This window comes from Variovorax sp. J31P179 (assembly GCF_030316985.1).
Taxonomy (GTDB): Bacteria; Pseudomonadota; Gammaproteobacteria; order Burkholderiales; family Burkholderiaceae_C; genus Variovorax; species Variovorax ginsengisoli_B.
In genome coordinates this window covers 110,472-166,331 of record NZ_JASZYL010000006.1, presented here as the reverse complement: position 1 = coordinate 166,331, position 55,860 = coordinate 110,472, and the positions used below count along the sequence as shown (strand labels likewise).

General features: G+C 68.2%; 53 protein-coding genes and 1 pseudogene (2 of these 54 running past the window's edge). 31 read left to right on the top strand and 23 right to left on the bottom strand.

What is annotated here, in order from left to right:
* The 5 genes from QTI17_RS17180 to QTI17_RS17160 all read left to right on the top strand — a co-directional run.
* A protein-coding gene (locus QTI17_RS17180) for a fumarylacetoacetate hydrolase family protein (RefSeq protein WP_286534644.1) crosses the window boundary here: on the top strand, positions 1-394 show its 3' portion. The gene continues 302 nt to the left of window position 1, outside the view; 394 of the gene's 696 nt are visible here — the last part of the coding sequence; the start codon falls outside the window, past its left edge; its stop codon occupies positions 392-394.
* 32 nt (positions 395-426) lie between these two features.
* Positions 427-1,182: an SDR family oxidoreductase gene (locus QTI17_RS17175; RefSeq protein WP_286534910.1), complete on the top strand. Its 756-nt coding sequence runs from the start codon at positions 427-429 to the stop codon at positions 1,180-1,182.
* Between the two features lie 38 nt (positions 1,183-1,220).
* Entirely contained in the window at positions 1,221-2,198 is a 978-nt protein-coding gene (locus QTI17_RS17170; protein ID WP_286534643.1) for a Bug family tripartite tricarboxylate transporter substrate binding protein, read from the top strand.
* Between the two features lie 100 nt (positions 2,199-2,298).
* Positions 2,299-3,435, top strand: a complete 1,137-nt coding sequence (locus QTI17_RS17165; RefSeq protein WP_286534642.1) for a TIR domain-containing protein — start codon at positions 2,299-2,301, stop codon at positions 3,433-3,435.
* Between the two features lie 4 nt (positions 3,436-3,439).
* Positions 3,440-4,249, top strand: a complete 810-nt coding sequence (locus QTI17_RS17160) for an N-acetylmuramoyl-L-alanine amidase family protein (RefSeq protein ID WP_286534641.1) — start codon at positions 3,440-3,442, stop codon at positions 4,247-4,249.
* Here QTI17_RS17160 and QTI17_RS17155 read toward each other — a convergent pair.
* On the bottom strand, positions 4,200-9,686 hold the full coding sequence (locus QTI17_RS17155; protein WP_286534640.1) for a DUF7379 domain-containing protein: 5,487 nt from the start codon (positions 9,684-9,686) through the stop codon (positions 4,200-4,202). The genes QTI17_RS17160 and QTI17_RS17155 overlap by 50 nt on opposite strands.
* A gap of 168 nt (positions 9,687-9,854) precedes the next feature.
* Here QTI17_RS17155 and QTI17_RS17150 point away from each other — a divergent pair, with 168 nt between their 5' ends.
* The 4 genes from QTI17_RS17150 (at position 9,855) to QTI17_RS17135 (ending at position 14,238) form a co-directional block, all read left to right on the top strand.
* Entirely contained in the window at positions 9,855-11,813 is a 1,959-nt protein-coding gene (locus QTI17_RS17150) for a Kelch repeat-containing protein (RefSeq protein ID WP_286534639.1), read from the top strand.
* 100 nt (positions 11,814-11,913) lie between these two features.
* A complete protein-coding gene (locus QTI17_RS17145; protein WP_286534638.1) occupies positions 11,914-13,254 on the top strand; it encodes an aryl-sulfate sulfotransferase in 1,341 nt (446 codons plus the stop codon).
* Positions 13,255-13,337: 83 nt separating this feature from the next.
* Positions 13,338-13,760: an FHA domain-containing protein gene (locus tag QTI17_RS17140; RefSeq protein ID WP_286534637.1), complete on the top strand. Its 423-nt coding sequence runs from the start codon at positions 13,338-13,340 to the stop codon at positions 13,758-13,760.
* A gap of 88 nt (positions 13,761-13,848) precedes the next feature.
* On the top strand, positions 13,849-14,238 hold the full coding sequence (locus QTI17_RS17135; RefSeq protein WP_286534636.1) for an FHA domain-containing protein: 390 nt from the start codon (positions 13,849-13,851) through the stop codon (positions 14,236-14,238).
* A 4-nt stretch (positions 14,239-14,242) separates the two neighbouring features.
* Here the strand turns inward: QTI17_RS17135 and QTI17_RS17130 are convergent, their stop codons facing one another.
* The 3 genes from QTI17_RS17130 to QTI17_RS17120 form a co-directional block, all read right to left on the bottom strand.
* Positions 14,243-14,719, bottom strand: coding sequence for a hypothetical protein (locus QTI17_RS17130; protein ID WP_286534635.1), 477 nt, complete (start codon positions 14,717-14,719; stop codon positions 14,243-14,245).
* Positions 14,716-15,327, bottom strand: coding sequence for a hypothetical protein (locus QTI17_RS17125; RefSeq protein ID WP_286534634.1), 612 nt, complete (start codon positions 15,325-15,327; stop codon positions 14,716-14,718). The genes QTI17_RS17130 and QTI17_RS17125 overlap by 4 nt, the downstream gene beginning before the upstream one ends.
* A gap of 186 nt (positions 15,328-15,513) precedes the next feature.
* A complete protein-coding gene (locus QTI17_RS17120; protein WP_286534633.1) occupies positions 15,514-16,521 on the bottom strand; it encodes an AraC family transcriptional regulator in 1,008 nt (335 codons plus the stop codon).
* 179 nt (positions 16,522-16,700) lie between these two features.
* On the opposite strand from QTI17_RS17120, the gene QTI17_RS17115 reads away from it, so the two are divergent.
* From QTI17_RS17115 to QTI17_RS17055, 13 genes and pseudogenes are all read left to right on the top strand, one after another.
* The gene (locus QTI17_RS17115) at positions 16,701-17,492 is read left to right on the top strand and encodes an SDR family oxidoreductase (RefSeq protein ID WP_286534632.1); all 792 of its coding nucleotides are present in this window, start codon (positions 16,701-16,703) and stop codon (positions 17,490-17,492) included.
* Between the two features lie 20 nt (positions 17,493-17,512).
* The gene (locus QTI17_RS17110; protein ID WP_286534631.1) at positions 17,513-18,751 is read left to right on the top strand and encodes a styrene monooxygenase/indole monooxygenase family protein; all 1,239 of its coding nucleotides are present in this window, start codon (positions 17,513-17,515) and stop codon (positions 18,749-18,751) included.
* 14 nt (positions 18,752-18,765) lie between these two features.
* A pseudogene (locus QTI17_RS35060) lies at positions 18,766-20,001 on the top strand (styrene monooxygenase/indole monooxygenase family protein); the annotation flags it as partial.
* Positions 19,975-20,499, top strand: coding sequence for a flavin reductase family protein (locus tag QTI17_RS17100; RefSeq protein WP_286525574.1), 525 nt, complete (start codon positions 19,975-19,977; stop codon positions 20,497-20,499). The pseudogene QTI17_RS35060 and the gene QTI17_RS17100, both read left to right, overlap by 27 nt.
* Positions 20,500-20,545: 46 nt before the next feature.
* Entirely contained in the window at positions 20,546-21,781 is a 1,236-nt protein-coding gene (locus QTI17_RS17095) for a dienelactone hydrolase family protein (RefSeq protein WP_286534629.1), read from the top strand.
* Positions 21,782-21,920: 139 nt separating this feature from the next.
* On the top strand, positions 21,921-23,411 hold the full coding sequence (locus tag QTI17_RS17090; RefSeq protein ID WP_286534628.1) for a DUF1254 domain-containing protein: 1,491 nt from the start codon (positions 21,921-21,923) through the stop codon (positions 23,409-23,411).
* Between the two features lie 51 nt (positions 23,412-23,462).
* Positions 23,463-23,696 (top strand): hypothetical protein, encoded by a 234-nt coding sequence (locus tag QTI17_RS17085; protein WP_286534626.1) that lies wholly within the window; start codon positions 23,463-23,465, stop codon positions 23,694-23,696.
* Between the two features lie 23 nt (positions 23,697-23,719).
* Complete coding sequence (locus tag QTI17_RS17080; protein WP_286534624.1) at positions 23,720-24,271, top strand: OmpA/MotB family protein; 552 nt, start codon at positions 23,720-23,722, stop codon at positions 24,269-24,271.
* Positions 24,272-24,332: 61 nt separating this feature from the next.
* Positions 24,333-25,106, top strand: coding sequence for a transporter (locus QTI17_RS17075; RefSeq protein ID WP_286534622.1), 774 nt, complete (start codon positions 24,333-24,335; stop codon positions 25,104-25,106).
* 26 nt (positions 25,107-25,132) lie between these two features.
* Positions 25,133-25,978, top strand: a complete 846-nt coding sequence (locus QTI17_RS17070; protein ID WP_286534620.1) for a DUF2092 domain-containing protein — start codon at positions 25,133-25,135, stop codon at positions 25,976-25,978.
* A gap of 11 nt (positions 25,979-25,989) precedes the next feature.
* Positions 25,990-26,577, top strand: coding sequence for a hypothetical protein (locus QTI17_RS17065; RefSeq protein WP_286534618.1), 588 nt, complete (start codon positions 25,990-25,992; stop codon positions 26,575-26,577).
* Positions 26,578-26,585: 8 nt separating this feature from the next.
* Positions 26,586-27,380, top strand: a complete 795-nt coding sequence (locus QTI17_RS17060; protein WP_286534616.1) for a DUF3313 domain-containing protein — start codon at positions 26,586-26,588, stop codon at positions 27,378-27,380.
* Positions 27,377-28,150: a YfaZ family protein gene (locus QTI17_RS17055; RefSeq protein ID WP_286534614.1), complete on the top strand. Its 774-nt coding sequence runs from the start codon at positions 27,377-27,379 to the stop codon at positions 28,148-28,150. The genes QTI17_RS17060 and QTI17_RS17055 overlap by 4 nt, the downstream gene beginning before the upstream one ends.
* Here QTI17_RS17055 and QTI17_RS17050 read toward each other — a convergent pair.
* Complete coding sequence (locus QTI17_RS17050; protein ID WP_286534612.1) at positions 28,123-29,964, bottom strand: ATP-binding protein; 1,842 nt, start codon at positions 29,962-29,964, stop codon at positions 28,123-28,125. The genes QTI17_RS17055 and QTI17_RS17050 overlap by 28 nt on opposite strands.
* A gap of 89 nt (positions 29,965-30,053) precedes the next feature.
* On the opposite strand from QTI17_RS17050, the gene QTI17_RS17045 reads away from it, so the two are divergent.
* On the top strand, positions 30,054-30,713 hold the full coding sequence (locus QTI17_RS17045) for a response regulator transcription factor (RefSeq protein ID WP_286534611.1): 660 nt from the start codon (positions 30,054-30,056) through the stop codon (positions 30,711-30,713).
* A gap of 3 nt (positions 30,714-30,716) precedes the next feature.
* On the opposite strand, the gene QTI17_RS17040 is transcribed toward QTI17_RS17045, so the two are convergent.
* From QTI17_RS17040 to QTI17_RS17030, 3 genes are all read right to left on the bottom strand, one after another.
* Entirely contained in the window at positions 30,717-31,127 is a 411-nt protein-coding gene (locus QTI17_RS17040; protein ID WP_286534608.1) for a response regulator transcription factor, read from the bottom strand.
* Positions 31,128-31,229: 102 nt separating this feature from the next.
* On the bottom strand, positions 31,230-32,369 hold the full coding sequence (locus tag QTI17_RS17035) for a BMP family ABC transporter substrate-binding protein (RefSeq protein ID WP_286534607.1): 1,140 nt from the start codon (positions 32,367-32,369) through the stop codon (positions 31,230-31,232).
* A 62-nt stretch (positions 32,370-32,431) separates the two neighbouring features.
* A complete protein-coding gene (locus QTI17_RS17030; protein ID WP_286534605.1) occupies positions 32,432-33,160 on the bottom strand; it encodes a GntR family transcriptional regulator in 729 nt (242 codons plus the stop codon).
* Between the two features lie 247 nt (positions 33,161-33,407).
* On the opposite strand from QTI17_RS17030, the gene QTI17_RS17025 reads away from it, so the two are divergent.
* Together QTI17_RS17025 and QTI17_RS17020 are read left to right on the top strand one after the other, a co-directional pair.
* Positions 33,408-34,490, top strand: coding sequence for a DUF1989 domain-containing protein (locus QTI17_RS17025; protein ID WP_286534603.1), 1,083 nt, complete (start codon positions 33,408-33,410; stop codon positions 34,488-34,490).
* An 81-nt stretch (positions 34,491-34,571) separates the two neighbouring features.
* On the top strand, positions 34,572-35,567 hold the full coding sequence (locus tag QTI17_RS17020; protein ID WP_286534601.1) for a 2-hydroxyacid dehydrogenase: 996 nt from the start codon (positions 34,572-34,574) through the stop codon (positions 35,565-35,567).
* On the opposite strand, the gene QTI17_RS17015 is transcribed toward QTI17_RS17020, so the two are convergent.
* Positions 35,545-36,108 carry a hypothetical protein gene (locus tag QTI17_RS17015; RefSeq protein WP_286534599.1) on the bottom strand — a complete coding sequence of 188 codons (564 nt, stop codon included), beginning with the start codon at positions 36,106-36,108 and terminating at the stop codon, positions 35,545-35,547. The two genes, QTI17_RS17020 and QTI17_RS17015, sit on opposite strands and share 23 nt — an antisense overlap.
* A 22-nt stretch (positions 36,109-36,130) precedes the next feature.
* Here QTI17_RS17015 and QTI17_RS17010 point away from each other — a divergent pair, with 22 nt between their 5' ends.
* Positions 36,131-37,894, top strand: coding sequence for a winged helix-turn-helix domain-containing protein (locus QTI17_RS17010; RefSeq protein WP_286534597.1), 1,764 nt, complete (start codon positions 36,131-36,133; stop codon positions 37,892-37,894).
* A gap of 128 nt (positions 37,895-38,022) precedes the next feature.
* Positions 38,023-39,786, top strand: coding sequence for an esterase/lipase family protein (locus tag QTI17_RS17005; RefSeq protein ID WP_286534595.1), 1,764 nt, complete (start codon positions 38,023-38,025; stop codon positions 39,784-39,786).
* 11 nt (positions 39,787-39,797) lie between these two features.
* Here the strand turns inward: QTI17_RS17005 and QTI17_RS17000 are convergent, their stop codons facing one another.
* Positions 39,798-40,262, bottom strand: a complete 465-nt coding sequence (locus QTI17_RS17000; protein WP_286534593.1) for a GNAT family N-acetyltransferase — start codon at positions 40,260-40,262, stop codon at positions 39,798-39,800.
* 137 nt (positions 40,263-40,399) lie between these two features.
* Between QTI17_RS17000 and QTI17_RS16995 the strand changes: the two genes are divergently transcribed.
* Positions 40,400-44,092 carry an AsmA family protein gene (locus tag QTI17_RS16995; protein WP_286534591.1) on the top strand — a complete coding sequence of 1,231 codons (3,693 nt, stop codon included), beginning with the start codon at positions 40,400-40,402 and terminating at the stop codon, positions 44,090-44,092.
* Between the two features lie 34 nt (positions 44,093-44,126).
* Here QTI17_RS16995 and QTI17_RS16990 read toward each other — a convergent pair whose 3' ends face one another.
* Both QTI17_RS16990 and QTI17_RS16985 read right to left on the bottom strand, forming a co-directional pair.
* Positions 44,127-45,395 (bottom strand): type II toxin-antitoxin system HipA family toxin, encoded by a 1,269-nt coding sequence (locus QTI17_RS16990; RefSeq protein WP_286534590.1) that lies wholly within the window; start codon positions 45,393-45,395, stop codon positions 44,127-44,129.
* A gap of 2 nt (positions 45,396-45,397) precedes the next feature.
* Positions 45,398-45,733, bottom strand: a complete 336-nt coding sequence (locus QTI17_RS16985; RefSeq protein WP_286534909.1) for a helix-turn-helix domain-containing protein — start codon at positions 45,731-45,733, stop codon at positions 45,398-45,400.
* Positions 45,734-45,777: 44 nt separating this feature from the next.
* Between QTI17_RS16985 and QTI17_RS16980 the strand changes: the two genes are divergently transcribed.
* Positions 45,778-45,990 (top strand): BrnA antitoxin family protein, encoded by a 213-nt coding sequence (locus QTI17_RS16980; protein ID WP_286534589.1) that lies wholly within the window; start codon positions 45,778-45,780, stop codon positions 45,988-45,990.
* A gap of 81 nt (positions 45,991-46,071) precedes the next feature.
* Here the strand turns inward: QTI17_RS16980 and QTI17_RS16975 are convergent, their stop codons facing one another.
* From QTI17_RS16975 to QTI17_RS16955, 5 genes are all read right to left on the bottom strand, one after another.
* Entirely contained in the window at positions 46,072-46,470 is a 399-nt protein-coding gene (locus tag QTI17_RS16975; RefSeq protein WP_286534588.1) for a hypothetical protein, read from the bottom strand.
* Between the two features lie 2 nt (positions 46,471-46,472).
* A complete protein-coding gene (locus tag QTI17_RS16970; RefSeq protein WP_286534586.1) occupies positions 46,473-47,717 on the bottom strand; it encodes a hypothetical protein in 1,245 nt (414 codons plus the stop codon).
* Between the two features lie 19 nt (positions 47,718-47,736).
* The gene (locus tag QTI17_RS16965) at positions 47,737-48,231 is read right to left on the bottom strand and encodes a hypothetical protein (RefSeq protein ID WP_286534584.1); all 495 of its coding nucleotides are present in this window, start codon (positions 48,229-48,231) and stop codon (positions 47,737-47,739) included.
* Positions 48,232-48,236: 5 nt separating this feature from the next.
* Entirely contained in the window at positions 48,237-48,533 is a 297-nt protein-coding gene (locus QTI17_RS16960; RefSeq protein WP_286534582.1) for a hypothetical protein, read from the bottom strand.
* 105 nt (positions 48,534-48,638) lie between these two features.
* Entirely contained in the window at positions 48,639-48,965 is a 327-nt protein-coding gene (locus QTI17_RS16955) for an NIPSNAP family protein (protein ID WP_286534908.1), read from the bottom strand.
* Between the two features lie 83 nt (positions 48,966-49,048).
* Between QTI17_RS16955 and QTI17_RS16950 the strand changes: the two genes are divergently transcribed.
* Positions 49,049-49,507 carry a hypothetical protein gene (locus QTI17_RS16950; protein ID WP_286534581.1) on the top strand — a complete coding sequence of 153 codons (459 nt, stop codon included), beginning with the start codon at positions 49,049-49,051 and terminating at the stop codon, positions 49,505-49,507.
* A gap of 25 nt (positions 49,508-49,532) precedes the next feature.
* Here QTI17_RS16950 and QTI17_RS16945 read toward each other — a convergent pair whose 3' ends face one another.
* From QTI17_RS16945 to QTI17_RS16920, 6 genes are all read right to left on the bottom strand, one after another.
* The gene (locus tag QTI17_RS16945; protein ID WP_286534579.1) at positions 49,533-50,681 is read right to left on the bottom strand and encodes a HupE/UreJ family protein; all 1,149 of its coding nucleotides are present in this window, start codon (positions 50,679-50,681) and stop codon (positions 49,533-49,535) included.
* A 55-nt stretch (positions 50,682-50,736) separates the two neighbouring features.
* Positions 50,737-51,936, bottom strand: a complete 1,200-nt coding sequence (locus tag QTI17_RS16940; protein ID WP_286534577.1) for a tetratricopeptide repeat protein — start codon at positions 51,934-51,936, stop codon at positions 50,737-50,739.
* The gene (locus QTI17_RS16935; RefSeq protein WP_286534575.1) at positions 51,936-52,202 is read right to left on the bottom strand and encodes a hypothetical protein; all 267 of its coding nucleotides are present in this window, start codon (positions 52,200-52,202) and stop codon (positions 51,936-51,938) included. The genes QTI17_RS16940 and QTI17_RS16935 overlap by 1 nt, the downstream gene beginning before the upstream one ends.
* A 10-nt stretch (positions 52,203-52,212) precedes the next feature.
* Entirely contained in the window at positions 52,213-53,703 is a 1,491-nt protein-coding gene (locus QTI17_RS16930) for a DUF4331 domain-containing protein (RefSeq protein WP_503011075.1), read from the bottom strand.
* Between the two features lie 194 nt (positions 53,704-53,897).
* Positions 53,898-54,542, bottom strand: coding sequence for a cysteine hydrolase family protein (locus tag QTI17_RS16925; RefSeq protein WP_286534574.1), 645 nt, complete (start codon positions 54,540-54,542; stop codon positions 53,898-53,900).
* A 118-nt stretch (positions 54,543-54,660) separates the two neighbouring features.
* A complete protein-coding gene (locus QTI17_RS16920; protein WP_286534572.1) occupies positions 54,661-55,140 on the bottom strand; it encodes a DUF4188 domain-containing protein in 480 nt (159 codons plus the stop codon).
* A gap of 490 nt (positions 55,141-55,630) precedes the next feature.
* On the opposite strand from QTI17_RS16920, the gene QTI17_RS16915 reads away from it, so the two are divergent.
* Positions 55,631-55,860: the beginning of an ATP-binding protein gene (locus tag QTI17_RS16915; protein WP_286534570.1), read on the top strand. Its footprint extends 2,512 nt past the window's final position; 230 of the gene's 2,742 nt are visible here — the first part of the coding sequence; the start codon lies at positions 55,631-55,633; the stop codon falls past the right edge of the window.

Below are 55,860 nucleotides of genomic sequence, written 5' to 3'. Positions count from 1 at the left end.
CGTCTGGGGCTATGCCGCAGGCCTGGACCTCACGCGGCGCGACCTCCAGCAGCAGGCCAAGCGCGCCGGCGGCCCCTGGGAGGCCGCCAAGGCCTTCGACCACTCGGCGCCCTGCACGCCGCTGGTGCCGGCGGCCGTCTGCGGCCATCCGCGGCAAGGCGCCGTGTGGCTCGCGGTCAACGGCATCGAACGCCAGCGCGCCGACCTGTCGGGCCTCTTGTGGCCGGTGGCCGACCTGGTGGCGATGTTGTCGCGCTCGGTGACGCTCGCGCCCGGCGACCTGGTCTACACCGGCACGCCCGCGGGCGTGGGCCCGCTGCAGCCGGGCGATGTCGTCAGCGGGGGCGTGGCGGACATCGGCCGCTTCTCCATGACCGTGGGCGACCGCGCCTGATCCAACCCACCCAGGAGTCTCCCTTGAACGCAATGACCCCCCAGAAGATCGCGCTGGTCACCGGCGCCGGCAGCGGCATCGGCCGCACCGTGGCGCTCGGCCTGCTCGACGATGGCTGGGCCGTCGTGCTAGCCGGCCGCCGCAGCGAGCCCTTGAATGCGCTGGCGGCCGAGGCCGAGGCGCGCGGCCAGACCGCCATGGCCGTGCCCACCGACGTGACCGAGCCTGACAGCGTGCAGGCGCTGTTCGACACCATCGAACGCCGCCTCGGCCGGCTGGACCTGCTGTTCAACAACGCCGGCGTCAACGCCCCGGCGGTGCCGATGGACGAGCTGCCCCTGGACAAGTGGTTCAGCGTGTTGAACACCAACGTGACGGGCGTGTTCCTGTGCGCGCGCGCGGCCTTCGGCCTGATGCGCCGCCAGCAGCCGCAGGGCGGGCGCATCATCAACAACGGTTCGGTGTCGGCGCACACGCCGCGCCCCTTCACCGCGCCGTACACCGCCAGCAAGCACGCGGTGTCGGGCCTGACCAAGGCGCTGGCGCTGGACGGCCGTGCATTCGGCATCGTCGCCAGCCAGATCGACATCGGCAATGCGCTGACCGAACTGTCCGAGCGCATGACGCGCGGCGTGCTGCAGGCCAACGGCACGGTCGCGCCCGAACCCATGATGGACGCGAAGCACGTGGCCGATGCGGTGCGCCACATCGCCGCACTGCCGCTCGGCGCCAACGTGCTGAACATGACCGTCATGGCCAGCGCCATGCCCTACGTCGGCCGCGGCTGAAAACCGGTTTTTCGATTCAACCCAAGAAGGAGACATCCATGCCACGCCCATCATCCCTGTTCAAGATCCTTGCCGTTTCGGCGACCCTGGCCGCGCTGCCGATCCTGGCATCGGCCCAGGCCTACCCGACCCATGCCATCCGTGTCATCGTGCCCGCTCCGCCGGGCGGCGCCATCGACACGATCGCCCGCGTCGTGGGCGACAAGATGGCGGCGTCGATGGGCCAGCCGGTGGTCATCGACAACCGGCCCGGCGCCTCCAACAACCTCGGCACCGAGGTGCTCGCCAAGGCGGCGCCCGACGGCTACACGATCGGCATCGTGGGCGGCAGCCACAACATCAACAAGTTCCTGTTCAAGAACCTGGGCTGGGACCCGGAGAAGAGCTTCGAGCCCATCGTCTACACCCACGTGGTGCCGCTGGTGTTCGCCATCTACCCGAAGATCCCGGCCAAGACGCTGCCCGAGTTCGTGGCCTGGATGAAGGCCAATCCAGAGCAGGCCAAGGTCGCCACCTCCGGCCGCGGCAGTGCCCAGGAGATGGCGGCCGAGATGTTCCGCATGGCGACCGGCGTGGACATGCTGCTGGTCCCGTACAAGGGCTCTTCCGCCGCCCAGCCGGACCTGCTGGGCGGCCGCACCGCGCTCTACATCGACACCATCAGCGCCATCCAGACGCAGGTGAAGGCCGGCAACGCCCGGGCGGTGGCGGTGTCGACCCGCAAGCGCGCAGCGACGCTGCCGGACGTGCCGACCGCGGAAGAGCAGGGGCTCAAGGGCTACGACGCCAACACCAACGGCGGCTTCCTGGCGCCGGCCGGCACGCCCAAGGCGATCGTCGACAAGCTCAACGCCGAGATCAATGCCGCGCTCAAGCTGCCCGACGTGCGCGCCAAGCTGGAGGCCGCCGGCATCGAGATCCAGGGCGGCACGCCGCAGGAGTACGCCGCGCTGATCCAGTCCGACCTCGCCAAATGGAGCAAGGTGGTCAAGGCGGCGGGCATCCAGCCGGAGTGAGCCTGCGGGGCGCGCGGCTCCCCGCTGCATACGCCGTCTGCCAGATTGTGCCGAGGGCCTGCCCTGCGCGAAGATGCGCGGCAGGCCACGAGAGGGGCACATGCCAGACGCAACGGAAGAGGTCTTCTTCAGCTATTCGCGCAGCGATGAAGCGCTCGTGCTGAAGATCGCCTCGGCCTTGCGGCGGGACGGGCGCCGCGTCTGGGTCGACCAGATCGACATCGCCAAGGGCGCGCGCTGGGACGACGAGGTCGAGAAGGCGCTGAAGGCCTCCTCCTGCCTGCTGGCCATCCTCTCGCCGGCCGCGGTCGCCTCGCAGAACGTGATGGACGAGGTCTCGTATGCCCTCGGCGAGAAGAAGAAGGTCATCCCTGTCCTGTCGAAGCAGTGCGACATTCCCTTCCGCCTCAAGCGCCTGCAGTTCGTCGACTTCACCGGTGACTACGACAAGGGCTATCGCGAGCTCTCGTCTGCACTCGACGGTGGCGCGGCTCCGCCTCGCAGGGACGATCGCGTGCCGCCCGGCCCATCCAGCCGCCGCACGCAGCAGGCCGTAATCGGAGGCGCTGTCGTGGTGGTGGCGGCGGTCGCGGGCTATGTCGTGCTCGGCCGTCCGACCCCGGCGCCCGCGCCTGCGCCTGCGCCGGTCGTCGTCGCCCCGCCGCCTCCCGCGGTGCAGCCTGCGCCTGTGGTGGTCAAGCGCGAGCCCGAGCCTGCGCCCGTGGCGCCAGCGGTGCAGCCTGCGCCGGTCGCGCCGCCGCCGGCGCCGCCACCGGTCGTTGCTGCAGCACCCGCCCCGGTGTTCGTGCCCCCGCCGGCGCCCGCGCCCATGAAGCAGGCCGTGGCCTCCGACCGCCAGCTCACCGATTTCGTGCACCGGTACATCAGCACCCAGAACCGTTCGAGCCCTTCCGAGCTGGTGGCCTTCTATGCCGACGAGGTCGAGTACTTCAACGAGAAGCACGCCACCAAGGCCTTCATCATGAAGGACCGCTTGAACTTCCAGCGTCGCTGGCCGGAGGTCGACAACCGGCTCGCCGGACCGATCGACATCGACCGGTCTTCAGGCGACGGAACGGCGGTGCTGTCGTACACGATCCGCTACGGGGTCCGCAGCCTGGAACGCGGCGACAGCAAGTCGGGCATGGCCCGCGACGAACTGCGGGTGCGTCCCGTCGATGGCCAGCTGCTGATCGTGGGCCAGCGCCAGAAGATCCTCAACGCGCAGGCGAACTGAGGCGATGCGCACCATCCGCCGTGCGTTGGCGTGGCTCTGGCCCCTGCTGCTGGCCGCGTCGCCCGCCGGAGCCTGCGACAGCGCCGGCTTCGCGATCGCCATCGATCCGGGGCACACCCGGGCCAACCCAGGAGCGACCAGCGCCCGCGGCGTGCCGGAGGTGCAATTCAACGCCCAACTGGCCGAGGTCGTGCTGCGCGAGCTGCGGCGCGCCGGTTTCGAGCAGTCCTTCCTGACGGTCGAGGACCAGGCCCCCATCACGCTGCCCGAGCGCGCCGCGCGGGCCGAGGCGCAGCATGCGCGCCTGTTCCTCTCGCTGCATCATGACTCGGTGCAGCCGCAGTACATGTCGGATTGGGTGTACGAGGGCCGGGCGCAGCGCTACAGCGACAGGTTCAGCGGCTACTCGCTGTTCGTGTCGGCCAAGAACGCCGATGAGGCCCGCAGCCTGCGAATGGCGCAGCTGCTCGGTGCCGAGTTCCGACGCCGCGCGCTGGCGCCCACGCTGCATCACGCGGAACCCATCGCCGGAGAGAACCGGCCCCTGGTCGATCCGGCGCTCGGCATCTACCGCTTCGACGACCTGGTGGTGCTGAAGCGGGCCTCGATGCCGGCGGTGCTGATCGAGGCCGGCTTGATCGTGAACCGGGCGGACGAGTTGCAGCTCGACAGCGCGTCGTTCCGGCAGACGCTCGCCGAGGCGATCACCGCGGCGGCCCGGCAGTTCTGCGACGAGGCGCCCGCCGCGCCGGCCGGCGTGGCCGTCAGGTCGAAGGCGTCTTCAGCCGCTCGAGCGTCGCCAGCAGCTCGGTGACCCGCTGGCGGACCGCCTCGGGCTGGTCCTTGCGCGACAGGCAGGGTTCGAGAACGAAGCGGGCCTGGTTCCAGACCGAATCCCACATGGGCGGCGACGGCACGCGCACCTTCAGGTCGCACAGCGTGGCGATGAGCCGGGGTGCGTCCTGGTCGAGGCGGCCGCGAACCAGCGACACCAGGATGTCGAGTTCGGTCTCGCCGACCACGGACCAGAAATCGGGCGCCTGCGCGACTGCCAGTTGCAGCGCATCGCGCACGTCCTGGATGCGCGCGTCCGCCAACTCGGGCGGCTTCTTGCTCAGCAGCGCCGCGCGGACCTCGGCGTCGAGGTAGTTCTTGGCCGCATAGAAGCGCTTCACACTGCCGCTCGCGCGGGCCGTGTCGTTGGCTTCGCGATAGTGCAGGCTGGCCTGCTTCAGCGCCGCCTTGGCATCGGCTTCCCGGCCCTGGATCGCCGACAGGGCGAGCGTCTTCCGCTTCCAGCCCGAGCCCAGCAGGGTCTGGCGTTCGTAGGTCCGCCCCACCGCCAGCACCTTCTCGAGCAGCATCAGACCTTCGTCGATCAGCGCGATGTCCCCGTTGGCCTCACCGAGGCGGGTGAGCAGATTGCCGAGTTGCTCGGCCGCCTTCAGCGAGGCCGTGCCGTCCTCGGATTCGACGGCCTTGCGGTACCAGTCGACCGCCTGCGTGCGGCGGCCGAGGTTCTCGTTCGCCCTGCCGAAAGCCTCCGCCACGATGCCGAGCCGGCCCCACATCGGGCCGAAGGCCTGCTCCAGGTAGAGCAGCTTGTCGCCAAGGCCCCGCGCGTCCGGCGACCGGTACTCGCCGTCGACCGCGATCTTCTCGAGCGCCAGTTCGAGCGACACCCTCGACGCCACGCCCGCGTACTCGTCCGACGGCGCGCGGCGGGGCGCCTGGGCACCCGCGTTGTCGCCGCGCCAGGTCCAGTCCGGGTCGCCATAGCACTGGTACGCGGCCCAGGTGTTGCCGTTGCGGTCGGTCTTCCAGGCGGCCTCGCGCGCGGCGCCGACGGCCTCGATGAAGCGCGCGTTCTCGAGCAGCCTGGCGTAGAAGGTGGTGGCGAAGGTCGCTGCCGCCTCGTCGTCCACGGCCCAGCCGGCTGCGATCACGCAGCGCACGCCGACCTTGATCAGCGCCTCCGCGATGTTGGCCGCGAACGCGGCGCGGTCGTACGGCTTCGGGGGCGTGAGCACGGTCGATGCGTCGCGGCCCGCGAGGTGGCAGCAGTTGAGGAACACCAGCTGCGGCACCACCCGCATCGCCTCGATCTCGTTCGCGCCCAGGTAGGTGTCGGTGCCCGACAGCACGACGCCGCCGTTCGGCCCGAAGGCGCCATGCCCGGCCACGTGCACGGCGCGGTAGGGCCGGTCGAACAGCGCATTCACCACCGCCTGCGCATTCGGCTGGTCGAGCGCCACCACGGCGCTGGTGGTTCCGGCGGCACTCGCGGATCGCAGGAGGTTGGCCACCGCGGTGGCTTCGCGGCGCGCGCCCTCGAGGCTGGGGTATGTCGTGGGATCGCATTGCGGCTCGCCCACCACCAGGATGGCGGCCTCGGGCGCGGCGTCGCGCGGCTTGGCACGGAAGTCGTCCAGCCGCAGCTTGCGCAGCAGCTTGGTGCGGATCGCCCAGGGCCGCTGGTCGTCGGAGCTCGGGTCGGGGTTGGAGTTGAGCAGCTCCCAGGGGATGCCGGCGGTCTTCGGTTCGAGCTCGATCACCATCTCGCTCTTGCCCCCGAGGAAGGGCTCCATCTCCACCGGCACCAGCAGGTTGAACAAGGTGCGGCCGATCGATGGATCGCGGTTGCCGTCGTTCGAGGCCGTGGCCACCATGTCACGCAGCAGGTTGCCCTGGGCGCGTTGGGCACGGACTTCGGTCCGCGCCCGCCGGGTGTCGAGGGTGTAGGCGATCACCGGGTTCGTGGCGTCGCCGGCCGGGGGCGCCTGCAGCGCACTGATGAGGTCGTAGCTGGCGCCGCGATAGCCCGAGTCGACCATCCGCGTCATGGCGCCGGCGCCGGACTCGACGTGGCCGACCACCTTCAGCCGATCGGGCGTTGCGGTCTGCTGCACGTGCAGCGCGCGCCACGCGTCGCCGGCCCGGTCGAGGAACAGCTCGACCACGAGCAGCCGGCTGAGCTGCGGCCAACCGCTCTTCTGCAGCCGCTGCCTGGCCTCGGCCGCGCCCAGCGCCACCGCGATCGCGGACCCGCCGGTCGTGATGCCCGTGCCGCCGCTGCCGATCAGCGTCGCAGCCAGTTCGAAGTCGGCCGGCGCGCCGCCCGGGTGCTCCGACAGGCGCTGGGCGTAGGCCAGCACCGCCTGGCGCACCGTGAACACCAGGTCCCTCGCCAGCAGCTTGCCCTCGGGCCCGAGCCCGCAGACGATCGCGGCGGCCGGGCTGGCCATGCGCTTCGGGTTCTCGGGGTCGCCGCGCCAGTTGCCGAAGATCTGGTGCGAGCCGACCAGGTCGGGATACAGGCCGGCATCGAGCCCCCGGCTCATGCCCTTGCCGACCAGCCGGTCGATCACGGCCTCGGCGCCGGTCAGCCGCATCGCGCTGTAGTGGCCGACCAGCAGCGCCGGCTGGACGAAGCGGATGTCGGCATTGAGCACCTGCACCTCGAGGGCCGTGGTGGGCGGCGGCCGCTGGTCCGCGGCCGACGAGGCGCCGAAGACATCGGCGTCGGACGACGGCGGCTGCGAACCGAGCAGGCCGCGCGACGGCCGGCTGCGCACCACCGCGGCCAGCGGCGCCGCGCCGGCGCCGCGGCTCGGCGCGGCGAAGGCATCGAGCTGCTTGGTCTTGCCGGTGGTCAGCAGTTCGACATACGCGGCCCATGCCTGCGACACGGCGGGCAGCTTGCCGTGCTCGGCATCGAGCTTCCAGGTGGGCACGCCCAGCTGCATCGCGCTTTCGTAGGTCACGCGGCCGTCGCCGGCGTCGGCCGAACCGGTGTATTCGAGGCCGACGCCGCCATCCAGCGCGTAGCCCGTGGGCGTGAACGGCGCCCGGCCCACCACCAGCACGATCTTCGACTTGGTGTCGCCGAGCGCGGCCACCTGGTCGTCGAGCTTGCGGCGCAGGCTGGTTGCCGCATCGAGCACCTGCTGCGGCGGCGCGCTCCAGTCGTACACGGCCTTCTGCGCTTCGAGCTGGTGCCAGGTGCTGCGGGCCGCCAGGGCGTCCTTGTCGGCCTTGACCAGCGCCTCCCATTTCTCGGCGCTGCCCAGGCCCCAGGCCGGGTCGAGCAGGCCCGCCTGCATCTCGAGCAGGCCCGGCATGCCGGCCATCATCCTGCGTGCCTCGCCGTTGTGGAACAGTGATCCGAAGGCGACCAGCGCATTGCCGAAGTTGTCGTCGCCCGAGAGGATCTGCATCGGTGCCCACGAGCCCCCGTTGGGCACGCCGAGCATCAGCAGGCGGGCGTCGGCATGGGCCATCAGGCGGTTCCAGGTCTTGGGCGACACGATCTGCATCGTGCGCGCCACCAGGCCGCCCATCGAATGCGCGACGATGCGCACCGGCTGCCCGCTGGCCGCGCGCGCATCGAGCTGGGCATCGACCGCGGCCGCCAGCCGCTTCGCCTCGTCCTCGATGGGGCGCCGCCAGTCGAAGGCGAAGGGGAACACGGCGTGGGTCTCGGCGAGACGATCGATCAGGCCCTCGTAGCTGCCCTTGACCGGGCCGTCGGGCTGGACGTTGTCGGCGGTCGCCGGGTCCCAGCGCAGCTGCAGCAGCCCGTTGAGGAAGGCGAAGCCCAGCCACACCCGCTTGTCGCCGACCTTGAGGTTCGAGCCGAGGATCCCAGGCAGCACGAACACCGCCGGGCGCGTGGGGTCGTTGGCCGGCACGCCGCCCCGGGTGCCCTCGGCGCTCTCGCCGCGCCACGACAGCGGACCGATGGCGGCGAAGGCCGGCGGCGCGTTCTCCAGCAGCGCACCGACGATGCCGTCGACGGTGGTCGGATTGGCGAAGTAGTTGAAGTGATTGACCTTGGCGCCGCGGTCGAGCAGGAAGCTGGCGCCGCCCGCCGCCGAGCCGGCGGCCCGCGGCACGCCGCCGTACATCGAGCCGGTCTGCACCACCAGGTCGTTGTCGGCCCAGTAGAACGCGTCGGCCATCAGGGTCTTGACCCAGGAGCCGATCGAGTCGCCCTGCATGTCACCGGCCACCACGCGCAGGTCGCCCGGGATCTGGACGCTGCCCATGTCGAGCCACTTCACGAGCGCGCTCTCGGGCATCATCGCCTCGATGCCGGGCAGCTGCGTCGGATCGGCGCGGCGGCGTGCGACCTCGTGCAGGAAGTCGACCAGCTCCGGCGCGACCGGCACGCTCGCCAGCTTCAGGCCCCACTGCAGCACCGACAGATAGGCATCGAGACGGCCGGACGCCAGCGTGGTGCCGCGGGCCGGGCAGGCCACGCGCACCATGCGCTCGACGCGCAGGCCCTTGACCTGCGCCTCGGCCACCAGCGCCTTCAGGTCCTGTCGCTCATCGCTGTAGGCGTCGGCGGCGAACAGCGCCAGTTCGTCGTCGCCCAGCGCGGCGCCGCCGCAGGCCCGCGCGAGCACCTCGGCCACCAGCCCGCCGCGCGAATGCGTCAGCAGGTGCAGCCGCGCGCCCGCGGGCAGCGCGCGCACCAGCGCCAGCGCGTTGCCGATCGGGCTCTTGCCCACCGTCGGATGGTCGAGCGCATAGACGCGGTTCTTGTAGCGGTCGAACAGCGTGCGCACCTTGTCCGGCTGCAGCCACAGCTTGCCGAAGGTGCTCACCGTGTCGACGAAGGTGCCATGCACCAGCACCAGCAGCGGGCCGCCGTCTTCCGCCGGCTCCACGGCGGCGGCGCGGATCGTGCCCTTCATGAGGGCTTCGGGCTGCCAGTCGGGCGGCAACTTGTAGACCCCCTCGACGACCTTGCCATCGATCTTCTTCGTGACCATCGAGGCCACCAGCGTCGCCGCGTCGGCCTGGAACCCGGTGAGCACCTTGAAGGCCGAGAGCGCGACCTCGCCCATCCAGCCGCGTGTCGCGCTGCGGCTGGCGGCGGCTTCGAGGCCGGGCCAGCCCAGCTGCGCCTTGACGACCAGCGCGCCCGCATCCGTGGTCTCGACTGCGCCGCGGGTGCCGGCGGGCGCCTGCGCGCGCAGCAGGTCGGCCGCGCTCTGGGGGCTCAGCACCAGCGTCGGACCGTTGATGACGGTGAGTTCGACCACGTCCTCGCCGTCGCGCGCGACCACGCTGGCCATGTCGTCCTCGCCGCGTGTCGCGCCGATGCCGGGCACGGCCGTGGGCGCCACCGGCACCGCACCGCGCGAGGTGGTCGAGGCCGCCCGGTCGGCCGCCATGCCCGAATCGGCCTTCAGCAAGCGATTGGGAACGACGAAGGTGATGTTCCTGACGGCATCGGCCAATGAGAACTCCTTGCGGCCATCCGGCGCAACGGCGGGTGGGCGAGGCAGTATGTCGTCGAAGCCGGCGCGGGGCAATTATTGCGGGAGGCCTATGCCTTGGACGTGACCCGTGACAGGCCGATGCGCCCGCATGCATACTGCGAACCCTTCGTCGTTGAGGGGATCGGCATGCAGACGACATCTTGGTCCGCTGGCTTGCGCCTGCTGGCATGGGGTCTGGGCATCCTGGCGCTGCTGGGCCTGCATGCATGTGGCGGCGATGGCGGCAGCGGTTTCTTCGTCCCCGGCGTTGCCACGCCTCCCGCCGGCCTGCACTACCAGCGCAATGCCGTGGTCTACGCCCTGGGCCGGGAGATCCGTCCGAACGCCCCGAGCAGCAGTGGCGGGAAAATCCTTCGCTACGCCGTTCGCCCCGCATTGCCCGACGGGCTCCAGATCGACCCGACCAGCGGCGTCATCAGCGGCACGCCGCAGGCGGTCGCGGCCCCTGCGCTGTACACCGTCACCGGCAGCAACTTCGCGGGCGCGGTCACGACCGGCCTGCTGATCGCGGTCAGGTCCAGGACGGAGCCCCCTGTGAACCTGAGCTACGAGAACCAGAACGCGATCTACGTCATCGGCGTGCCGATCCCGCCGAACCATCCCTCGGTGGATGGCGGCGACGTCGGCAGCTTCACGGTGCAGCCGGGGCTTCCCGACGGCCTGGTGATCGACTCCGTCACCGGCGTCATCTCCGGCACGCCCAGCCGGCTCGCCGCCTCGGCCAGCTTCACCGTGACCGCCGCCAACAGCGCCGGTTCGAGCAGCGCCGTGCTGCAGATCGAGGTCAGCAGCCCGCCGAGCAGGGGACCCAGCCTGCTGGTCTACCAGCAACCGAAGGCCGTGTACGCTGCGGGCCGGCCGGTCATGCCCAATCTGCCGCACAGCGTCGGCGGCCCCATCGATGCCTTCGCCGTGTCGCCGGCGCTGCCGACGGGCCTGAGCATCGATGCCTCCGACGGCGTGCTCTCGGGCACGCCGCAAGAGGTCAGCGCTGCCGCCGACTACACGGTGACCGGCAGCAATGCGGCGGGAACGGCCTCCGCGACGCTGAACATCGAGGTGGTGCCCGCCGGCACGGGCGTGCCGACCGGCCCCATGAGCGTTGCGCGCGCCCATCCGACGGCCAGCCTGCTCGCGCTGGGCCTGGTGCTGATCGCGGGCGGCAACGACGACACCCATACGCTGGCATCGGCGGCGCTCTACACCCCCGGCACCCGCTCGTGGGCGTCGACGGGCTCGATGAGCACCGCGCGCTATTTCCAGACCGCGACGCTGCTGCCGGACGGCCGGGTGCTGGTCGCGGGGGGCGAGGATCTCAACGGCGTGTTCCACGCCTCGGCGGAGATCTACGACGTCGCCACCCGCCAGTGGTCGCCGACCGGCGCCATGGGCGTGGCGCGCAGCGGCCACACCGCCACCCTGTTGCCGACCGGCCAGGTGCTGGTGGCGGGCGGAACCAACGGCGGCTTTCTCGCGACCGCGGAGCTCTACGATCCCGCCACCGGCCGGTGGACGCCGACCGGCACCATGAACACCGCCCGCAGCGTGTTCACCGCCACGCCGCTGGCGGACGGCCGCGTGCTCGTCGCCGGAGGCATCGGCGGCGGCCCGCTCGCCGCGGCGGAACTGTACGACGCGGCCAACGGCCGCTGGACGACCACCGGGTCGATGCTCGCGGCCCGGCTGACGCACACCGCCGTGCTGCTTCCCGATGGGAAGGTCCTGGTGGCTGGCGGCAACGGCGGCGCCGCCGGCGGCGGCTCGCTGGCGAGCGCGGAGCGCTACGACCCCGCCACCGGCGCCTGGTCGGCCACCGGCGCAATGAGCACCGGGCGCACCGCCGCCACCGCGACCTTGCTGCCCGAGGGCCAGGTGCTGGTGACAGGGGGCTACGACAGCAGCGGCCGCGCGCAGGCTTCGACGGAGCTCTACGACCCCGCCAGCGGCCAGTGGAAGGGCACCGGCGCCATGCGCGACGCACGCTACTTCCACACCGCCACCCTGCTGCCCGATGGCAACGTGCTGCTCGCCGGAGGCACCAACGATGTCGAGGCGCTGGCCACCACGGAGTTGCACGTGCCGTAGCGCCGTCCACGCGCTCGTCCGTGTCAAGCCGCCGATGGGGGATGCATGCGCCCCTCGGCGGGCTAGTCTGGGCGCTTTCGGGCCCGAGCGAGGTCGAGCAATGAAGCTGATCCTGTGCACTGCCATCGCGTTGACTCTCGCCGGCTGCGGAGGCGGCGGCGGCGGGGGCGGCATCCCGGCGGTCGCTCCGGCCTCGGCGCCCGCCGCCGCCAGTCCGGTCGTGGCCGATGCGGCGACCGTCGTCGCCGTGCGCCCGGGTGTCTCGCCCTTCATCGCCTTCGTCGACCTGCGCGTGGCTGCCGGCGAAGTGCTGAGCTCGGCCCACTACCGCATCGAGCCCAAGCCAGGCAGCGTCTCGCGCCCGGTCGATGTCGACTACGCGGCGTCCTATCTGAGCGGTCGTGGCTATGCGGCCAGCCTCGGGAGCAGCGGCAGCACGGTGACGGTCCCGGTGTTCGGGCTCTATGCCGACTACCAGAACCTGGTCGACATCGAACTGCAGTTTGCCGATGGCGACGTGGAGCCGATCCAGGCCAAGGTCGACACGGCCGCATACACCGACCCGAACGGCATCTACGACCGCCCCGTCATCCTGAAGGCGCGAACGGCGGGCGCTGCGCTCGGCTTCGACTTCTTCTACATGAAGTCCGCGCTGGGCAGCCCGGTGGTGGTCGACACCGACGGCCAGATGCGTTGGGTGGTGCCGGCAACGATGTCGTCGGTCAGCTCGACGCTCCACGGCAACGGCTTCGTCATCGGCGACCCGCAGGCGCCCCGGGTGCGGCGCCTCGAATTCGACGGCACGACGCGCGACACCGCCCTGCAAGCGCCGGACGTTACCAACTTCCACCACAACATCGATCCCGGCAAGGTCGGCTTGCTGGGCGAAGTGGATGCCATCCGCAACGGCGTGCAGGCCATCGAGAGCGCGCTCGTCGAGTTCGACCCGGACACCGGCGCCCTGATCAAGACCTGGGACCTCGGCGACACGCTGTCGCGCGCCATGCAGGCAGCGGGCGACGACCCGGCCGCGTTCGTGCGACCCGGCGTCGACTGGTTCCACATGAACGCCGCGACTTACGACCCGAGGGACGATTCGGTGATCGTGTCGAGCCGGGAGAACTTCGTCCTCAAGATCGACTACGCCAGCGGCGACCTGCTGTGGATCCTCGGCGATCCGGCCAAGTACTGGCACACGTTCCCCTCGCTGGAGGCCAGGAGCCTGACGCTCGGGTCCGGCGGGCTCTACCCGATCGGGCAGCACGCGGTGTCGATCGCGCACGACGGTTCGCTGATGCTGATGAACGACGGCCTGGCATCGGTCAACCAGCCCGCCGGTGCGCCGGCCGGCGAGGCTCGCGGCTACAGCGCCGTGTCGGCCTACACGATCGATGCGGCGGGGCGCGGCGCGACCGAGGCCACGCGCTTCGATTTCCAGTGATGCAAATGAAGCCCGAGTGCGCCGCTGGGCTGTCGAATTGAGGTGAGAATGCGTGCGCACGCTCACGCCGTGCCACCATCACCATGCCGCTGCTCCTCATGACCACCGCCAGCGGCGAGACGCTGCAGGTCCCCCTAAAGCCCCACGACAACAAGGTCGGCCGGGGCACCACCAACGACGTGATCGTCGACTCGTCGCAGGCCAGCCGCGACCACGCCGTGATCGACGTCGAGCATGCCTTCGTCACCATCACCGACCTGGGCAGCCGGAACGGCACCTTCGTCAACGATGTCCAGATCCAGAGCCAGGTGCTCGCCGACGGCGACCTGATCCGGCTCGGCAGCTACGCGATCAAGTTCGTCGCCGCCGACCAGGAGTTCAGCCAGGTCGAGGCGCAGCGGATGATGACCATGCACGGACTGCTGGTGAACATCGACACCGAGCGGGCCGGGCCCGAGGCGGCGACCGGCCCAGGAGTGCCAGGAAGTACCCGCGGATCCATCTGAGAGTTGCGGCCATCAGCCTCCAGTCAGCTTTCCGGCAGAGTTGATGTAACAATTAGGTGTTACACAATATTGCATCTGCCGAGGACGCATGCCGAAACTGATCTTGATGAAGGGTGTTGCCGCGACCCGGCAATTCTCCTTGCTCGCGAAGCAAACCACCATTGGCCGGGCGTCGACCAACGACGTCGTGCTCGACGCGATGCAGGTGAGCCGGCACCACGCCCTCGTGACCGTCGACGGCCCCTCCGTGACGCTCAGCGACCTGGGCAGCCGCAACGGCGTCTTCGTCAACGGCGTCAAGGTGCGGTCCCAGGTGCTGGTCGGCGGCGACGAGGTGTCGATCGGCACCTTCAAGATCCGCTTTCTCTCGGGCGACCTTGATCCGTCCAGGGTCGACGCGATGCGACTCGTGACGACGCCGGAACTGCTGGCCGACCTGGACCGGTCGCGCGAGACTTTGCACGCGTACGACGTCTGAGCGGCTACAGCGACAGCAGCCGTTCCAGGAACGCCCGGTCGCGTCGCAGCGCGACGCGCAGTTCCTCGGTCGACTCCGCCTGCTCGGCATGCGCCTCGATCCGGCTGCGCTCGCCGCTGAAGGATTCCGCCAGGTTGTTCAGCACCTGCTGCACCAGTTCATCCGCCTTTTTCACCGCCTGCCGGGGATCGTCGACGAAGCCGATCTGGACGGCGTCCCAGCCGCGGCGGAAGTTCTCCGCGACGTCGGCCGGGAAGAGGGGCTCCAGCGGCTCGACGTCGGTGCGCCGACTGTCCGTCTGGGTGTCCGCTGCGGCTCGCACGGCCACCGGCACGTCTTGGGGGTAGCCACCCCGGTCCATCCGGTCGACTCGCACATCGGGAGCCGGCACTGGCACTGCAACTGCTGAAGGAGCCTGGGCGAGAGCCTCCGATTCCACTTCGGCCTCGCTGGCCTGACGGCGCTTGGTTTCGAAAATCATGATCGCACCTCCATGGGTCGGGTCGGCCGGATCGATGGCTGGGGCCTGGCCTCCGGCCGCAGCCCGCGCACTTCCAGCAATTCGTCGAACAGCGCGCGGTAGTGCACCACGGCCTTGCGCAACTCTTCGGTCTCGACCTCGCCGCGCAGCGTCCGCCCGCGGATTTCCTGCGCTGCGCGGTAGTTGCTCACCACCGTCGGGTGATCGACAGAGATGTCCGCGGCCCGATGCTCGAAATCCGTTACCGGATAGCCACGCTTGGCCAGCAGCTCCCGCACCAGCGCGTCAGCCTGGTCGACCACGCCGCGCGGGTTGTCCACGAAGTCGGCCTGCAAGGACGTCCAGGCCGCGCTGAAGCGCGCGGCATCCGCGGCTGCCAAGGGAACGATCGTCAGGTGCCCGACGCGCTCCTCGCGACGTCGCAGTTCCGCTTCGGCCTGGGCACGGCTGCCGTGCGCCTGGACGGCACGGTCGTATTCGGGCCCGAAGCGCGTTCGCAGGCCCTGCGACTCCTTGCTGCGGCGGATGGCATAGGCAGCCAGCGCGATCACGATCACGGCTGCGACGATGGCGACAAGTGTCCATGTCTGGGGGGTCATTGCGTTCATTGCACTTCTCCCGGGTAAGGCGGTGAATCACCGGCCCCATGCGCGGGCAGCGTCAGGAATCGCCGGCAATTTCAGCTTGCGCCAAGTCACTGCGCAGTTGCCGCAGTCCAGGGGAGTTTCGGGAGTCGGAGAGGGCCTACGGACGCGGTGCGAATTTTCCGCGCGCCCTCAAAGCCGGGCGGGAGATCAGCAGCCGCGCGCCCCCAGCGTCTCCGACGGCCTTTCCCCGAACCGCGCCCGGTACTGCGCCGCGAAGTGCCCCAGGTGCAGGAACCCGTACTTCTGCGCCACCTCGCGCACACCCCCCGCGGCAACGCCGGCGCATGCCTGGAGCTCGGTCCGCACCCGGTCCAGCCTGAGCTCGCGCAGGAACTCCATCGGCCCCTGCCCCGCATGCTGGCGGAACGCCACTTGCAAGGCCCGCGCGCTGCAGCCGACTTCGCGGCAGATATCCGCCAGCGACAGCGGCTGCTCCGCATGCGCCGCCATGTATTCCTGCGCCTTTCGCACCACGCGCGGCAGCAGGCTGCGCTGCGCCTCGCCGGCCAGCGCGCGCGAATGGTTGTGGCCCGCCGACATCAGCAGGCTCGACATCAAGTATTCCTCGGCATGCTCGCCGAGGCGCCCGCCCGACTGCAGCGCGTTGCCCGCATCGAGCGTGAGCCGCAGGTAGTCGATGAAGTGCACCAGTGGCGCCAGCGCGGGGTTGTACAGCGGCACGCCCAGGTCGAACACCAGCTGCTGCTTCAGCGGCGCCTGCAGCAAGGATTCGAGCCGCGAGAGCAGGGCGGACCGGGCCAGCCGAACGATCAGGTGCGGGCTGTCGTCGGCCCAGCGCATCGACAGCGGCTCGGTCGGCGAGGGCAGCGACGCCAGGCTGGGGGTCGCCTCCACCTGCTGCGCGCCGCAGCGGATCTCGGCCCCGCCGCGCAACGGAATCTGCAGCAGGAAGAAGTCCTGCAGGTAGCCCGGATCAATCTGCACCCCCGGCCCGTACTGCACGTAATTGAGGCTCACGTCCCGATGCAGCCGCGCACTGTGATGGCACGCATCGAGCTCGGTGCGCGGCCGCAGCATGACCAGCTTGTGCGGGCAGAACACGCGGGCCACGCTCTCGCGCGCCTCGTCCATGTCGTGGCTCTCGAAAAGTCGGTAGCGCTGCAGCGGCAGCCGTGAAGGGGTGGCGGTTTCCATGGGGCCAGGGCACCGTAGCAAAAACCATCCCCGCCCACAATTCGGGCCAGCCCTTTGATGAAAGCTGCGCGCCATGGACAGCGCCTGCGTTTGCGGGACTCGCCAGCGGCCTCCTCGGCCCTAACGTTCGGCCCACAGGCCATCCCGGCCTGCCCGATCAACCGAGGAGAGCAAGCGTCATGTTCAAGGGATTAACGGGCAAGAGCGCCATCGTCACCGGTGGCTCCACACTGATAGGCGCCGGCGTGGTGCGTGCGCTGCACGCGGCCGGCGTCAAGGTCGTCATCGCCGACATCGATGCCGACAACGGCCAGCCGCTGGCCGATTCGCTCGGCCCCGGCGCGCGCTTCGTGCGCACCGACATCACCGACGACGCCCAGGTGCGGGCCTGCGTGGCGGAGGCGGCCGCGCGGCACGGCGGCGTGCATTTCCTGGTCAACCTGGCCTGCTCCTATGTGGACGACGGCTTCAGGTCGCCGCGCGCCGACTGGCTGACCTCGTTCAACGTCAACGTGGCGAGCGCGGTCGCCATGCTGCAGGCCGTGCACCCGCACATGGTCGCGGCCGGCGGCGGGGCGGTGGTCAATTTCACCAGCATCTCGTCGCGCGTGGCGCAGACCGGCCGCTGGCTCTACCCGGTGAGCAAGGCCGCGATGGCGCAGCTCACCCGCAACATGGCGATGGACCTGGCGCCCGACCGCATCCGCGTCAACAGCGTGTCGCCGGGCTGGACCTGGTCGGCCGTGATGGACAAGCTCAGCGGCGGTGACCGCGCCAAGACCGATCGCGTGGCGGCGCCCTTCCATCTGCTCGGGCGCGTCGGCGATCCCGACGAAGTCGCGCAGGTGGTGCTGTTCCTGTGCTCGGACCACGCCAGCTTCATGACCGGCGCCGACTACGCGGTGGACGGCGGCTACTCCGCCATGGGCCCCGAGCAGGCTGTGCCCGCCATTCCCAAGCTGATGGATTGACCCGATCAAGGAGACACGCAATGAAACGAATCGCCATCGTCGGCGCAGGCCAGTCGGGCCTGCAACTGGGACTGGGCCTGCTCGCTGCAGGCTACGAGGTCACGATGTACAGCAACCGCACGGGTGACGACATCCAGCACGGCAAGGTCATGTCGAGCCAGTGCATGTTCGGCGCCTCGCTGCAGATCGAGCGCGACCTGGGCCTGGACCACTGGGCGAGCGATTGCCCCACGGTCGACGGCATCAGCCTCGCCGTGCCCCATCCCGAGCAGAAGGGCGCCAAGGCCATCGACTGGGCCGCGCGGCTGAACGCGAGCGCGCAGTCGGTCGACCAGCGCGTCAAGATCCCGGCCTGGATGGACGAATTCCAGAAGAAGGGCGGCGAACTCATCTTGAAAGACGCCGGCATCGACGACCTCGAAGCCTGCACCCGGAGCCACGACCTCACGCTGGTCGCCAGCGGCAAGGGCGAGATCTCGAAGCTCTTCGAGCGCGACGCCCACAAGTCCACCTACGACAAGCCGCAGCGCGCACTGGCACTGACCTACGTGAAGGGCATGAAGCCGCGCCAGCCCTTCTCGGCCGTGTGCTTCAACCTGATCCCCGGCGTGGGCGAGTACTTCGTGTTCCCGGCGCTGACCACCGCGGGCCCCTGCGAGATCATGGTGTTCGAAGGTGTGCCGGGCGGCCCCATGGATTGCTGGGCCGAGGTGAAGACCCCACAGGAGCACCTGGCGCGCAGCAAGTGGATCCTCGACACCTTCACGCCCTGGGAGGCCGAGCGCTGTCGCGACATCGAATTGACCGACGACAACGGCATCCTCGCCGGCCGCTTCGCGCCGACGGTGCGCAAGCCGGTGGCGACCCTGCCATCGGGGCGCAAGGTGCTGGGCCTGGCCGACGTGGTGGTGCTCAACGACCCGATCACCGGCCAGGGCTCCAACAACGCGGCCAAGTGCGCCGACACCTACCTCAAGAGCATCCTCGCGCGCGGCGACGGCGCGGCCGATGCGGCGTGGATGCAGCAGACCTTCGACCGCTACTGGTTCGGCTACGCGCAGTGGGTCTCGCAGTGGACCAACATGCTGCTCGCGCCGCCGCCGCCCCATGTGCTGAATCTGCTCGGCAGCGCCGGCGCGATACCGCCGCTGGCCAGTGCCTTCGTCAACGGCTTCGACGATCCGCGCACCTTCTTCCCGTGGTTCGCGGACCCGGCGGAGGCGGAGCGCTACATCGAAACCTGCGCCGCCGTCGCTTGAGCCGGAGCCCGGGCATGAAGCGACGCGTGGCCATCGTCGGCGCCGGACAGTCCGGCATGCAGCTCGCGCTCGGCCTGCAGCGCGCGGGACACGAGGTGACGGTCTACTCGAACCGCACGGGGCAGGAGATCTTCGATGGCCCGGTCATGTCGAGCCAGTGCATGTTCGAGACCGCGCTGCAGACCGAGCGCGAACTGGCGCTCGACGGGTGGGCCGATGCATGCCCCACCGTCGAGGGCATCGGCATGGTGGTGCGCAGCCCCGAAGGCAGCAAGGCCATCGAATGGAGCGCGCGGCTCGACGGCCCCGCGCAGTCGGTCGACCAGCGCCTCAAGATCCCCGCCTGGATGGCCGAGTTCGAGCAGCGCGGCGGCCGGCTGCTGCTGCAGGACGTGGGGCTGGCCGAACTCGAAGCCTGTGCCGCCACGCATGAGCTCGTGGTCGTCGCCAGCGGCAAGGGCGAGATCTCGCAGCTGTTCGAGCGCGACGCCGAGCGCTCGCCCTTCGACCGGCCCCAGCGCGCGCTGGCGCTCACCTACGTGAAGGGCATGAAGCCCGCCCACCCCTATGCGCGGGTGTGCTTCAACCTGATCCCCGGCGTGGGCGAGTACTTCGTGTTCCCGGCGCTGACCACCACGGGGCCGTGCGAGATCATGGTGTTCGAAGGCGTGCCCGGCGGCCCGATGGATTGCTGGTCGGACGTGAAGACGCCGCAGGAGCACCTGGCGCGCAGCAAGTGGATCCTCGACACCTTCCTGCCCTGGGAAGCCGAGCGCTGCGGCGACATCACCCTGACGGACGACAACGGCATCCTCGTGGGCCGCTTCGCGCCGACGGTGCGCAAGCCCGTGGCGACGCTGCCGTCGGGGCTCGAGGTGCTGGGCCTGGCCGACGCGGTGGTGCTCAACGACCCGATCACCGGCCAGGGCTCCAACAACGCGGCCAAGGCCGCCGACATCTACCTGAAGCGGATCCTCGAACACGGCGATGCGCCCTTCGACGCCGCGTGGATGCAGCAGACCTTCGACCGCTACTGGGAAGGCTATGCCCGCTGGGCCACCGACTGGACCAACAGCCTGCTCGCACCTCCGAAGCCGCATGTGCAGAAGCTGCTGCAGAGCGCCACCCACATGCCCGCGGTCGCGAGCACCCTGGTCAACGGCTTCGACGACCCGCGTGCCTTCGCGCCCTGGTGGTTCGATGCCGCCGAGGCCGACCGCTTCCTGGAGGGCAGGGCGCGCGAGGCGGCGGCCGATCGTTTCGACCGGCGCGACTTTCGCAAGGCGCTCGGCCAGTTCACCACCGGCGTGACCGTCATCACGACCCGCGGCATCGACGGCCGGCGCGTGGGCATGACCGCCAACTCGTTCTCGTCGGTCTCGCTCGACCCACCGCTGGTGCTGTGGAGCCTGGCCCGGCAGGCGCCGAGCGTGGCCGACTTCACCGGCGCCAGCCATTTCGCGATCAACGTGCTGGCGGCGCACCAGCATCACCTGTCGCGGCAGTTCTCGACACCCCAGCCGGACAAGTTCGGCGGCGTGGACTGCTGCGACGGCACGGCCGGCGTGCCGCTGCTGAATGGCGTCATCGCCCGCTTCATCTGCCGCAACGTGAGGCAATATGACGGCGGCGACCACCTCATCTTCATCGGCGAGGTCGAGCGCTACGACCGCTTCGACGGCGAGCCGCTGGTATTCCATTCGGGCTATTACCAAGTGACGACCCGACATCCGGAATGCGTGCAATGAGCGCGCGGCCCGCACACCCATCCACCCCTTGAACGGAGCACTTCACATGCAGGACCCAGCAGCCACCCACTCCCCGCGCCACATCCGCATCCAGGCCAGCGACGGCAGCGGAAGCTTCAACGGCTACCTGGCCGTGCCGCGCTCGGGCAGCGGACCCGGCCTGGTGCTGGCGCAGGAAATCTTCGGCGTCAACCAGACGATGCGCGACGTGGCCGACGACTACGCCGAGGAAGGCTACGTGGTGCTGGTGCCCGACTTGTTCTGGCGCCAGCAGCCCGATGTCGAGCTCGGCTATTCACCGGACGACTGGCAGCGTGCCTTTGCCTTCTACAAGGGCTTCGACGAGGCCCGCGGCGTGGAAGACATGCAGGCCGCGATCACCGCGCTGCGCGGGCGGCCCGAAGTGGAGGGCGCGAAGGTCGGCGTGCTCGGCTTCTGCCTGGGCGGCAAGCTGGCCTACCTGGCGGCCTGCCGCACCGATGCGGACGTGGCCGTGGGCTACTACGGCGTGGGCATCGACGCGGCGCTCGACGAGGCCGACCGCATCCGCTGCCGGCTCGCCCTGCACGTGGCCGAGCTCGACGGCTTCTGCCCGCCCGAGGCCCGCGAACGCATCGTGAGTGCGCTGCGCGGCCGGCCGAACGTCGAGGTGCATGTGTACCCCGGTGTCGACCATGCGTTTGCGCGGGTGGGCGGCGAGCACTATCACCGGGCCTCGGCGCTGATGGCGCATGAGCGCAGCATCGCGGCGCTGAAGAGCGCCATCGGCCCGCACTACGACCTGGCCGCGCTGTGGGACAAGCATTGCGAGTACGAGTTCGCGACCCGCAACGTCGACGACACGATGAGCACCATGGTGGCCGAGCCCTACGTCAACCACATCCCGACCATGACCGGCGGCGTGGGCTACAAGGCGCTGCACCATTTCTACACGCACCACTTCGTCAACAGCAACCCGCCCGACACCGCGCTGGTGCCGATCTCGCGCACCGTGGGCGCGTCGCAGGTGGTCGACGAGATGCTGTTCAGCTTCACGCACACGACCGAGATCCCGTGGATGCTGCCGGGCGTGGCGCCGACGGGGAAGCGGGTGGAGATACCTTTGCTGGCGGTGGTGAAGTTCCGGGGGGACAAGCTCTGCCACGAGCACATCTACTGGGACCAGGCGAGCGTGCTGGTGCAGGTGGGGTTGCTGGATGCGGCGGGGTTGCCGGTGGCGGGGGTGGAGACGGCGCGGAAGCTGCTGGATGAGAGCTTGCCGTCGAACACGTTGATGGGCTAGCCAAAAGCCCGCGCAGCCGCTTGGCTATTGGCCCAAAGTCCTATTCCCCCTCCGCGCCTCGGCGGCTAGGCTCCCACCACTCGCAAAGCCGAGCACGACCCGCGCACAAGCCCGGGCGAACGAGTTGAGGAGCAATAACTTGAAGAAGAACACGACGCGCCGCGACGCGGTCCTCACCATGACCTTGGGTGCGCTGGGCGGCTGGGTGCCGGGTGCGCATGCGGCCGAAGGCCTTCTGATCGATGCCAAGGAGGCCGTCGAGGAAGGCGTTGCCGAGGTCGAGACCGACGTCAAGGCGCGGCAGGCGCGCGACCTCGCGATCGAGGCCTACATCTACGCCTACCCGCTGGTCACCATGGAGCTGACCCGGCGCAGCCTCACCAACATCGCGGCGCCCGATGAAAGCAAGGCGCCGATGGGCCAGTTCCTCAAGCTGCGCGGCTACCCCGCGGTGGACAACCACGCGGTCACCGCGCCCAACGCCGACACGCTGTACACCATCATCTGGCTGGACGTGACCAAGGAGCCTTGGGTCATCTCGACGCCGGACATGAAGGGACGCTTCTTCCTGCTGCCGATGCTCGACGGCTGGACCAACGTCTTCGAGGTGCCGGGCAAGCGCACGACCGGCACCGGCGCCCAGAAGTTCGCCATCACCGGTCCGGGCTGGAAGGGAACCCTGCCCGCGGGAGTCAAGCAGTACAAGTCGCCCACCGGCATGGTGTGGATGCTCGGCCGCATCTACTGCACCGGCACGCCCGAAGACTACGCGGCGGTTCACGCGCTGCAAGACGAGATGACGGCCGTGCCGCTTTCCTCCTACGGCAAGTCCTTCACGCCGCCGCCCGGCACGGTCGATCCGAGCATCGACAGCAAGACCGCCGTGCGCGAGCAAGTCAACGCGATGGATGCCGCCAGCTACTTCGCGCTGTTCGCGCAGCTGCTGAAGACCAATCCGCCGGCCGCGGCCGACGCCCCGATGGTCGCCAAGCTGGCCAAGATCGGCATCGTCCCGGGCAAGGATTTCGATGCCACGAAGCTCGACGCGTCGGTCCAGAAGGGATTGTCGAAATCGCCCAAGCCGGCCCAGGCCAAGATCATGGGCTGGATGAAGAAGGGCTTGCTCTCCGGCGACCTGAAGCTCAAGAACGGCTGGACCTTCACCACCAAGACGGGCCTCTATGGAACCAACTACATCCAGCGGGCCCTGATCACCGCGATCGGCCTCGGCGCCAACCGGCCGCAAGACGCCGTCTACCCCACGTCCACCGGCCCCGACATCCTGCAGAAGTACCACGGCTCGAAAAAGTATGTCCTGCGCTTCCCGAAGGGCCAGCTGCCTCCGGTCAACGGCTTCTGGTCGCTGACGATGTACGACACCGATTACTTCTTCGTGCCCAACCCGATCAATCGCTACACCGTCAGCCAGCGCAACCAGCTCAAGGCCAATGCCGACGGCTCGGTCGACCTCTACATCCAGAACGAGTCGCCCGGCGCGGACAAGGAAGGCAACTGGCTGCCGGCGCCCAAGGAGGGCTTCATCCTCATGATGCGGCTCTACTGGCCGAAGGACACGCCCCCCAGCCTGCTCGACGGCAGCTGGACCATTCCGCGAGTCAAGCCGGTCTGAGCGCCTTGCAACGCTTCCGTGTGTCCCATCGATCTACCTGAGGAGACTGCCATGAAGCACTTCGTTTTCTCCGCATCGGCCGTGATCGCACTGGCGTGTCTCGCCCCCGCATCGTCCTGGGCGGTGACTTGCGCGAAGGGCGTCTACCGAGAGGGCTGCGCGGGTCCCAACGGCGCCGCGGTCGTCAGGAAGCCACCGCCGCCGGCGACTGTGACCTGCGCCAAGGGCGTCTACCGCGAGGGCTGCGCCGGCCCGAACGGCGCAGCGGTTCGCAGGCGCTACTAAACCGGCAACACGAGGAGAACAGCATGAAATCAACCCGATTCGTCCTGGCGCTGTGCGCCGCACTGGCGGCAGCGGGCTGCGTCACCAAGCAGACCTACAACACCGAGGTGCAGAAGGCCGACAGCTATGCCGCGCTCAGCCAGAAGCTCTCGGGCGAGCTGAGCGCCGATCAGGCCCAGATCACGCAGTTGCAGAACGAGCTCAAGGTGACCCTGGTCAACGAGATCCTGTTCCCCGAAGGCGGCTGGTCGCTGAGCCCCAAGGGCGAACAGACGCTGGACAAGATCGCGCCGACGCTGGCCAACCTGAAGGGCCAGCAGATCGTGGTCCAGGGCTTTACCGACAACGTGCCGATCGGACCCGAACTGAGGGGCCGCTTCCCGTCCAACCTGGAGCTGTCGTCGGCCCGGGCGGACAACGTCGCGCGCTTCCTGACCTCGAAGGGGGTGCCGCAGAACACCATCTCGGCGCAGGGCTTCGGCGAAGCACGCCCGGTGGCGAGCAACGACACGCCGCAGGGCAGGGCCAAGAATCGACGCGTGGAGATCGTGATCTCGGCGGCCAATCGGCCGTAGCGCGCCGGCCATGCGAACCAGTTTCCGACTGCCATGCACGAGGCTGGGCGTGGCGGTCGGCATGGTGCTCTTCGCTGGCGTTCCGGCCCGCGCGGAGATGAGCGCCGAGGAACTCGCCAAGCTGGCGCAGAACCCGGTCGGCAACCTGATCAGCGTGCCGTTCCAGAACAACACCAACCTCAACTACGGGCCCGAGAAGGGAACGCAGAACATCCTCAACATCCAGCCGGTGGTCCCGATCTCGGTCAACTCCGAGTGGAACGTCATCACGCGCACCATCCTGCCGGTGATCTCGATGCCTTCGCTGGGCCCCGGCATCGGCAGCCTCAGCGGGGTCGGCGACACGGTGTTCACCGCCTTCCTGTCGCCGGCCAAACCGGGCAAGTGGATCTGGGGCGCGGGCCCCGTGGTGCAGATCCCGACCAACAGCAACTCGGAGCTCGGCAACAAGAACTGGGGAATGGGGCCGGCCTTCGTCGTGCTGCACATGGACCACGGCGACCCGTGGGTCTACGGCGCACTGGTCAACAACATCTGGTCGGTCAGCAGCAGCAAGCAGGGCGGCTCGTACAACAACGGCACCTTGCAGCCCTTCGCCAACTACAACTTCCCGGGCGGCTTCTACCTGACGACGGCCCCGATCATCACGGTCGACTGGAACGCCGACAGCAGCCAGCGCTGGACCGTGCCGCTGGGCGGTGGCATCGGCAAGATCTTTCACCTGGGCAAGCTGCCGGTGAACACGCAGCTCTCGGCCTACTACAACGTCGTCAAGCCCGACAACGGGCCCAACTGGCAGATCCGCCTTCAGGCGCAGTTCATGTTTCCCAAGTGAAGCGCTTCGTCAACTTGAAAGCACCCATGACCAACACCCGACTTCTCGCAAGCGCCGCGCTGCTCGCAGCGAGCCTGGCGCTCGACCCCGGGGCGGCTGCGCAGACGCCCGCGGCCACCAAGCCGGCGGCCCCTTCGGCCAGCGCTGCCGCCAAGGCCGCGCCGCAACTCGATGCCAGGGCCATGGACCTGCTGAAGGGCATGAGCAGCGCGCTCACGGCGGCGCAGTCGATGGCGTTCACGGCGGTCGTCACCTACGAAAGCCCGAGCAGCGTCGGCCCGCCGCTCGTGTATTCGACATCGTCCGAAGTGCTGGTGCAGCGCCCGAACAAGCTGCGCGTCATCACGCTGGGCGACGGCCCGGCCGCCGAGTACAGCTACGACGGCAAGACCATCACCGCGTTCGCGCCGGCCGAGAACCTGGTCGCGGTCACGGAGGCGCCGCCCACCATCGACGCGATGCTCAAGGCCGCATTCGACAAGGCCGCGATCTACTTTCCGTTCGCCGACATCGTCGGCGCCGATCCCTTCGGCAACATCGCCGACGGGCTCACCAAGGCCTTCTACATCGGCCAGTCGAAGGTGGTCGGCGGCACCACCACCGACATGATCGCGGTGGTCAGCAACACCGTCTTCATGCAGATCTGGATCGGTGCCGAGGACAAGCTGCCGCGGCGCATGCGCGCGGTGTTCCGCGGCGACCCGCTGATGCTGCGGCACGACGTCGAGTTCTCCAACTGGAAGCTCGATCCGGTGATCGCGGCCGAAGCCTTCGCGGCGGTGAACGCGGCCAATGCCAAGAAGATCGACTTCGCCGCACCAAAGCCGACGCAGCCACCGAAGGCCGCCCGGAAGCCGGCGAAGGCCAAGTGAGGAGACCAAGCATGACGAACACCAAGGCCCTTCTTCCGCTGCTGGCGGCATGGCTCATCACGGCAGGCTTCCATGCGCCGGCGGCCGCCTGGGCCAGCGCCAATCGCTTCGGCGGCCACTCCTACGGCGGCTTCGGCAGTGCCACGCATGACAACCGCTGGGGCGGCTCGACCTCCGCCAATGCCTTCGGCGGCTGGAGCCATACCAACGCCTATGGCGGCCACAGCGAAGGTGTCGCGGGCTACGGCGCGGTGCACACCACGGCCGGCGGCTTCAGCACCTACCATCCGCCGGCCTATGGCTATGGCGGCTACGCGCCCTACCACGCACCGGTGGCGGTGCCCTACTACCATGCGGGGTGCTACGACTGCGCAGGCGCCGTGGCCGCCGGCGCGGTGGTCGGGGTCGCGGCCGGCGCGGCGGTTGCCAGTGCCGCGCGCCCCGTGTATGCGGTGGGCGTCAACTACGCGACGGTGCCGCCCGGCGCGGTGATCGTGAACCAGGCCGGCATCAACTACTACCAGGTCGGCAGCACCTGGTTCCGGCCGTACTACGGTGCCAACGGCGTGTACTACACCGTGGTGCCTGCGCCCTACTGACCATGAACATGAACCCACCCCACGCCACTCCGCTCGCGCTCGCCTGCCTCGCACTCGCGGCAGCCCTCGTCACCGGCTGCGCGGCGCCGGGGTCGGGCAATGCCGGCGTCACGGCCTCCGAGAACAACCTGGCCAAGGTCTCCAATGTCGGCTTCCTCAGCGACCCCGGCAAGCTCAAGGTCCAGCCCGCGAACGGCGGTTTCCTGTGCTGGCGGCAGGCCGGCGTCGACTGGCGCAGCTACGACAAGGTCATGATCGAGCGCATCAAGGTCTACGTCGCGCCGGCAACCGACCAGAGCCCGATCGACCCGACCGACCTCAAGGCGCTGCTCGACTACTTCCACAGCGCGCTGGTCAAGAACCTGTCGCCCGAGGCGAAGATGGTCGATGTCGCCGGCCCCGGCGTGCTTCGCGTGCGGCTGGCGCTGACCTCGCTGGTGCCGACCAACACGCTGGCCAGCATGGCCGGCACGGCGGTGCCCTATGGCTTCGTCGCCGAGATGGGTTCGGGCGCGGCCACGGGCCGTCCGGTGGGCTCGACACCGTACCTGGGCAAGACGGGGCTCGAGGCGCAGTTCCGCGATGGCGCCACGGGGGCCGTGCTGGCCGAATGCGCCGACACCCAGATCGGGCTCAAGTACGCGGCCGACCTGAACAAGGGCGCGACCACCGCGGCCGAAGCCTGGATGAACGGCTACGTGAGCTCGTTCACCAGCTGGAGCTACGCGGAGGACGCCTTCAACAAGTGGTCGGCCGCCTTCGCCCGCCGCTTCGCCGAGCTGCGCGCTCAATCGCCGCAATGAACGCGCCCCGCTTCGCCACCCGCTGGCTCACCCGGGCCGTGGCCGGCGTTGCCGCCGCGCTGGCGGGTCTGCCGGTCCTCGCGCAGACCAGCGTGACGCCCGCCAACGAGTGGCAGTTCGAATTCATTCCCTACCTCTGGCTGGCCGGCATCCGGTCGGACCTGAAGCTCGGGCCCCTGCCCGGGAGCACCGTCTCCGTGAGCTCCAGCAGCGTGCTCGGGGCGCTCGACTTCGGCGCCATGGGCACGCTCGAAGCGCGCAAGGGCGCCTGGGGCGGCCTGCTCGACGTGCAGTACGTCAAGCTCGGCGTCGACAGGCAGCTGGCGGGCGGGCTGCTGGGTGGCTACAACGTCAAGTTCGAGCAGACCATCGCCACCCTGGCGGGCTTCTATCGCGTGCTCGAGGCACCGGTCGCCGTCGATGTACTGGGCGGCGTGCGCTACGTCGACGCCAAGACCCGCATCGATATCGCACCCAGCCTGCGCGGGTTCGGCCGGCAGATCGAAGACTCGGCCGGCGCGGCCGACGGCATCGTCGGCGTGCGCACCATCGTGCCGGTCGGCGACAAGTGGTCGCTGCTCGGCTACCTGGACGTCGGCGACGGCGGCTCGACATCCAGCTGGCAGGCGATCGCCGGCGCCAGCTACCAGTACTCGCCCACCACCTCGCTCAAGTTCGGCTACCGCTACCTGAGCTACAGGCGCGACAACGGGCTGCTCGACAAGGTCGCGATGGGCGGCTTCTACTTCGGCGCCGGATTCAGGTTCTGACCCGCTGCGCCATCGCCCCGGGCGGCCGGCTCGAGCGGCAGCACGAAGCGGAAGGTCAGGCCGCGGCCTGGGTTGCGCTCGACGTCGAGCGTGCCGCCGTGCGCTTCCAGGATCGAGCGGCACATCGACAGGCCCATGCCGAGGCCCTTGGCCTTGGTCGTGTAGAAATGATCGAAGACCTTGTCGATGTCCTCCTCGTCGATTCCCGGGCCGCTGTCGCGGACCTCCACCCGGACCCGTCGCCCGTCGCTCGGCGCGACCGACACGTGGAGGGAGCGCGACCCGCGGGGCTGCTCCGTCATGGCCTCGTTGGCGTTCATCGCCAGGTTCAGCACCACCTGCTGGAGCTGGCCCTTGTCGCCCAGCACCACGCAACCGGGCGCCATCGACCGCGTCACTTCGACGCCGCGCTCCAGGAAGTCGCTGTGCATCAGGTCGACGACCTCCTGTACGCAGGCGCCGATGTCGACCTGCTCGCGTTCGGTCTCCTGCCGCCGCAGCATGGTGCGCAGGCCGTTGATGACGGCGCTGGCGCGCTTGTCGTCGCGCACCACGTCCTGCAGGATCTCGCGCAGGTCGGCGATATCGGGCGGGTCCTGGGCCAGGAAGCGCAGCCCGGCCTGCGCGTTGCTCAGGATCGCGGTCAGCGGCTGCGACAGTTCATGCGCCAGCGATGCCGCCAGCACGGCGGTGCGCGCCACCCGGTCGGCATGCCACACCTGGCGGCGCAGCAGGTACATCTCGCTCTCGTTGCGGCGCAAGTCGGTGACGTCGGTGAAGACCCCGCACATCGCATCGGCGCTGCCGTCGCGGTTCAGCAGCGGAAACTTGAGCGACGAGAAGATGCGAGGCTCGCCTTGACCGTTTCCGCCGATGCGTTCCTCGCGGCGCACGGCCTCGCGCTGCTGCAGCACGCGCCGGTCGCTGGCCAGCGTCGCCTCGGCCTGGGCGCTCGCGAAAAGTTCGAGATCGGTCTTGCCGATCGCCGACCCGCTCTCCAGGCCGAACAGCTCGTCGTAGACGCGGTTGGTCATCAGGTAGCGGCCGTCCCGCAGCTTGACGTAGACCGCGGCCGGAATGTTGTCCAGGATTCCGCGCACCCGGTCGCGGCTCTGGCGGCGCTCGCGCGCGAGTTCGAAGTCCAGCAGCACGACCAGAGCGAGAAAGGTGAACTCGGCGACGTGCACGCCGGGAACTATCTGGAGGTCCACGAGGTGGTTGTAGAACATGCCGCCGATCAACAGCAGCAGGCAGGCGGCCAAGGACAGGCTGCCGCGCCGGTGTTCGCCGGCCCGGACTCGTTGCAGCGCGGCGAAGGCGCACCAGCCGAAGATGAGGTAGTAGCACAGCACACCGATCACGTACAGGGGCGTCGGGTGGAAGACCCGCGGGTCGGTCACGCGCTCGCCCCAGGGCAGCGTGATCTCGGCCGTGGCCGGCATGCCTGCATAGGCCAGGCCCCATGGAGTCCACAGGTTGGCGACGAAGAGCAGGGCGCAGGCGAGGCTCATCGCGACCTGGAGGCGGCGAGCGCGAATGTGCAGGTAGGCGCCGACGAACCAAGGGAGCACACCCGTGAAGACGATGCTGGCGCCGATCTCGACCCTGCGCATCGAGACCAAACCGGCGGGCGTCGAGGCGCGGTAGGCCCCGGTCTTGGCGCCGACGTAGAACGTGATGGTTGCGCAGACCACCGCGAACAGCAGATGGGTGCGGTGCACCGGCCGCTGCAGGCCGACGATGCCGTTGTGCAGCGCGGCATAGGCGATGACCCCCGCCAGGGCGCACATCGTCAGGACGAAGGGTTCGCTCATCGCCCCGAGCTTAGCCGGGCGCCGCGACAGCTGGAAAAGTGCGCGACGACGTACCATTCCGTCGTCGTCACTTGCAAAGCACCCGCCGCATGACCTCTGACCGACCTGCCGTTTTCGTCGTCGACGACGACCCCTCGGTCCGCACCAGCATGGAGCGGCTGATCCGCTCGGTCGGCTGGAAGGCCGAGACCTTCGCGTCGGCCGAAGCCTTCCTCGAACGACTGCCCCTGGACGGCAGCTGCTGCCTGCTGCTCGATGTCCACATGCCCGGCACCACCGGCACCGAGCTGCTGGACATGGTGTGCGCCCGGGACTGGAACCTGCCGGTCGTCTTCCTGACGGGCCAGGGCGACGTCCCGACCTGCGCCGCATCGATGAAGAAGGGCGCGGTCGACTTCCTGCTCAAGCCGGTCGACGACGAACTGCTGCTCGACGCCTTGCGCCGCGGCCTCGAGCGCCATGCCGCGCAGGGTGAGCGCGCGGCGCGGCGCAGCAGCGTGCAGTCCCATCTCGACAGCCTCTCGCCGCGCGAGCGCCAGGTAATGGACGGCGTGCTCTGCGGGCGCCTCAACAAGCAGATCGCCGGCGACATGGAGATCTCCGAGAAGACCGTCAAGGTGCACCGGGCGCGGGTCATGGAAAAGATGGGCGTGCGCTCGGTGGCCGAACTGGTGAGCCTGTGCGGCGCCGACATCGTCGCCCGCGCGGCGACCGCACAGCAGCGCGGCGGCGGCGCGGAGGCAGGCTGATCGTCAGCGCGGGGGGGCCACCGAAGGCGCGGCGCCGCCGCTTCCGGTGACCCAGTCGATGGCGTCCAGCAGGGCCTGGTCGTCGACCGGCTTGCGAAGAAAGAACCGGGTGCCCAGTGCCCGCGCCAGGCGGCGCGTCTCGTCGTCGTCGCGCGCCGACAGCGCGATCACCGGGATGCCGACCGCGGCCTGCGTGAGCCGCTCCTGGACCTGCAGGCCGTTGAGGCCGGGCATCGAGATGTCCAGCACCACGCAGCCGACAGCGCCCTGGGCCGCCTGCGCCAGGAAGGCCTCGCCGCAGTCGAAGGTGACCGCACGATGGCCGGCCGAACGCATCAGGCGGGCCAGCCCGCTCCGGACCGATGCGTCATCGTCGACCACATACACCACCAGTTCGGCTGCGGATTTCACCATGGGGCGGAGTCCTTCGCTGTAGCCGCACACGATGCGCCCGCTGGCGGCCGAGTGGTATTGGACCTTGGTCCCATCGGGCCGGGGGCCGGCGCAGCGGCTGCGTCAGCCCAGCGTGCCGGCCACGCCCTCGACCAGGTAGTCCATCTTTTCGAGCACCGGATCGTAGTTGCCGTAGCCCTTGTCCAGCACCACCTTGCCGCTGTTGCTCTTCACCGGGCCGGTCCAGATCGGCTTGCCGGCCTTCAGCTCGGCGATGGCCGCGGCGGCGGCGTTGCGCGCCTGCTCGCTGGCGCCGGCGCCGAAGGGGGTGCTCTGCACCATGTCCTTGTCATAGCCGCCGAAGAACTGGTTGGGCAGCTTCTTGCCCGCACCGACGTCGGCGGCGAATGACTTGTAGACCGTCTCCCACTTGTTCTCGGCGCCGGTGATGAAGCCCTTGGGCGCCAGTTGCGCCTGCGAGGCGTTGTGGCCGAGCGTCTTCGCGCCGGCCTTCTCGGCCGTCTCGATCACCACCTTGGGGCTGTCGACATGGCAGGCGATCACATCGTTGCCGGCGGCGATCAGGGCGTTGGTGGCCTCGCCCTCGCGCACCGGCATCGACCACTCGCCGGTGAACACCAGCTGCACCACCGCGTTCGGGTTGACCTTGCGCACGCCCATCGCGAAGCTGTTGATGTTGCGCAGCACGATGGCGATCGGCTTGGCGGCGACGTAACCGATCTTGTTCGTCCGGGTCGACAGGCCGGCCGCGATGCCGTTCACGTAGTGCGCCTGGTCGAGGTAGCAGAAGTACCCGCCCAGGTTCATCGGATGCTTGTCGGGCGACCACAGCGAGGTGGGATGCCGGAACTCGACCTTCGGATACTTCTTCGCCATCTCGACCATGAAGGGATCGAAATAGCCGAAGGAGGTGCCGAAGACCAGCGAGGCTCCGTCGCTCTGGATCATGCCCTCGATGGTCTTGCGCACGGCCACGGTCTCGGGCACGTTCTCTTCCTCGACCACCTTGACGCCGGGCACGGACTTCAGCGCCTGGGCGGCCACGGCATGGGCCTGGTTCCAGCCGTAGTCTCCGCGCGGGCCGACATAGATCAGGCCGACCGTGACGCCCTTGGCCTGGGCCTGCGCTGCGGCCGCACCGAACAGGGCCGGCGCCACGGCGCTGCCGGCCAGCGTGCTGCCGACGGCCGAGCCGAGGGTGGTGCCGAGAAAGCGGCGGCGGTTCCAGGAAGTGTTCGACATGGTGAGTTCCTTCGTCAGGTGGGGGGCGGGTGGAGTGGAGGACAGGGGAATGGGTGGGGATCTCAGGCCGCCCTGGGCCGCTTCGCAGCCGCCGGGCGTCCCGCCGCATAGCGGCCGAGGATGCTGCCGAGGTCTTGTGCCAACGGCTTCTTCTCGGGCGCCAGGGCGCGTTCCTGCACGCTGCACAGATGCGAATCCATCAGGCGCACGGCGGTCTTCTCGTCGCCACGCCGAAAGGCCTCGATCAGCGTCTTGTGCTCGTCGATGCCGCACTGCGAGGAATGCGGATGGCCGTAAATGGCCAGGATCAGCGAGCAGCGAGACACCAGCTCCGAGACGTAGCGCTCGATCACCGGGTTGCCCGCCATCTGCGCCAGCCTGATGTGGAACTCGCCGGCCAGCCGCGCGCAGACGGCCGGCGGCTGGGCGCGCGCGGCCTCTTCCTCGCTGCGCACATGCCCTTCCAGCGCGGCGCCCATGGCAGGGGTCCAGTGCGCGATGACACGGCGCACCACCTCGCGCTCCAGGCAGGCGCGCGCCTCGAACACGCTCTGCGCCTCGGCGCGCGACGGCTGGGCGACCGTCGCGGTCCGCTTGCGGCCGGCCTCCACAAGGCCTTCGGCGGCCAGCCGGGCCAGCGCCTCGCGCACCAGGGTGCGGCTGACATGCAGATGGGTGGCGAGCTGGTCCTCGGGCAGCTTGGTGCCCGGGGTCAGGGCCTGCTCGATGACGGCATGCTTGAGCGCGAGGTAGGCGGCTTCGGACTTGCCCGGTTCGGTCGGGAGGCTCATGGTGTACAGCGCAGGTATTTCTGAAGGATGACCGGCTGTATGCGAAAAGCGGGCCAGCCACTTCGCCAGCCGCCGCGCCGCCGGATGCACCGCGACCGGCCGCAAGCGCGCAAAGCGCCGCCCCGACGCACCCGAATGGCCCTCCGGACGATGGCCATGCACCAAGTCCGCACCAGTGCTGCCCGCGGCGATTGGCAGATATCTTGCATACCTGCGGTCATCCATCAGGTACACAGAAGGAATCGACATGAGCGCCCAGACCCTGCGCCTTTCCCTGAACCAGCAGCAACTGGAACTCCTCGAGCGCTGCATCGCCCGTGGCGATGCAGCCGATCTGCAGGCGCTCGCCCGGCGCGCGTTGCACGAATGGAAGGAGGGCGTGCCCTCGGCCAGGCCGCCGTCCGCGGCCGGCCCCGACCTGTCGAAGCTCTCGGACCGGCGCGAATGCCTCGCCAGCCTGGTGATCGCGCCGGGCACCGGCAAGGCGCTGGAAGTGCTGCAGGGCCAGGTGGTCCGCATCTCGCAGGTCGAAGGCGGCCAGTGCGCCGACTTCAACTGCTTCAACCTTCACGACTACCGGGAGTTCATGCACGTGGGCCGCACGCGCACGCTGCATGGCTTCAACCCCGGGCCGGGCGACTTCCTGTGGTCGGCGCCGCCGCGAGAGCGCGCCATGATGTACATCCTGGCCGACACGGTGCGCGCCAACGACGTGATGTTCCCGCGCTGCAGCGCCAACCTGTACGAGTCGGTCTACGGCTTTCGCCGGCACACCAACTGCCACGACATCCAGTCCGAGGCGCAGCGCGAATACGGGCTCACGCCGGACGACGTCCATGACTCCTTCAACCTCTTCATGGTGACGCAGATCGCCGGCGAGCGCGGCCGCATCGAGCGCCAGACGTCGAAGGCCGGCGACCACGTGGAGTTCCTGGCGTTGATGGACGTGCTGGCGGTGCCCAATGTGTGCGGCGCCGACGTCATGCGCACCAGCAACTTCTCGCTCAAGCCCCTGAGGGTCGAGGTCTTCAGCGCCTCGGAGCGCGACCTCGCCAGCGTGCCGCCGCTCGCGGCTTACGAATCCAATCGCACGCCGGCGCAGTTCGCGCAGCCCCGCATCAAGGCCGACCGTGCACTGCGGCGCGACGCGGCCTACGTGCCGCAGTTCGTCAACGTGCCGATCGTGCAGCGCGAGCACGACGTGCAGCTCAGCGAGGCCGAGTGCGAGTCCCTCGCGTCGTTCGGACTGCACCAGTTCTACGGCGCCGACCGCGCGGCGCAGTTGCGCGACGTGCTCTTCAGCTGGTGGGAGAGGCGCTACATCGATTGATGATGGCAATTGCAGCCAAGTTGACAGAACTCGGCCAATTGCCCAATGCTATGGCGTGACCGCCCCGCGCGAGGAGTTTTCATGAAGACAGCCGTGTTCAGCACGAGAAGCTACGACAAGGCCTTGCTGACCGCGGCGAACGCCCGGGCCGGGCACGAACTGATCTTCCTGCAAGACCGGTTGACGGCCAGCACGGCGTCGCTGGCCGCCGGCTGCGAGGCTGTCTGCGTGTTCGTGAACGACAACGTCGATGCCGAAGTGCTGACCCTGCTGGCCGCGCAGGGAACGCGGCTGGTTGCCACCCGTTCCACCGGCTACAACCAGATCGACGCTGCGGCTGCCGCAGGGCTGGGCATCGAGGTCGTGCGCGTCACCAGCTACTCGCCGTATTCGGTGGCCGAGTTTGCCGTCGGCCTGCTGCTGGCGGTGAACCGCAAGATCGCGCGGGCCAGCGCGCGCACGCGCGACGGCAACTTCGAACTCGACGGCCTGATGGGCTTCGACCTGCACGGCAAGACGGTGGGCGTGATCGGCACCGGCAAGATCGGCACCATCTTTGCGCGCATCATGCTGGGCTTCGGGTGCACGGTGCTGGGCTATGACCAGTACCGAAACCCTGACTTCGAGGCCATGGGCGGGAACTATGCGAGCAGCGCGGACCTGGTTCACGACTGCGACGTCATCTCGTTGCATTGCCCCCTGACCGACCAGACACGGCACATCGTGAATGCCGAGTCACTGGCACGCGCCAAGCGCGGCGCCATCCTCATCAACACCAGTCGCGGCGCCCTGGTGGACACCGAGGCGGCGATCGCCGCGCTGAAGACCGGGCAACTCGGCGGACTGGCCATCGACGTCTACGAACAGGAGTCCAACCTGTTCTTCCAGGACCTGTCGTCGACCATCATCGAGGACGACGTCATCCAGCGGCTGGTGTCGTTCCACAACGTGATCGTGACGGGCCACCAGGCCTTTTTCACCCAGGAGGCGATCGGGCAGATCATGCAGACCACCATCGAGAGCATCAGTGCCTTCGAGTCGGGGGCCGAACTGGTCAACCGTGTTCCGGTCGGCTGACTGCCTCGACAGCGCCATCGGCGCGACCGCACAGGGAGGGTTCGTGCAAACGCTGGCGAGTGCAATTCTTCTGTGCGTCCTGGCCGGCTGCGCGGGCGCCCCGCCTCAGGGCGGCTATTCCGTCTGCTCGACGCAGCCTGGTACCTATGCGTGTCAGATCGAGCAATACCAGAACGTGGGCTTCTGATTCGCGCCAGCGTGCCTTTGCGCCAGACAAGTCCGCCGGGCAACTCAGACTTCTTGAAAAGTCAAGAATCCGGAACGGGAGATCGAAGTCGATGGGAGGCTCGGTAAGAGGCGCAGGAATACGAAGCGCCATCGACCGACCGGGCAAATCGCGGGCCGACGGCGGCGCATGCGCGGGGTCGTCGGAGATCGAAGGGATCGCCACCACGCACAAAAGCGTGCGGAACAGGCAATGGCCGATCGTCGCCGTCGTGCCGGGCTTGTTTTGAATGCTCACAAAAGCCCCCCATCCTGCAATGTAAAGATCAAAATGCGGCTTGGTGGCCGGTGTGCCGACGCTAGTGCTGGCGGGCACGCGGCGCCCGAGGGGTGGCCGAATGAACGACGAACGATCGACGATCAATCACCGAATCGGCGACGGGCCCCCGATGGGTGCACCGGGCGCCGTCGGCGAAGGCATCGCGGCCTTTGCCGGCTTCGAGTTCGATTCGCGGCGCGACGAACTGCGCAAGGATGGCGTCGCCGTCTCGATGCGACCCAAGCCGCGCGCCTTGCTGCGCCATCTGCTCGACCATCCAGGCCGGCTGCTCGGAAAGGAAGAACTGATCAGGGCCCTGTGGGGGTCGGTGATCGTCGGCGACGACTCGTTGGTTCAATGCGTGGGCGAGCTGCGTGCGGCGTTGGGAGATCGGGGCGTGTTGATCAAGACGCTGCCGCGCCGCGGCTACATGCTCGACACGACGGTCGAAAGGCTGGCCACCCGACCTCAGGAATTGCCACAACCCGAGCTGGCGATGGATGGACCGAAGCGCACCAGTCGGAATCCGGACCGGCGATGGTGGCTCGTCCCGTTCATCTGCGCGTTGCTTTTGGGCGTCGCCGGTGCCGTCTGGAAGATCCGCCAGCCCGCGCCGTTCCGCATAGACGACGAGCTGACTGCGCGTCATGCCGTTGCGGTGTTTCCGCTGGTCGATGTCGACGAGCCTGGCGGCACTTCAGTGCTCGGTAACGCTCTGGCAGACGATATCAGCGCGCAGATCTCGCTGCGGCATGGAATGCGTGTGATCGGCCCGGCGAAGACAGCGCGCTACAACGCGCCTGCGCCCGACATCGCGCACATCGGGCGCGAACTGGGGGTCCGCTACGTCATCGGCGGTCGCGTGATGCGCGATGGCGGCGCCATCGTCATCGATACGACCTTGACCTCGGTCGAGACAGGCGAGGTGATCCGATTGAACCGCTCGACCTTCCCGACGCCTGCCGATGTCCGACATTCCAACCTGGATCAACGCGTTGCCAGTGCGTTTCGCATGCAGTTCTTCGAGATCGACAACGTGCGTGCCAGTCGGCCCGGTCACGTGGTCGATGCAGCCGACCTGACCAGTCTGGGCTGGCGCGACCTGAATCGCTTCGCGACGCGCGACGACGTGTTGCGGGCTCGCAGCCGCTTCGAGGCGGCACTGAAAGTCGATCCCGATTCGGTGGGCGCTCTCCAGGGCGTGGGTTCCAGCTACCAGATCGAGATCGTCAGCTACTTCAGCCGCGACCCGCAGAGCCTGGTCGAGCGGGGCAAGAAAGCACTCAAGAGGGCGATGGAACTGCGTCCTGACGTGCCAGAGAACCTCCTGCCTTGGGGCAGCCTGCTCGGCCTGAGTGGCCAGCTGGCCGAGGCGATGGCGATGTACAAGAAGGCATTGGAGATCAGTCCGAACTACGCCTTCGCCCACCTCTTCGTTGCCCGCCAGCTGATCTGGGAGGGCCGCTTTGCCGAAGCCCAGCAGGAAATCGACAAGGCCCGCGGGCTCAGTCCGGCGGACGCGCGCCTCTTGTATGCCGTCTATGCGCTGTCGGCGACCGCTAATTTCGTGCAGGGCAGGGACGACGAAGCCTACAGGTGGGCCATGAGGTGGGTTGCCGAATATCCGAACAGCGGGCAACCCTATGCGATGCTCGCCGCCATCGATGCGCTGCGCGGACATGACGCCGAGGCTGCCGCCCACATGGCCAGGCATCGCGAACTGCTGCCAAACGACTCGATCGCCTATGTCGCGTTCCTCAATCCCTCGACCGACCCCGTCTTCCTCGCGCAGCGCGCGCGGCTGATCGAGGGGCTGCGCAAAGCGGGATTGCCTGATGGATGAGTCCGGACTTCGTGAATTGACATCATCACCCTTGAGGATGATGGCCCCGGATAGCTCCTTCGGCCAGTTGAGCAACCGCGCCCGGTCGAACATAGTCCCCCTGGATCATTGAATCCGGAGGAGATGCCATGGCCACAGCGGAAGCCGCCGTCGAAGCGTTGTCGACGGCGAAGCGGTACCCGATCATCTACGTGCGGGGCTTCGCCTTCAGCGCCAGCGAGCGCGACGAGACCGCTGCCGACCCGTACTGCGGCTTCAACGTCGGATCGACCGTCGCCCGCGCGACCGCCGACAAGAACCGGCCCCAGTCCTACTTCTTCGAGTCGCCCATCGTGCGGCTGTCGCTGGACCACAAGTACGAGGTGATGTACACCGACGGCATCCAGATCCTCGACCCGACCTGGAGCAACGGACCGATGGGCCAGGCCCGGGTCGACAAGGGCATCCCGATGAACTCGATCATCATCCACCGGTTCTACGACGCCGGGTCGAACCTGGTCGGCAGCGGAAAAAGCTCCTCCATCTCCGACTACGCGAAGGAACTGGCAAAGCTCATCGCGACGGTTCGCCTCCTCGTGCGAAACCACGAATCGCACAAGGATGGCTCCACCTACACCGATGCCGACTTCCGGTGCTACCTCGTCGCGCATTCGATGGGCGGCCTGATCGTCCGGGCCCTGCTGCAGAACAAGGCCAACGACGTCTCGAAGATCCTGGTGAGCGACGGCGAGGTCAAGGTCGCCCCGGTCCGCGACACGGTCGCGAAGGTCTTCACGTACGCCACCCCGCACAACGGCATCGAGCTGGGGGGCTTCAACGTGCCGCGGGTACTTCCCGGCTTTCTCAAGGATGCATCGACATTCAATCGGGACGTCATGCGCGCCTACCTCGACAAGCAGCTCATCGGCGGCAACATCAACTACCTTCCGGAAGACATCTCGCCGCCGCCGTCGCACTGGTTCTGCATGGTCGGGACCAACCGCCTCGACTACGAGGTCGCCGCGGGGCTCTCCCGCAACTTCGTCGGGCGCGGCAGCGACGGCCTGGTCCGCATCGACAACGCCACGCTGTGGTACCAGGAGAAGGTCGGCGACGGCGAAGACGCGCCGCTCATCGCCAAGCCGACCGCGACGGCCTACGCCTATCGCTCGCACTCAGGCAGCTTCGGCATCGTCAACTCCGAGGAGGCCTATCAGAACCTGGTGCGTTTCCTGTTCGGCAACTTCCGGATCGACCTGTGGCTCGACATCGAGAATGCGACGCTGCCGGCGATCGTGCAGCAGCAAGAAGACGCGGGGCGCCGGGTCGACGCCGTCTACCAGATCGAGCTGACGGTCGGTACGCGCGGCAAGACCTGGGCCTTGAGCCGGCGCAAGTCGGAGGACGATTCACCCGCTTGCCGCACGTACCAGGATCTGAAGAAGCTCAAGGCAGGGCAGGTGGAATCCGTCCACTTGTCGACGGTCTTCCTCATCAAGTCCGCCAAGGTCAACAGCGACCGGCCGGGCATCTCCTACTCGGTGACCCTCGGCATTCGCGCGCCGGACTACGAGGTGGACAAGGCCTTCTGGCCCGATGGCCACTACGAGGGCGTCCAGCTGTTCAGGGACTCGTTGGTGGTCACGCTCTACGACCCCGCCGACTACAAGAAGCTCCTTCTCAGCCAGGGCAACGCGGCAGCTCCTCCGGAAGGCCACTGGATGGTCAGCTACGACTGGCTGGAAGACAAGCTGCCCCCCGACAAGCGATCGTGGTCGCAGGAGTTCAGCCCGGAAGCGATCGCCAAGCCGATGCCTGTTCTGATCGACCTGCATCAACCCGCGCCGGGCACAGTCGCCCAGAACGGCTCGGTCAAGGCCAGGCTGCGGATGGTGGCGAGCGGATGGGAGTGAGCCTGCCGGCATCAATCGAGCGCTTTGCGCATCAAGGCATTCTGGAGGGTCACGCCCCGACGCACTGGAAATCGCCGTTCGACCACCTTGAATCCGTGGAGCGCAAAGAACGGCTCTGCGGTCAGGCTCACATCCGACGTCAGCTCGGTCAGGCCGAGAAGCTCGGCCTCTTCATGGATACGGGCCATCAGCCGGGTCCCGATGCCTTGCCGCGGATGCGCGCCCGACACGAAGAAGTGGTCGATGTACCCGTTGAGCTGGACGTCCGCGTAGCCGACGATCTCGTCGCCAAGCCAGGCGACGAAGGGTCGGATTCCCTGGACCCGGCTTGCCCACAGCGCCGGGTCGAGGTCCGATGGCGCCCATGCGTCGAGTTGCTCGGGTGAATAGTCACTGGATGCAATCTCGTGGATGGCCGTGAAATACACGCGAAACAACGCAGCTTCATCACCCAGCCTGAACCGGCGAATCTCCATGAGTCCCTCATGACGCGACAACTTGATGAAGCGCGAGTCTGTCACATCAGGGCGCCAGCAACTGGCGGCGGCTCCCGCACGCGTTTCGCTACGATGGCGGCACTTCGTTCGTCATCCATCCCCCGCATCGCCCCACCATGACCACACCCGCGCCGCCATGGCGCCGACGCACAACCAGGGTGCTGCTGTGGGCGGTCGGGCTGCTGCTTGCCGCGGCCCTGGGGCTGACGCTCTTCCTGAAGACACTCGACGCCGAGGTCTACCAACGTGCCTTGGAGCGACAGCTTTCATCCGCCCTGGACCGGCCGGTGTCGATAGGCGCCGTGTCGTTCGACATTGCCTTGCGACCGACCTTGTCGGTGCGCGACCTGCGCATCGCCAACCCGCCATGGGCATCGCGGCCGGACTTCGTGACCGCTGCGAGCGGCGAGGCGCGCCTCGATCTCGTCGCCCTCTGGAAGGGTCGGGTCGAAATGCGCGGCATGCGCCTGAAGGGCGTGGACCTGCTGCTCGAGCGCAACGCGGAGGGCGAGGGCAATTGGCCCTTCGGCACGCCCCGTCAGAGCACCCAGCGCGCGGTATTGCCAGACTTCGGCACCGTGTCGCTGACCGACGTCCGCATCGGCTGGCGGCCGGGCGGCGGCGCCGTGGAGCAGGTCCGTCTCGATACCGCCGAGGCCACGATCAGCGACGGCCTGCCGTTCCGTATTCAAGCGCTTGCCGACTATCGAGACACGCCGATGCAACTCACGGTGGAGGCCGACGCCTCGCTGCAGGCTGCCATCGACGGCGCGCCCTGGCGCCTGTCGGTCGGCCTGCGACCGAAGGGGGCGAGCCTCGCGCTCGACGTGCGATTGGCATCGATCGCGTCGTTCGAGGGCGTTCAACTTGGCATCGAGGCGACTGGCGAGCAACTGGCCGCGTGGTCCGGCGTCCTGGGGCGTGCATTGCCGGGATGGGGCCCCTATCGCTTGTCGGCGCAGGCTCGCTACGTACAAGGCAGCCTGCAGGTCGACGGCCTGAGCCTGTCGCTCGACGGGCTGCCGATGCAGCCGTCGCGCCTCGAGATCGGGTCGGGCAATGCGGTGTTCGGTGCGAGCGTGGACACGCGGCTGACGCTCGCGGGCAAGCTCGGCGATGCGGCGTTCTCGCTCGAAGCCAGCGGCGCGCCTTGGCCCGAGCTGCAAAAGACCGATGGCGGTGCGCCCCTGGCGCTGCGCGCCGAGCTCGCGGGCTTCACGCTCAGCGCCGATGGACGCATCACGCCCGCGGCCGAAGCCGTGGACTTCGACCTGGCACTGACCGCCCGGGGCGACGCGCTGGCGCCGCTGAGGCTGCTGGCGGGCCTGCGCCCGGGCCCCCCCCTGCCGGTGGATCTGGCGGCTCGCGTGACGAATTCCAAGGAAGGCTATTCGGCCAAGGACATCCGTGGCCGGGTGCTCGCCACCGCGGTGTCGGGAGATCTCGCCTACGCCAGCGCGCCGCGCGCGCTGCTCAGCGGGGCGCTGAACCTCGGCCAGCTGGACTTGAATCAGCCCGAGCTCAAGGCATTCGAATCGGCCGCCCGCGAGTCCCGGCCACGGGATGTCGCCGGTGCCGGTGCACCGGCGTGGTCGCGCGGCGTCGAAGCGGATCTCTCGTTGCGGATCGCAGGCATCACCGGCCTGCCGATCCCGGCCAGGAACCTGAGCAGCCGGGTGCGCTGGCGCGACGACGTGGTTCACCTGCAAGGGCTCGCCGCCACGCTGGCCGGCACGGACGTCACGGGGGAAGGCACGCTTCGCTGGCGCGACGACCTGCCGCAGATCGATGGCAAGGTGAGCATCGCGGTGCTCGACTTCGCCAAGCTCGACGGCAGCGCGGCGCAACGAGGAAAGCGCAGTGCATTCGACGAACCACTGCCGCTGGCGCCGCTGCGTAGCTTCGATGCCAGGCTGGATGTCGACGTTGCCCGCATCGCCGGCGCACCGGTGCCGATCGGCAAGCTGGCCGCGCTCGCGTATCTGCGCAGCGGCAAGCTCGCCATCGACCTGACATCCGCCACGGTCGCCAACGCGCAGCTGCAGGGCCATGTCACGGTCGATGCGAGCGGGCGGGCATGGCGCGTCGATGCCGACGCGAAGGCCGACCGCCTCGACGTGGCGACGCTGCTTCGCGCGCCGAATCGGCCGGACACGGTGCGCGGCGCGATCCAGGGGCTGCAAGTCCAGTTCGGCTCGCAGGGCACGAGCGTGCGCGAACTCATGAAGCAGGCCAAGCTCTCCGCTCGCACCGCTCCCTTCACCCTTGCGGTGGGGCGCGACCGCTCCCCGGTCCAGGTGCAGCAGGCCAGCATCGAGGTCGAGCCGGGCGGCCCGGTGCGCGCGAGCGCGGCGGGCCATGCGCTCGGCGCGCCGATGAACCTGTCGGTGGTTGCCGGGCCGCTGGCCGAACTGCTGCGCCCCGAGACCGCGTGGTCGAAGATCGAAGCGAACCTGCGTACCGCCCTGGACGGCGACACGCTCCACGTGCTCGCGACCAGCGGGCCGCTGCAGCGCCTGATCGGCCTGCGTGACGTGCCGCTGACGGTGCAGGCGACATTGCCCGGCGCGCGCGCCAGCCTGGAGGGCAACGTGGGCAACCTTGCGGCGCCCACGGGCACGCGGCTCGCCGCCCGGATCGAGATCGACGACCTGGCGAAGATGGCGACGCGCTTCAGCGCTTCGGGCCTGCCGGCGCTCCCGGTCAGCGCCTCGGGACGGGTCACGCTGGGAGACGGGGAGGTGGCCGTCGACGGTCTCAGCGCGCAGGCCGGCAAGTCGGATGCGGCGGGGCGGCTGCAAATCCGGTGGCGCGACCGGCCAAGGCTTTCAGCGGACCTCACGTCCAGGCTGATCGATGCCACGCAATGGACACAGCCCACGCCCAACGAGACGCCGGTGCTCGACCGGCCCATCCGCATGCCGTTCCTGCTGTCGCGCGACGCGCAGTTGCAGCTGCGCGCCGAGCGCCTCCTCTTGCATCGCTACGACCTGGGGCAGCTGCAAGTCGATGGCACCCTCACGAACGGACTGATCCAGTTGTCGACCTCAGCGGCCGAAGGCGAGATGCACGGGGAACTGCGCCTCGATCTGCGCCGGGAGGTGCCTGGTGCGGCGCTGCGCCTGTCGCTCAAGGACGTCGATACCGAGGCGCTGTACACGGCTCGATCGGGGCCGGCGAGCGGGGCCGCCACGCCGCGGCTGTCGATCAATGCGCAGCTTGCCGGTGCCGGCACCACGATGCGCAACATGCTCACGGCCGGGCGCGGCGAGTTCCTGCTGACTGCCGGCGCGGGCACATTGCCCATCCACTCGGGCTATGGCTTCGAGAGGGTCGCCGGCAACCTGCTCCTCGCGCTGGTGCCCGGTCGCAGGGCGGCGCAGCACACCCAGCTCGAATGTGCGGCCGCGCGCTTCGCCATCGCCGACGGCGTGGCCACCTCCAGCGACGGCATCGCGCTGCGCCTGAAGCACCTGGACATCCTGGGCGGTGGCGCGGTGAACCTGAAAACGGGCGAGATCCTGTTCGGGTACCGGGCGGTGCGACGCGAGCTCTTCCAGCTCAGCTTGATAGGCCTGACGAGCGGCGTCGCGAAAGTCACCGGAACGCTCAGCAACCCGACTGTCGAACTGGACCCCAGCGGCGCGCTGCTCGTGGGGACCGCGGCCTGGGCCACCGGGGGGATGTCGCTGCTGGCGGGCGACTTGTGGCGCAAGCTGCAGTCGACCGCCGACCCCTGCGCCCGCATCGCTGGGGGCGCCCAGCTGTCGAGCGACCCGCTCGACGTGCTGATGCGATCGGTGCCGTGACGGTCACGTTGCCGTTGACCAGTTCGGAGTGAACTCAGCGCTCGAACGCTGGGGCGAAGTCTTCCAGCTCGTTCGCCTCGAGGCCCACAGCGGCGGAGACAGCCACGGCCCGCCACTGATCCACAGCGCTCGCAACCTCGGCGAGAACCTCTTCGGCCTGCTTCGCGTCGAGCTCGAAGCGGCTGGCTTGGCTCATGAGCTGCTCAACCGAGGTGATGGGGCCTGTGTCTTCGCTCAGCCAGGTCTTCGACTCCCGGTCCTTGTCGGGGAAGGGGTTCAGATCAAAGGCTGGCGACAGGCTCCACTTGTTGTCGCCCTCGTAGAGGAAGCCGATGTTGTGCAGGTGGTCGTCGACGTTCGTGATGAGGTGGTTGAACACCAGGCGACGCCACAGCTCCCGCGCGTCGGCCAGGTAGTCCCTGCTCTTGGATCGCATGACGTCGACGACTTCGGTGTAGGCGCGCTCTTCCCCGCGAAGGGCCTGCAGCATCGAGGTGCCGGACATGTAGGGGATGCGCCCGTTTTCCTCTGTCCGGTCGAACCGGCGGATGATGGCCACAGGCGTCTCTCCAACCATCGCGATGCGCGAGCTGGCCACCCGGATGCCCGCCAGTTCAGCCAGGTGCAATGCCAGTACCTCGCCGCGGGTGACGCTGCGCTCATCCTTCACGCTGGGGAACTTGCCCAGTGCCAGGAAGCCGTCCTCGTCGAGTACCGTGCACTTCGGCCGCATGCCGCCCAGCGACGTGCCCTTGCCTTGCAGGTACTTCAGGTCCTCCTGGGTTTCCTGGCTCAACTCGAATGCTCTCGAGGCCGCGTAAAGCCTGGCCAACTCGAGCAGGGGCGGGGTTGCGCGTTTGCCCTCTTCGACAGTGCGCAAGTACGGCTTCTTGCCGTTCAGCACGCGCAAGGCCCCGATCCGGCTGAAGTCATCGACTTTGCACAGGTAGTCCAGCTCGGTCAGAGCCGGCAGGGCAGGGTTGGCCTTGCGCTCTTTGGCGTGTGCGCGCGCAATCACCCTTCGCCCCCAGGTGTCTGGTTCGGTGTCGGCGAGTGCATAGAAGAAGCACGACTCGTCCTTGTTCGCGGGCTTGTGCACCTGAAAGCCCAGGGTGCGGTCCAGGTCTGATGAGATGTCGAAGCACGCCTTCTCTTTCAGCCAGGACTCGGCATATGCGAACTGTGAGAACTCACGCGCGCCAGCCTTGACGTAGACGAGCTTGCCCAGGTGCACCCCGGCTTGGCCAAGATGAACGTCAAGCTCCACCTGCGAGGGAGCCGGAATGTGCCGTTTGATTGCCATGGTCAGAAGCTGCTGCTCGCGCTCTTGCCGCGCTTTCGGGCGTAGACGCGCTGCGGCAGGCTTTCGTCCTGCAGCGCCAGTCCCACGGCGTCTTGCTGGGTGTCGAGCAACTGGTCAAGGCGATCCAGCTCCCCGAACACCTGCATGGCTCGCGCCAGGTGCACCAGTGCACTGCCGGGATGGCCAGCCTCCAACCTTCGAACCGTATTCACCGAGGCGCCGATGCGCTGAGCCAGGTCCTCCTGCGTCATGCGACGGCGTCGCCGTGCCAGCGAGACGTTCTCGCCGAGACGACGTATCACGCGCGCAACGGGAGCAGGGATGTTTGAGTCAGCCATATTCACCCATATTTTGGAGCTTTTGAGGCACAGTAAGCCAAATTTTGGCGATTTTAGCGACAATACACTGCGGCACGCCAACAGGGAGGAATGACATCCATATTTGGGCACTTGCTTACCACAAGCACCCGTTTGAGAGCGTTAAGGTCCGGTACAGCCAGGAGGTGGTCGAGTTTTCCCGGGCGACGGGCGGCGGCTGGCAGTCCCGTATGGACGGAGTGCTGAAGGAGTACGTCGCGCAGCACTTGCGTGGATAGGGAGTGCCTCGGATGCGGGTCTTGATCTCGCCCGGCCATTCGGAGTAGCCGACCGGCGGCTTCCCACCTCCACCTCAGCATTCAAGGCGCCTTCCCCGCCTCCCCAAGCAACACCTCCGCGTCCCCCAACGCATCCGCCGCCAGAACCGGCGCCGGCAGGCCCGACAGCCCGATCACCATCACGCAGCGCGTGTCGTCGCATTCCTGCGAGACGACCTTGCCCGCGACCTGGGTCGATGCCTTCTTGAACGTGACGCTGACCGATGCGCCGCGGACGATCTGGCGCTGCTTCGCGAGGGCCGCCGGCATGCTCACCAGCGCGGCCAGCGTGTTGGCCGGCGCGGTCACCGGCTTGGTCGCGGCGGCCACGTCGGCCCGGGGCTGGCGTCCCGAGATCAGCGCCACGATGGCGATCGCGAGCATCGCGTGCAGCCCCAGGAAGAACCATCGCAAGACAGAGACGTGCCGAACGCCTTTCATCATCATGGCGCCGGGTGCTGGAAGACGACATTCGTCTTGCTGTTCAAAATCGACAGCCGGCTGACCGCCGCCCACGCGTCCTTCTCGTCGTCGGTGCTCGCCGGCAGAGGATGCCGAAGCGCCGCAAGCAGTTCGAACCGGTGCAGGTCGATGGCGCTGCGCACGGTCTCGGCAAAGCCCGCATAGCTCGCATGCACGATGCCGAGCCACCCGTAGGCCACGACCGGGCCCAATCCGATCACGGCCAGGGCCGTCCACAACGAGCGCCCATCGAACAACAGAAACACCGACCACGCAAACACCGTGGCCACGGTCAGCGTGAGCGTCAGGATCGAGAAGTCGAGCTGGATCTTGGCCATCGCCAGCGAGTCGCTGAGCTTCGTGTCCTTCTGCACGACGAGCAGGAAGCGCGGCCAGAAGAAGTCGAACTCGATGCCGTAGCGCGTCAGGCAGTAGCTGCGCAGCGCCGCCGCGTCGTTGCCGAGGCGGGTCGGCGCCAGCTCCCTTTCGCCGAACAGGCGCTCGCGCTCGGCCAGTGCCTGTTCCTCGATCTGCTCGGCCCGGTCGAGGGCATAGGGCGCCAGGCGGCGCACCATCTCTTCGTGCAGATCGTGCAATCGCGACGCCTGCTGCTTGTCGGCGGCCTCGAGAAAAAGGCCCGCGTCGGCGCAGTTCTCCTGCAAGGCCCTCGACAGGGTGCGGCGCGCGCTGTCGAAGCGTTCGGGCGAGATCACGCGGTTGAACCAGCGCTCGGTTCGCAGCCGCGCGATGTCCTTTTCTGCCGCGTCGATGGCCCGCCGGTTGCCGATCTTGCGATGGCGGGCGCCCACGGCCCGATCATCCTGGAGGGCCTCGATCACGGCGCCGGACTTGGGCACGGCGGCACTCAGCGCGAAGTCGCGCCGATACGCGTTCTCGAGCGCGTCGCGCCGCAGGGCATGGGTCACGATCGTGAGGTGGGCGACCCATTTCCACATCGTCGCGCCTTCGAGGAAGCGCGTGACGAACTGCGCCAGCGGCGAGGTCGCATAGGCGATCACCCAGATCGCCAGCATCGCGATGACCAGGTCGAAGATGCGTCCGGCCGGGGCCGCATAGGCCTGCGCTGCGAAGGCGCGCACGGCCGGGAATTCGAGGCAGGCCAGCACCAGGTTCGCTGCCGCGAAGAGCAGCCAGGGCACATAGCGCGCGAGCAGGAAGGCGCGCCCGAAATAGGTGTCGAGCTTGTCGAGGACCTGGCCAAACATGAGGTGGCCGTCCGCGCGTTCAGCGCAGCGGTGCCTTGTGGAACGGGCACTGCCCGCCGTAGGTCTTGTAGTCCCGCTCGTCGTAGCTCTCGCCACCGACGGCGCATCGGTACTTGCTCCCGACCAGCCTCATGTCGTACTTCGCGTCGACGTACGCCATCACGATCGCCTGGCCGTCGGCGCCTTGCGTCTGCTGCGTCACCAGCGCGTCCACGTGCAGGCTCCGGCACAGGTTGGCAACGCCGTGGAGCTCCGGGGCGAAGGGATCGAGGCCGGCGTTCGCCGCCATCTCGGGCGTCAGCTCTCGCGCCAGCAGGCCTCCGGCGCGCATGAGGGGCAAGCCCCCGGGCCTGCCGGCCAGGCCCATGAGATCCGCGGCCCGGTGCAGCCTGTAGCCATCCGGCGCGATGGACACGACGCCGGCGAACCTGCGGAGACCCGGGTTGTCGAACGCCTCGGACGCGGGCGCATCGGCGTCGAAAAGCGGCAGCGCGACGGGTCGGAAGTCCGCCATGATGGTCAGTCCTTCTTGCTGCCCGCGCTGCGGTCGATGTCGGAAGCGATCCGGCCGATCAGCACATAGACGCTCGACTGCAGGCACTCGGCGGTGTTCGAGCGATTCCAGTCATAGCTCAGCGACGGGGTGTCGACCTTGAGGCGCGCCGCCACGTCCTGCAGGAAGGTGCCCATGCTCGCCTGGTCGAAGGCGAGCCCGCCAGCCGCATTCATGAGGTCGCTGTATTTCCACACCACGGCCGGCTTGTCGCGCGCCAGCTGCAGCCGCACCGCCGTATCGATTGCCGCCATGACGCTCATGCAGGCTCCTCAGGGTTGGTGCGCGCATTTTGTGGCAACTGGCACGAAAAGGAAACACTTTGGGCTACAGGCTGGTCGCGGCCAATGCGTTGGGACCGGCGAGCCCTATTTCGCAGGCGAGAAAGAGGTTGGCGCCAGGAACGAGTTGTCCATCTTCGCAACGATCGGTCCGGCTGCCTCGCTCGTCTTCCTGACCTCGACCCATTCGGGATCGACGACAAACGTGCCCCACTTGGCCTCACGCTCGGCCAGGCTCTCCCAGACAAGCATGTAGGTCAGCACGTTGCTGTCAGGTCCGACCGCAGTCGTCCAATATCCGAGTTGACGAATCCCCAGCCGGTTCCAGATGCCCACGGTGTGATCGCGAAATCTGGCAAGAACGTCAGGTAGCCGGCCAGGCATTGCGGTATAGACGCGTAGTTCGTAGATCATCGACATCAGTCCTCAAAAGGTTGTTGCCAAGCTCACATTTTGCTGCCCGTTCGGGGCGAGTGAATCACAAGGAAATACAAGTCATGACCGATGCAGTTTCCGCCGCCCTGCAGGCCTGTGAATCGTCTGCGCAATATGAGGCGCTGAAGTTGGCGTTTGCCTGTGAATGCGTGCAACGAGTCCGTCACTTGCTCGAGGACGAGGGTGTCGCGCGCTGCCTCGACATCCTGGCGGCGTACGTCAAGGGGGAAGCGGATCGAGCAGCGCTCGATCGGGCCGCGGCTGAAGCCGCGATCTTGGCCAATCGGCATCAAGGCTCTCGATCATTGGACGGGGTGGGTCACGCAGCTGTATCAGCAAGCTATGCCGTGGCGAATGCACTGGGCGGCCGTGTTGTTCAGGCGGCAGACTACGCCGCTTACGCTGCGGTCTACGGCGACGGCGGCTATGGCGCAGTCTGCGATCCCGAGTCATTTGTCGATGAGAGGAATTGGCAGCTCGGAACACTGGAGCGACTTGCGAACGCTCTCGGAGTGCGATGAGAGGCCATGGCGGCTCGGCCTCTCCCTAGGCGAACGGCAGGACCCTGAGGTCGAAGACCCGCTCCATGAACCAGATCCCCGCGATCAGCAACGCGGCGGTCGACCCGCCGTGCAACAGCACCCGCTCGTAGCCCGGCCAGTGGCGCATCGCCAGCAAGGCGCCAAGCGCCGAGAACACCACGACAAGCTGGCCGGCTTCCACGCCGAGATTGAACTGCAGCAGGGCCAGGACGAAGCCTCGCGTCGGAAGCTCCATCTCGGCCAGCGCACCGGCGAATCCGAAGCCGTGGATCAGCCCGAACAGGAAGCTGAAGAGCTTGCGCCGGCCGCGCAGCAAGGGGCGGATGTTGTCGAACGCGGCGAGCACGATCGTGACCGCGATGGCCGGCTCGATCACGCGCGGCGAGATGTGCACGATGTTCAGCGCCGCCAGCGCCAGCGTGAGGGAGTGCGCGACGGTGAACATCGTGACGATGCCGAGCATCGGCAGGACCGCCTCGCGCCACGTGATCACCGGTTCCCAGTCGCCGGCGCGGCGGCGCAGCACCGCGGGCAGCAGCAGGCAGATCAGGAACAGGATGTGGTCGTAGCCGATCAGGATGTGGTGCACACCGTCGCGGAACAGGCTCGCGTTGGGCGCCGCAGCATCGGCCGCATTCGCGCCCTGTCCGGTGTCATGCGATGCCGAAGGCCAGTTCAGAGTGACCGACCCGCCGGAAGGGTCGAGCGAACGCACCTGTGGCTCATGGCCTGCCTGCGCCGTGAGGCGCAGCAGGCCGCGGTGCGTGGGGTCGACCTCGCGGAACAACTGGTAGTCGATCGACAGCGCCGTCGCCACATCGCATCGGGCCTGCAGCCGGAAGACCAGGTAGGCACCGTCGATGCGTTCGTCCACCGCCGGCGGCGCGGCCTCGGTCAGGACGCAGCGCCCCTGCTGCAGCCGCAGGTGCGCGAGCGCATAGGCGCGGATCTCATCCATTCGGCCCTTGACTTCGCCCCAACTCAGTTGGCGGTCGCCGTCGAGGTCGAGATCGAGCACGGTATCGAGGTCGCGCAACGCGATGTCCCAGCGCAGGTCCACCGTATCGCCGGTCGTCTGCAGTTGCAGGTAGGCGTCGCTTGCCTTGTGCGCGTGCGCCGTGCGAGGTCCGGCAGCGAGGAAGGTGAACAGCAAGACGCTCAGGCACGCGCTCGTGCAGCGCATCCACCGCGTGGACACGGGCCTCATGTCAAAGCAAGGCGTCAATCCGCGCATCGCGCAATCCCGTGCGTTGCATCAGTGTCTTGAGTTCGCCGCGCGCTTCCTCGTCGTGGGCCGCGTTGGCGGCGCGTGCGAGCAGCAGCAGGTCGATAGGCTCGCGCTGCAGGCGCACGTTGGCGCGGGCCAGATCGAGTGCACGGCGCGCATCACCTTCGACGTCGAGCGCGAACAAGGCGCCTTCGCGCGCATGCACTTCGGCATTCCCCGGCCGCTGCGCCGCCGCGTCGAAGCGGGCCTGAAGCTCGTCGAGAACCTTGCGAGCGCTGTCCGTGCCGACGGGACCGCGTCCAGCAATGGCCAGTCGCAGCAGCACCGCGTCGCTGCGCGGCTCCCTGGCGAGCAGCGACAGGACTTCGGCGGGTCGATTCTGGCGCAGCAGGTAGTCGCTGTAGGCGATCAGAAGGTAACCCGCGGGAGCGGCCTGCAGCGCCTGTCTGTAGAAGGCCTCGGCCGCGACAGGACGCCCCGCGAGTTCCTCGATTTCAGCCAGGGTCGTGAGCAGCCATTGGCGCGTGCCCGCCTGCTGCGCCCCCTGCACGGCCGGATCTGCCAGCAAGCCGCCCAGGGTGTCGCGTGCCGACGCATGGTCGCCGCGCAGGCCTGCGTTCTCGGCGAGGCAGGCCAGCCCATATAGCGCAGGGCCGACGCGGCCCAGCGCGCGGCACGCGGCGTCCGACTCGGCATAGCGGCCTCGCACGCGCAGGATGGTTGCCAGCGTGATCCAGGCCTGCGCGTTGCCGGGCTGACGAGCCAGCGCCGACTTCAACGTGGCTTCGGCGCCGTCGAAGTCATGCAGGAACTGCGCGATCGTGGCTCGCATCACCAGCACGGCGGGCGGCGTCTGCGCCGCGGCTGTCGCATCCCAGGCCTGCAGCGCGCCCATGGCGTAGCCGGCGTAACGCGCATCTCCTTGCGTTCGCGCCAGGTCCAGGTAGGCCTGGGCGGCAGCGAGCGCGGTGGCTTCGTCGCGCGGGCGCTGTGCCAGCGCCTGCCGCAGCCGCCGCTCCTCGCGCGGCCAACCCGCGATGGTGGGCAGCGTTTCGACGATCGTGTCGTCGCTGGCCGGCACGCGCGGTGCGGCGCTGAGCGGTGTTCCGGCTGCGAACAGCAGCGCCGCCAGCAGGCCGCATCGGGCCAGGCTGGCCCTGGGGCCGTTGGGTCTGCGCATCACTGTATGGCGATGGGTTCCCGGGCCTCCGTGGTCGTCGGGGGATCAAATGCCGACACGTCGGCTGGTTCCGCCGTGTCCAGCGCGGTCGCGACGAGCGCCTTCACATAGGCCAGGAACGCATCGAGGGTGGCGGTTTCGGCGGATGTCGTGCCGCTGCCGCTGCCGATGGGCGGCAGGTAGCCGCCGCCCCCGCCACCACCGCAGGCGGCAACGACCAAGGCCGCAACCAGCGGAAGGCCGATCCGAATGATCATGCGGTTCATGTCGTGCTCCTTACTGAGAACCCGGGAGGGGGGTGTTCAGGTACGGGAACGCCTCCGGGAACTGCGCCGGGCTCTGCAGCGCGCCATCGGTCAGCGCAGCGCCGCCGGCAGGGGCATCGGACGGCTTGCAGCCGACCTTCAATGCGTCGAGCGCACCGGTGGCGACGCAAAGCGCACCCATCGCCACGCGCAGTTCGGCATCCACCACGTCGTCGCCGGGCCGGCGGCCGTTGGGGAAGCCGGCATTGTCCCCGGCCAGCACACCCAGCCCGTTCTGCCTGGCCTTGGGTGTCGGCACCACCGAGGTGTTCAGACGCAGCATTTCCGAAGCCTTGCCATTCGCAGGCTTGTTCACACCCTCCACGCCGGTGAGAAAGGCAGCGACCAGATCGGTGCGCGGGAAGTTGGTCGGTGCTGCGGCACTCGGGAACAGGGTCTGGATCAGGGCCGGCAGCGTCGGGTTGGTCACGTAATCAGCGAATTGCCCATCGTCCTTTGGCTTGGAGCTGTTGAACTTGTCCTTGTCCTTCAGGCCGATCACGACCTCGTTCACCAGCGGCATGCCCAGGCGCGACACCTGAGCCCAGGGCCCGCCGTTCAGCGCCGTCGTGCCATGGCCGCTCTTCGGGGGGCTGGCAATGAGCCGGCCCTGGCGCACACTGGCGGTGGTCCAGCCGCCGATGATGGGGCTGCCCGCGGTGGTGACGCAGGCGATCGGCACTTCGAGCGCCATCGTGGTCACGTTCTTGCCGGCGAGCGCGTCCGCGTTGGCGCTGGTCGAGCCCAGCGGATTGAGATTGATCAGGTCGAACACCTGGCCGAGCGCGACGGTGAATGGATCCTTGCGCTGTCCCACGAAGACGCGACCGGGCGTGCTGCAGCCCGGGATGTTGACCGCAAAGAGATGTTGGTTCGCAAAGCTTGCATAGCCGCTGGGGCCGCCGAAAGTCTTGTCGCCGATGTTGTCCGTCGGTTTGTCGAACACCGTGCCGCCACCGGCCATCGAGACCGGCTCGACCCTGCCGGTGCGACGATCGCCACGCACGATGTCCAGCGTGTAGGTCTCGCGCAGGTTGCTGGTCGCCTGGTTCGGCGCCGAGATCGGGCCCGCCTGTACCAGCGGAATGGACACCTTCTTGTCGGCAATGGGCAACTGGATGTCGCGCAGCGTATTGGTGAATTTGAAGCGGAAGGTGATGTTCTCCACCGCATCGCCGTCGGTGTCGAGATGGATCTCGTAGAGCGCATTCGGATCCATCGTGAAGTAGTTCGGCCCACCGTACGGGCTCTGGTCGGGCTGGTAGTTGGCGATCAGCGTCACGAAGCCCTCGCGCCCTGGCTCGTAGCTGCGGAACATGTAGAAGTCGGTGGCATCGACCTTGGGCATGCCGGCAATGGATGGCGCCTCGCGGTGGCTGGACGCCATCGCGCTGCCGGCGGCGATTGCACATGTGGCGAGCAGTCCGAATCGGATGGATGGGTTCGAGAATTTCATGAGCATCACCTCGACGGGTTGGATGGCAAATGCGTGGCCAATCGGGTGCTCGACCGAGTACCCGCTTCTTGTACGCAGCGGCGAGGCCTTTGGATGTGTAAATGAATGCAATACCGGGCGACCCGGAGCTGCCGTCCGCGAACGGCTGCTATTCGGCCCGGCTGAAGTGCTCCTCGGCTTCCCCTCGCCGAAGCGCACGATCAGCGGCGGAGAGCGAGGGAGCGTCGCAAGAAATTCGTCTCGGTGAAGATCGCGTCCCCGGCGAACTCCAACAGCCTGACAGAGCCACGCGCGGCGTCCTCGTTCCCATGCCCGCACGCATCGGAGACGATGACGGGAATGAAGCCGAGATCTGCAGCGTGTCGAGCGGTAGGCTCGATGCCGATTTCCATGGCCAGGCCGACGATCGCGATCGCCCGGATGCCGCAGTCACGAAGTGCGAAGGACAACGGCGTTCCTTCGAACGCGGACATCGCAATCTTGTCGAAGATGGGCTCGCTTTGAAGCGGCGCGAGCTCAGGGACGAGCTGAAACCCTGGCGAGTCGCGCAGGAACCATGGCCGCACGTCGTCGGGGCTGTCGACACGCTGCCAGCTCATCGCCATCCGATACTGGAACGAACCCATGAACTCGCGCGGCAAGGACAGATGCCGCGTGAAGCACACGCGCATCCCGGCTTCGCGCGCGATGGTCAACGCGTCATACACACGCGCCGTCAGAGCGGCGCCATCCGGCACCTGGCTGACGATGCCGACTTGCATGTCGTACACGAGCAGCGCCATGTCCCTGGGATTGCAGACATCGTCGAGCGTGCGCGGGATGGAGAGACCGAATGCTTTTTCCATCGCGTTACTCCTGGCCAAGGCCATTGAGGGTCATCCGTTGCATGCCAAGGTGGGCACAGTGGTGCTTTCGCACTCCACTTCCCAAATGGTATGACGGCCACACGGCTGGCGCGTGCAATCAGGGCTGATTCTTCGTTGCTCTCAGTCGTGCGGCCGCTGAGCGGTTGGCTTCTGCAACACTCTGGGTCGTTCCAGCCCGGCCGAGCCCGAACAACGGCATGTTGACGTAGATGTTCTCGTAGGTGCCAGGCGAGGCCGCGTAAGTCTCGTGCCAGATGCCCACCGAGCCGTCAGTGCCGATCGCTTTATTGAACGCCTTCCACGCAGGGAGGTGCTCGGCTTCCCTGTCCTTCGCATAGGCCAATAGCTGCTCCATGGAACGCCAGTACTGGAGCACGACAATCGTCCGCGAAAACCATGCTTCAGCATGCAGGAAGCCGCGTTCCGGCTGACGATACAGCTCCTTGATCATCCGGGGCATGGCGGCTGCGACGGGCAGCCACTTATGAACTTTCAAGGGCTGGTTGATGCGCATGCCGATGAGGAACACCACGAAGTCCCCCTCCATTCTGGCGGCCAGGCGTTCTCGGCGAATCATGAGAGGCGCGTCCTATCCTGCGAAGAATTCATCGTGTCCACCCCCGAAATTGGGAGGCGGCAATGCTGAATCATGCCTACCCCGATAGGTTCAGGTCAAGGAGGGCTATGGAGTCGGCTGCGATTCTGCGAAGGCGATCGGGCATCGCTTCCGGAGCGGGTCGAGCGTCGGCAATGGGGCCCAATCCGGTCAACCGAGGCGACGAATTCGCTGGCAGAAAGCGGTCTCTCAATGTCGTGCATCTTCCGGGCTCGCGCGAGTCGCCGATGTAACGCGGTGGCTGGTCGAATCCACACGCCTTGCTGTTGATGGAAGCGAGCGGTCCGGCGGCGCGCGCCGTGGTGATCGCCAGTCCCATGTCACCCGTTGTGACGGCGGCCAAACCAAGCGCGGTGCGTGCCGACCTTGCTGCCAGCCTTGCGCGGCTACAAGGGTGACACGCCCCCACGCTAGGTCTACGATGCTGCCTCGCAGCATTCGGGGGTTCCTTGTGAACGATTCAGCCTTGCGGCATCGGTTGATGGCGATCCTCTGCGCCGACGCGTCGGGGTATTCGCGTCGGATGGCGCAGGACGAGCTCGCGACGATGGCCGAGCTCGATGCAGCGCGCCAGGTCTTTCGCGAGCGCGTCGCCGAACATGGTGGGCGCATTGTCGACACGGCCGGCGACTCGGTGCTGGCGGTGTTCGAGACCGCCGCCGGTGCAGTCGATGCGGCCGT

Bases quoted from the DNA above. Each gene is read 5' to 3' on its own strand.
- QTI17_RS17175 (WP_286534910.1), top strand. From the start codon at position 427: ATGACCCCCCAGAAGATCGCGCTGGTCACCGGCGCCGGCAGCGGCATC.
- QTI17_RS17170 (WP_286534643.1), top strand. From the start codon at position 1,221: ATGCCACGCCCATCATCCCTGTTCAAGATCCTTGCCGTTTCGGCGACC.
- QTI17_RS17165 (WP_286534642.1), top strand. From the start codon at position 2,299: ATGCCAGACGCAACGGAAGAGGTCTTCTTCAGCTATTCGCGCAGCGAT.
- QTI17_RS17160 (WP_286534641.1), top strand. From the start codon at position 3,440: ATGCGCACCATCCGCCGTGCGTTGGCGTGGCTCTGGCCCCTGCTGCTG.
- QTI17_RS17150 (WP_286534639.1), top strand. From the start codon at position 9,855: ATGCAGACGACATCTTGGTCCGCTGGCTTGCGCCTGCTGGCATGGGGT.
- QTI17_RS17145 (WP_286534638.1), top strand. From the start codon at position 11,914: ATGAAGCTGATCCTGTGCACTGCCATCGCGTTGACTCTCGCCGGCTGC.
- QTI17_RS17140 (WP_286534637.1), top strand. From the start codon at position 13,338: ATGCCGCTGCTCCTCATGACCACCGCCAGCGGCGAGACGCTGCAGGTC.
- QTI17_RS17135 (WP_286534636.1), top strand. From the start codon at position 13,849: ATGCCGAAACTGATCTTGATGAAGGGTGTTGCCGCGACCCGGCAATTC.
- QTI17_RS17130 (WP_286534635.1), bottom strand. From the start codon at position 14,719: ATGATTTTCGAAACCAAGCGCCGTCAGGCCAGCGAGGCCGAAGTGGAA.
- QTI17_RS17125 (WP_286534634.1), bottom strand. From the start codon at position 15,327: ATGAACGCAATGACCCCCCAGACATGGACACTTGTCGCCATCGTCGCA.
- QTI17_RS17120 (WP_286534633.1), bottom strand. From the start codon at position 16,521: ATGGAAACCGCCACCCCTTCACGGCTGCCGCTGCAGCGCTACCGACTT.
- QTI17_RS17115 (WP_286534632.1), top strand. From the start codon at position 16,701: ATGTTCAAGGGATTAACGGGCAAGAGCGCCATCGTCACCGGTGGCTCC.
- QTI17_RS17110 (WP_286534631.1), top strand. From the start codon at position 17,513: ATGAAACGAATCGCCATCGTCGGCGCAGGCCAGTCGGGCCTGCAACTG.
- QTI17_RS17095 (WP_286534629.1), top strand. From the start codon at position 20,546: ATGCAGGACCCAGCAGCCACCCACTCCCCGCGCCACATCCGCATCCAG.
- QTI17_RS17085 (WP_286534626.1), top strand. From the start codon at position 23,463: ATGAAGCACTTCGTTTTCTCCGCATCGGCCGTGATCGCACTGGCGTGT.
- QTI17_RS17080 (WP_286534624.1), top strand. From the start codon at position 23,720: ATGAAATCAACCCGATTCGTCCTGGCGCTGTGCGCCGCACTGGCGGCA.
- QTI17_RS17075 (WP_286534622.1), top strand. From the start codon at position 24,333: ATGGTGCTCTTCGCTGGCGTTCCGGCCCGCGCGGAGATGAGCGCCGAG.
- QTI17_RS17070 (WP_286534620.1), top strand. From the start codon at position 25,133: ATGACCAACACCCGACTTCTCGCAAGCGCCGCGCTGCTCGCAGCGAGC.
- QTI17_RS17065 (WP_286534618.1), top strand. From the start codon at position 25,990: ATGACGAACACCAAGGCCCTTCTTCCGCTGCTGGCGGCATGGCTCATC.
- QTI17_RS17060 (WP_286534616.1), top strand. From the start codon at position 26,586: ATGAACCCACCCCACGCCACTCCGCTCGCGCTCGCCTGCCTCGCACTC.
- QTI17_RS17055 (WP_286534614.1), top strand. From the start codon at position 27,377: ATGAACGCGCCCCGCTTCGCCACCCGCTGGCTCACCCGGGCCGTGGCC.
- QTI17_RS17050 (WP_286534612.1), bottom strand. From the start codon at position 29,964: ATGAGCGAACCCTTCGTCCTGACGATGTGCGCCCTGGCGGGGGTCATC.
- QTI17_RS17045 (WP_286534611.1), top strand. From the start codon at position 30,054: ATGACCTCTGACCGACCTGCCGTTTTCGTCGTCGACGACGACCCCTCG.
- QTI17_RS17040 (WP_286534608.1), bottom strand. From the start codon at position 31,127: ATGGTGAAATCCGCAGCCGAACTGGTGGTGTATGTGGTCGACGATGAC.
- QTI17_RS17035 (WP_286534607.1), bottom strand. From the start codon at position 32,369: ATGTCGAACACTTCCTGGAACCGCCGCCGCTTTCTCGGCACCACCCTC.
- QTI17_RS17030 (WP_286534605.1), bottom strand. From the start codon at position 33,160: ATGAGCCTCCCGACCGAACCGGGCAAGTCCGAAGCCGCCTACCTCGCG.
- QTI17_RS17025 (WP_286534603.1), top strand. From the start codon at position 33,408: ATGAGCGCCCAGACCCTGCGCCTTTCCCTGAACCAGCAGCAACTGGAA.
- QTI17_RS17020 (WP_286534601.1), top strand. From the start codon at position 34,572: ATGAAGACAGCCGTGTTCAGCACGAGAAGCTACGACAAGGCCTTGCTG.
- QTI17_RS17010 (WP_286534597.1), top strand. From the start codon at position 36,131: ATGAACGACGAACGATCGACGATCAATCACCGAATCGGCGACGGGCCC.
- QTI17_RS17005 (WP_286534595.1), top strand. From the start codon at position 38,023: ATGGCCACAGCGGAAGCCGCCGTCGAAGCGTTGTCGACGGCGAAGCGG.
- QTI17_RS17000 (WP_286534593.1), bottom strand. From the start codon at position 40,262: ATGGAGATTCGCCGGTTCAGGCTGGGTGATGAAGCTGCGTTGTTTCGC.
- QTI17_RS16995 (WP_286534591.1), top strand. From the start codon at position 40,400: ATGACCACACCCGCGCCGCCATGGCGCCGACGCACAACCAGGGTGCTG.
- QTI17_RS16990 (WP_286534590.1), bottom strand. From the start codon at position 45,395: ATGGCAATCAAACGGCACATTCCGGCTCCCTCGCAGGTGGAGCTTGAC.
- QTI17_RS16985 (WP_286534909.1), bottom strand. From the start codon at position 45,733: ATGGCTGACTCAAACATCCCTGCTCCCGTTGCGCGCGTGATACGTCGT.
- QTI17_RS16975 (WP_286534588.1), bottom strand. From the start codon at position 46,470: ATGAAAGGCGTTCGGCACGTCTCTGTCTTGCGATGGTTCTTCCTGGGG.
- QTI17_RS16970 (WP_286534586.1), bottom strand. From the start codon at position 47,717: ATGTTTGGCCAGGTCCTCGACAAGCTCGACACCTATTTCGGGCGCGCC.
- QTI17_RS16965 (WP_286534584.1), bottom strand. From the start codon at position 48,231: ATGGCGGACTTCCGACCCGTCGCGCTGCCGCTTTTCGACGCCGATGCG.
- QTI17_RS16960 (WP_286534582.1), bottom strand. From the start codon at position 48,533: ATGAGCGTCATGGCGGCAATCGATACGGCGGTGCGGCTGCAGCTGGCG.
- QTI17_RS16955 (WP_286534908.1), bottom strand. From the start codon at position 48,965: ATGATCTACGAACTACGCGTCTATACCGCAATGCCTGGCCGGCTACCT.
- QTI17_RS16950 (WP_286534581.1), top strand. From the start codon at position 49,049: ATGACCGATGCAGTTTCCGCCGCCCTGCAGGCCTGTGAATCGTCTGCG.
- QTI17_RS16940 (WP_286534577.1), bottom strand. From the start codon at position 51,936: ATGCGCAGACCCAACGGCCCCAGGGCCAGCCTGGCCCGATGCGGCCTG.
- QTI17_RS16935 (WP_286534575.1), bottom strand. From the start codon at position 52,202: ATGAACCGCATGATCATTCGGATCGGCCTTCCGCTGGTTGCGGCCTTG.
- QTI17_RS16930 (WP_503011075.1), bottom strand. From the start codon at position 53,703: ATGCTCATGAAATTCTCGAACCCATCCATCCGATTCGGACTGCTCGCC.
- QTI17_RS16925 (WP_286534574.1), bottom strand. From the start codon at position 54,542: ATGGAAAAAGCATTCGGTCTCTCCATCCCGCGCACGCTCGACGATGTC.
- QTI17_RS16920 (WP_286534572.1), bottom strand. From the start codon at position 55,140: ATGATTCGCCGAGAACGCCTGGCCGCCAGAATGGAGGGGGACTTCGTG.